The 53,586-nt window shown below is 62.5% G+C and carries 62 protein-coding genes (1 of these 62 only partly in view); 32 read left to right on the forward strand and 30 right to left on the reverse strand.

Going from position 1 to position 53,586, the window contains the following annotated elements; genetic code table 11:
* Positions 1–297: 297 nt before the first annotated feature.
* Positions 298–546, reverse strand: coding sequence for a ParB N-terminal domain-containing protein (locus NKJ84_RS10530; protein ID WP_023674751.1), 249 nt, complete (start codon positions 544–546; stop codon positions 298–300).
* A 156-nt stretch (positions 547–702) separates the two neighbouring features.
* Here NKJ84_RS10530 and NKJ84_RS10535 point away from each other — a divergent pair, with 156 nt between their 5' ends.
* The 5 genes from NKJ84_RS10535 to NKJ84_RS10555 are packed head-to-tail and all read left to right on the forward strand — an operon-like array spanning position 703 to position 6,202.
* Positions 703–2,343 carry a N,N-dimethylformamidase beta subunit family domain-containing protein gene (locus NKJ84_RS10535; protein WP_352506402.1) on the forward strand — a complete coding sequence of 547 codons (1,641 nt, stop codon included), beginning with the start codon at positions 703–705 and terminating at the stop codon, positions 2,341–2,343.
* Between the two features lies 1 nt (position 2,344).
* Positions 2,345–3,712, forward strand: coding sequence for an aminotransferase family protein (locus tag NKJ84_RS10540; RefSeq protein WP_352506403.1), 1,368 nt, complete (start codon positions 2,345–2,347; stop codon positions 3,710–3,712).
* Between the two features lie 10 nt (positions 3,713–3,722).
* A complete protein-coding gene (gene kce / locus NKJ84_RS10545; protein WP_352506404.1) occupies positions 3,723–4,652 on the forward strand; it encodes a 3,5-dioxohexanoate:acetyl-CoA acetone transferase in 930 nt (309 codons plus the stop codon).
* 9 nt (positions 4,653–4,661) lie between these two features.
* Positions 4,662–5,174, forward strand: coding sequence for a GNAT family N-acetyltransferase (locus NKJ84_RS10550; protein WP_352506405.1), 513 nt, complete (start codon positions 4,662–4,664; stop codon positions 5,172–5,174).
* Positions 5,171–6,202, forward strand: coding sequence for a histone deacetylase family protein (locus tag NKJ84_RS10555; protein WP_352506406.1), 1,032 nt, complete (start codon positions 5,171–5,173; stop codon positions 6,200–6,202). The genes NKJ84_RS10550 and NKJ84_RS10555 overlap by 4 nt, the downstream gene beginning before the upstream one ends.
* 18 nt (positions 6,203–6,220) lie before the next feature.
* Here the strand turns inward: NKJ84_RS10555 and NKJ84_RS10560 are convergent, their stop codons facing one another.
* Together NKJ84_RS10560 and NKJ84_RS10565 are read right to left on the reverse strand one after the other, a co-directional pair.
* A complete protein-coding gene (locus NKJ84_RS10560; protein ID WP_352506407.1) occupies positions 6,221–7,486 on the reverse strand; it encodes a cysteine desulfurase-like protein in 1,266 nt (421 codons plus the stop codon).
* A gap of 47 nt (positions 7,487–7,533) precedes the next feature.
* The gene (locus tag NKJ84_RS10565) at positions 7,534–8,601 is read right to left on the reverse strand and encodes an aldo/keto reductase (RefSeq protein ID WP_352506408.1); all 1,068 of its coding nucleotides are present in this window, start codon (positions 8,599–8,601) and stop codon (positions 7,534–7,536) included.
* A 329-nt stretch (positions 8,602–8,930) separates the two neighbouring features.
* Between NKJ84_RS10565 and NKJ84_RS10570 the strand changes: the two genes are divergently transcribed.
* Positions 8,931–9,095 (forward strand): hypothetical protein, encoded by a 165-nt coding sequence (locus NKJ84_RS10570; RefSeq protein WP_352506409.1) that lies wholly within the window; start codon positions 8,931–8,933, stop codon positions 9,093–9,095.
* A gap of 50 nt (positions 9,096–9,145) precedes the next feature.
* Here NKJ84_RS10570 and NKJ84_RS10575 read toward each other — a convergent pair whose 3' ends face one another.
* A complete protein-coding gene (locus NKJ84_RS10575) occupies positions 9,146–9,652 on the reverse strand; it encodes a DUF1993 domain-containing protein (RefSeq protein ID WP_254817666.1) in 507 nt (168 codons plus the stop codon).
* A gap of 123 nt (positions 9,653–9,775) precedes the next feature.
* On the opposite strand from NKJ84_RS10575, the gene NKJ84_RS10580 reads away from it, so the two are divergent.
* Positions 9,776–10,813 (forward strand): DUF1176 domain-containing protein, encoded by a 1,038-nt coding sequence (locus NKJ84_RS10580; protein ID WP_352506410.1) that lies wholly within the window; start codon positions 9,776–9,778, stop codon positions 10,811–10,813.
* On the opposite strand, the gene NKJ84_RS10585 is transcribed toward NKJ84_RS10580, so the two are convergent.
* From NKJ84_RS10585 to NKJ84_RS10605, 5 genes are all read right to left on the reverse strand, one after another.
* A complete protein-coding gene (locus NKJ84_RS10585; protein WP_352506411.1) occupies positions 10,810–11,667 on the reverse strand; it encodes an alpha/beta hydrolase family protein in 858 nt (285 codons plus the stop codon). The two genes, NKJ84_RS10580 and NKJ84_RS10585, sit on opposite strands and share 4 nt — an antisense overlap.
* Positions 11,668–11,759: 92 nt before the next feature.
* Positions 11,760–13,370 carry an NTP transferase domain-containing protein gene (locus NKJ84_RS10590; protein ID WP_352506412.1) on the reverse strand — a complete coding sequence of 537 codons (1,611 nt, stop codon included), beginning with the start codon at positions 13,368–13,370 and terminating at the stop codon, positions 11,760–11,762.
* Positions 13,367–14,071 (reverse strand): XdhC family protein, encoded by a 705-nt coding sequence (locus NKJ84_RS10595; protein WP_352506413.1) that lies wholly within the window; start codon positions 14,069–14,071, stop codon positions 13,367–13,369. The genes NKJ84_RS10590 and NKJ84_RS10595 overlap by 4 nt, the downstream gene beginning before the upstream one ends.
* Positions 14,072–14,077: 6 nt before the next feature.
* The gene (locus NKJ84_RS10600; protein ID WP_352506414.1) at positions 14,078–14,416 is read right to left on the reverse strand and encodes an XdhC family protein; all 339 of its coding nucleotides are present in this window, start codon (positions 14,414–14,416) and stop codon (positions 14,078–14,080) included.
* A gap of 224 nt (positions 14,417–14,640) precedes the next feature.
* Entirely contained in the window at positions 14,641–15,135 is a 495-nt protein-coding gene (locus NKJ84_RS10605) for a flavin reductase (protein WP_352506415.1), read from the reverse strand.
* 180 nt (positions 15,136–15,315) lie between these two features.
* Here NKJ84_RS10605 and NKJ84_RS10610 point away from each other — a divergent pair, with 180 nt between their 5' ends.
* The gene (locus NKJ84_RS10610; protein WP_352506416.1) at positions 15,316–16,389 is read left to right on the forward strand and encodes a branched-chain amino acid ABC transporter substrate-binding protein; all 1,074 of its coding nucleotides are present in this window, start codon (positions 15,316–15,318) and stop codon (positions 16,387–16,389) included.
* A 14-nt stretch (positions 16,390–16,403) separates the two neighbouring features.
* The gene (locus tag NKJ84_RS10615; protein ID WP_352506565.1) at positions 16,404–17,423 is read left to right on the forward strand and encodes a P1 family peptidase; all 1,020 of its coding nucleotides are present in this window, start codon (positions 16,404–16,406) and stop codon (positions 17,421–17,423) included.
* Positions 17,424–17,470: 47 nt separating this feature from the next.
* On the opposite strand, the gene NKJ84_RS10620 is transcribed toward NKJ84_RS10615, so the two are convergent.
* Positions 17,471–17,725, reverse strand: a complete 255-nt coding sequence (locus NKJ84_RS10620) for a DUF2171 domain-containing protein (RefSeq protein WP_254817658.1) — start codon at positions 17,723–17,725, stop codon at positions 17,471–17,473.
* Positions 17,726–17,970: 245 nt separating this feature from the next.
* Here NKJ84_RS10620 and NKJ84_RS10625 point away from each other — a divergent pair, with 245 nt between their 5' ends.
* From NKJ84_RS10625 to NKJ84_RS10640, 4 genes are read left to right on the forward strand one after another with little or no spacing between them, the layout of a single operon-like run.
* Positions 17,971–18,696 carry a DUF2259 domain-containing protein gene (locus tag NKJ84_RS10625; protein WP_352506417.1) on the forward strand — a complete coding sequence of 242 codons (726 nt, stop codon included), beginning with the start codon at positions 17,971–17,973 and terminating at the stop codon, positions 18,694–18,696.
* Between the two features lie 11 nt (positions 18,697–18,707).
* Positions 18,708–19,208 carry a hypothetical protein gene (locus NKJ84_RS10630; protein WP_352506418.1) on the forward strand — a complete coding sequence of 167 codons (501 nt, stop codon included), beginning with the start codon at positions 18,708–18,710 and terminating at the stop codon, positions 19,206–19,208.
* Positions 19,209–19,267: 59 nt separating this feature from the next.
* On the forward strand, positions 19,268–20,575 hold the full coding sequence (gene purB, locus NKJ84_RS10635) for an adenylosuccinate lyase (protein ID WP_352506419.1): 1,308 nt from the start codon (positions 19,268–19,270) through the stop codon (positions 20,573–20,575).
* Positions 20,575–21,147, forward strand: a complete 573-nt coding sequence (locus NKJ84_RS10640) for an RBBP9/YdeN family alpha/beta hydrolase (RefSeq protein ID WP_352506420.1) — start codon at positions 20,575–20,577, stop codon at positions 21,145–21,147. The genes purB and NKJ84_RS10640 overlap by 1 nt, the downstream gene beginning before the upstream one ends.
* A gap of 5 nt (positions 21,148–21,152) precedes the next feature.
* Here the strand turns inward: NKJ84_RS10640 and NKJ84_RS10645 are convergent, their stop codons facing one another.
* The gene (locus NKJ84_RS10645) at positions 21,153–21,965 is read right to left on the reverse strand and encodes a VOC family protein (protein WP_352506421.1); all 813 of its coding nucleotides are present in this window, start codon (positions 21,963–21,965) and stop codon (positions 21,153–21,155) included.
* A 271-nt stretch (positions 21,966–22,236) separates the two neighbouring features.
* On the opposite strand from NKJ84_RS10645, the gene NKJ84_RS10650 reads away from it, so the two are divergent.
* Positions 22,237–22,785: an RBBP9/YdeN family alpha/beta hydrolase gene (locus NKJ84_RS10650; RefSeq protein ID WP_352506566.1), complete on the forward strand. Its 549-nt coding sequence runs from the start codon at positions 22,237–22,239 to the stop codon at positions 22,783–22,785.
* On the opposite strand, the gene NKJ84_RS10655 is transcribed toward NKJ84_RS10650, so the two are convergent.
* Positions 22,782–23,555, reverse strand: coding sequence for an HpcH/HpaI aldolase family protein (locus tag NKJ84_RS10655; RefSeq protein WP_352506422.1), 774 nt, complete (start codon positions 23,553–23,555; stop codon positions 22,782–22,784). The genes NKJ84_RS10650 and NKJ84_RS10655 overlap by 4 nt on opposite strands.
* A gap of 118 nt (positions 23,556–23,673) precedes the next feature.
* On the reverse strand, positions 23,674–23,994 hold the full coding sequence (locus NKJ84_RS10660; RefSeq protein ID WP_352506423.1) for a DUF1476 domain-containing protein: 321 nt from the start codon (positions 23,992–23,994) through the stop codon (positions 23,674–23,676).
* A gap of 270 nt (positions 23,995–24,264) precedes the next feature.
* Between NKJ84_RS10660 and purC the strand changes: the two genes are divergently transcribed.
* From purC to NKJ84_RS10690, 6 genes are read left to right on the forward strand one after another with little or no spacing between them, the layout of a single operon-like run.
* Entirely contained in the window at positions 24,265–25,059 is a 795-nt protein-coding gene (gene purC / locus NKJ84_RS10665; RefSeq protein WP_023674725.1) for a phosphoribosylaminoimidazolesuccinocarboxamide synthase, read from the forward strand.
* A gap of 40 nt (positions 25,060–25,099) precedes the next feature.
* Entirely contained in the window at positions 25,100–25,342 is a 243-nt protein-coding gene (purS, locus tag NKJ84_RS10670; RefSeq protein ID WP_352477508.1) for a phosphoribosylformylglycinamidine synthase subunit PurS, read from the forward strand.
* Position 25,343: 1 nt separating this feature from the next.
* The gene (purQ, locus tag NKJ84_RS10675; RefSeq protein ID WP_352506424.1) at positions 25,344–26,012 is read left to right on the forward strand and encodes a phosphoribosylformylglycinamidine synthase subunit PurQ; all 669 of its coding nucleotides are present in this window, start codon (positions 25,344–25,346) and stop codon (positions 26,010–26,012) included.
* 31 nt (positions 26,013–26,043) lie between these two features.
* A complete protein-coding gene (locus tag NKJ84_RS10680) occupies positions 26,044–26,709 on the forward strand; it encodes a glutathione S-transferase family protein (protein WP_352477367.1) in 666 nt (221 codons plus the stop codon).
* Between the two features lie 2 nt (positions 26,710–26,711).
* Positions 26,712–27,122, forward strand: a complete 411-nt coding sequence (locus NKJ84_RS10685) for a hypothetical protein (RefSeq protein WP_352506425.1) — start codon at positions 26,712–26,714, stop codon at positions 27,120–27,122.
* A 4-nt stretch (positions 27,123–27,126) separates the two neighbouring features.
* The gene (locus tag NKJ84_RS10690) at positions 27,127–27,768 is read left to right on the forward strand and encodes a Pr6Pr family membrane protein (protein ID WP_352506426.1); all 642 of its coding nucleotides are present in this window, start codon (positions 27,127–27,129) and stop codon (positions 27,766–27,768) included.
* Positions 27,769–27,782: 14 nt separating this feature from the next.
* Here NKJ84_RS10690 and NKJ84_RS10695 read toward each other — a convergent pair whose 3' ends face one another.
* Positions 27,783–28,028: a DUF1127 domain-containing protein gene (locus tag NKJ84_RS10695; RefSeq protein WP_352506427.1), complete on the reverse strand. Its 246-nt coding sequence runs from the start codon at positions 28,026–28,028 to the stop codon at positions 27,783–27,785.
* A 92-nt stretch (positions 28,029–28,120) separates the two neighbouring features.
* On the opposite strand from NKJ84_RS10695, the gene NKJ84_RS10700 reads away from it, so the two are divergent.
* From NKJ84_RS10700 to NKJ84_RS10710, 3 genes are all read left to right on the forward strand, one after another.
* Positions 28,121–29,533: an aminotransferase-like domain-containing protein gene (locus tag NKJ84_RS10700; protein WP_352506428.1), complete on the forward strand. Its 1,413-nt coding sequence runs from the start codon at positions 28,121–28,123 to the stop codon at positions 29,531–29,533.
* A gap of 148 nt (positions 29,534–29,681) precedes the next feature.
* Entirely contained in the window at positions 29,682–31,919 is a 2,238-nt protein-coding gene (gene purL / locus NKJ84_RS10705; RefSeq protein ID WP_352506429.1) for a phosphoribosylformylglycinamidine synthase subunit PurL, read from the forward strand.
* 86 nt (positions 31,920–32,005) lie between these two features.
* Positions 32,006–32,239 (forward strand): BolA/IbaG family iron-sulfur metabolism protein, encoded by a 234-nt coding sequence (locus tag NKJ84_RS10710; RefSeq protein WP_023674714.1) that lies wholly within the window; start codon positions 32,006–32,008, stop codon positions 32,237–32,239.
* A gap of 12 nt (positions 32,240–32,251) precedes the next feature.
* Here NKJ84_RS10710 and NKJ84_RS10715 read toward each other — a convergent pair whose 3' ends face one another.
* Entirely contained in the window at positions 32,252–33,058 is an 807-nt protein-coding gene (locus NKJ84_RS10715) for a phosphodiester glycosidase family protein (RefSeq protein ID WP_352477360.1), read from the reverse strand.
* Positions 33,059–33,220: 162 nt separating this feature from the next.
* Between NKJ84_RS10715 and grxD the strand changes: the two genes are divergently transcribed.
* Positions 33,221–33,556, forward strand: coding sequence for a Grx4 family monothiol glutaredoxin (gene grxD, locus NKJ84_RS10720; protein ID WP_023674712.1), 336 nt, complete (start codon positions 33,221–33,223; stop codon positions 33,554–33,556).
* A gap of 207 nt (positions 33,557–33,763) precedes the next feature.
* Positions 33,764–34,963, forward strand: coding sequence for a multidrug effflux MFS transporter (locus NKJ84_RS10725; protein WP_254817732.1), 1,200 nt, complete (start codon positions 33,764–33,766; stop codon positions 34,961–34,963).
* A gap of 18 nt (positions 34,964–34,981) precedes the next feature.
* Here the strand turns inward: NKJ84_RS10725 and NKJ84_RS10730 are convergent, their stop codons facing one another.
* The 4 genes from NKJ84_RS10730 to rpsD form a co-directional block, all read right to left on the reverse strand.
* Complete coding sequence (locus tag NKJ84_RS10730) at positions 34,982–35,389, reverse strand: UCP034077 family protein (RefSeq protein WP_352506430.1); 408 nt, start codon at positions 35,387–35,389, stop codon at positions 34,982–34,984.
* A gap of 49 nt (positions 35,390–35,438) precedes the next feature.
* Positions 35,439–36,266, reverse strand: a complete 828-nt coding sequence (locus NKJ84_RS10735) for an inositol monophosphatase family protein (protein WP_352506431.1) — start codon at positions 36,264–36,266, stop codon at positions 35,439–35,441.
* Positions 36,256–37,137: a tRNA 2-thiocytidine(32) synthetase TtcA gene (ttcA, locus tag NKJ84_RS10740; protein ID WP_352506567.1), complete on the reverse strand. Its 882-nt coding sequence runs from the start codon at positions 37,135–37,137 to the stop codon at positions 36,256–36,258. The genes NKJ84_RS10735 and ttcA overlap by 11 nt, the downstream gene beginning before the upstream one ends.
* Positions 37,138–37,295: 158 nt before the next feature.
* The gene (gene rpsD / locus NKJ84_RS10745) at positions 37,296–37,913 is read right to left on the reverse strand and encodes a 30S ribosomal protein S4 (RefSeq protein ID WP_352506432.1); all 618 of its coding nucleotides are present in this window, start codon (positions 37,911–37,913) and stop codon (positions 37,296–37,298) included.
* A gap of 380 nt (positions 37,914–38,293) precedes the next feature.
* Here rpsD and NKJ84_RS10750 point away from each other — a divergent pair, with 380 nt between their 5' ends.
* Positions 38,294–38,506, forward strand: a complete 213-nt coding sequence (locus tag NKJ84_RS10750; protein WP_023674706.1) for a hypothetical protein — start codon at positions 38,294–38,296, stop codon at positions 38,504–38,506.
* A 90-nt stretch (positions 38,507–38,596) separates the two neighbouring features.
* On the opposite strand, the gene NKJ84_RS10755 is transcribed toward NKJ84_RS10750, so the two are convergent.
* The 4 genes from NKJ84_RS10755 to NKJ84_RS10770 form a co-directional block, all read right to left on the reverse strand.
* Positions 38,597–38,785 carry a DUF3008 family protein gene (locus NKJ84_RS10755; RefSeq protein WP_023674705.1) on the reverse strand — a complete coding sequence of 63 codons (189 nt, stop codon included), beginning with the start codon at positions 38,783–38,785 and terminating at the stop codon, positions 38,597–38,599.
* A 76-nt stretch (positions 38,786–38,861) separates the two neighbouring features.
* A complete protein-coding gene (gene murI, locus NKJ84_RS10760; protein WP_352477507.1) occupies positions 38,862–39,674 on the reverse strand; it encodes a glutamate racemase in 813 nt (270 codons plus the stop codon).
* A gap of 159 nt (positions 39,675–39,833) precedes the next feature.
* Complete coding sequence (locus tag NKJ84_RS10765; protein ID WP_352506433.1) at positions 39,834–40,478, reverse strand: DUF805 domain-containing protein; 645 nt, start codon at positions 40,476–40,478, stop codon at positions 39,834–39,836.
* Between the two features lie 78 nt (positions 40,479–40,556).
* On the reverse strand, positions 40,557–41,423 hold the full coding sequence (locus NKJ84_RS10770) for an RNA methyltransferase (RefSeq protein ID WP_352506434.1): 867 nt from the start codon (positions 41,421–41,423) through the stop codon (positions 40,557–40,559).
* A 206-nt stretch (positions 41,424–41,629) separates the two neighbouring features.
* Here NKJ84_RS10770 and NKJ84_RS10775 point away from each other — a divergent pair, with 206 nt between their 5' ends.
* From NKJ84_RS10775 to NKJ84_RS10785, 3 genes are read left to right on the forward strand one after another with little or no spacing between them, the layout of a single operon-like run.
* Entirely contained in the window at positions 41,630–42,841 is a 1,212-nt protein-coding gene (locus NKJ84_RS10775; RefSeq protein ID WP_352506435.1) for an NADP-dependent isocitrate dehydrogenase, read from the forward strand.
* A 9-nt stretch (positions 42,842–42,850) separates the two neighbouring features.
* Positions 42,851–43,471 carry a glutathione S-transferase family protein gene (locus NKJ84_RS10780; RefSeq protein ID WP_352506436.1) on the forward strand — a complete coding sequence of 207 codons (621 nt, stop codon included), beginning with the start codon at positions 42,851–42,853 and terminating at the stop codon, positions 43,469–43,471.
* A gap of 15 nt (positions 43,472–43,486) precedes the next feature.
* Entirely contained in the window at positions 43,487–44,068 is a 582-nt protein-coding gene (locus NKJ84_RS10785) for a demethoxyubiquinone hydroxylase family protein (RefSeq protein WP_352506437.1), read from the forward strand.
* Between the two features lie 128 nt (positions 44,069–44,196).
* On the opposite strand, the gene NKJ84_RS10790 is transcribed toward NKJ84_RS10785, so the two are convergent.
* The 3 genes from NKJ84_RS10790 to recA form a co-directional block, all read right to left on the reverse strand.
* Positions 44,197–44,976: a PhzF family phenazine biosynthesis protein gene (locus NKJ84_RS10790; protein WP_352506568.1), complete on the reverse strand. Its 780-nt coding sequence runs from the start codon at positions 44,974–44,976 to the stop codon at positions 44,197–44,199.
* 58 nt (positions 44,977–45,034) lie between these two features.
* Entirely contained in the window at positions 45,035–47,701 is a 2,667-nt protein-coding gene (gene alaS / locus NKJ84_RS10795) for an alanine--tRNA ligase (protein WP_352506438.1), read from the reverse strand.
* A gap of 260 nt (positions 47,702–47,961) precedes the next feature.
* Positions 47,962–49,059 carry a recombinase RecA gene (recA, locus tag NKJ84_RS10800; protein ID WP_023674696.1) on the reverse strand — a complete coding sequence of 366 codons (1,098 nt, stop codon included), beginning with the start codon at positions 49,057–49,059 and terminating at the stop codon, positions 47,962–47,964.
* A 277-nt stretch (positions 49,060–49,336) separates the two neighbouring features.
* Between recA and NKJ84_RS10805 the strand changes: the two genes are divergently transcribed.
* Positions 49,337–50,269, forward strand: a complete 933-nt coding sequence (locus NKJ84_RS10805; protein ID WP_352506439.1) for a PfkB family carbohydrate kinase — start codon at positions 49,337–49,339, stop codon at positions 50,267–50,269.
* A gap of 34 nt (positions 50,270–50,303) precedes the next feature.
* Here the strand turns inward: NKJ84_RS10805 and NKJ84_RS10810 are convergent, their stop codons facing one another.
* Positions 50,304–50,627: a TfoX/Sxy family protein gene (locus NKJ84_RS10810; protein WP_352506440.1), complete on the reverse strand. Its 324-nt coding sequence runs from the start codon at positions 50,625–50,627 to the stop codon at positions 50,304–50,306.
* Between the two features lie 91 nt (positions 50,628–50,718).
* Between NKJ84_RS10810 and NKJ84_RS10815 the strand changes: the two genes are divergently transcribed.
* Positions 50,719–51,216, forward strand: coding sequence for a GFA family protein (locus tag NKJ84_RS10815; RefSeq protein WP_352506441.1), 498 nt, complete (start codon positions 50,719–50,721; stop codon positions 51,214–51,216).
* A 35-nt stretch (positions 51,217–51,251) separates the two neighbouring features.
* On the opposite strand, the gene sufA is transcribed toward NKJ84_RS10815, so the two are convergent.
* Positions 51,252–51,632: a Fe-S cluster assembly scaffold SufA gene (gene sufA, locus NKJ84_RS10820; protein ID WP_006206001.1), complete on the reverse strand. Its 381-nt coding sequence runs from the start codon at positions 51,630–51,632 to the stop codon at positions 51,252–51,254.
* Between the two features lie 132 nt (positions 51,633–51,764).
* Here sufA and NKJ84_RS10825 point away from each other — a divergent pair, with 132 nt between their 5' ends.
* Positions 51,765–52,376 carry an STM3941 family protein gene (locus tag NKJ84_RS10825; RefSeq protein ID WP_352506442.1) on the forward strand — a complete coding sequence of 204 codons (612 nt, stop codon included), beginning with the start codon at positions 51,765–51,767 and terminating at the stop codon, positions 52,374–52,376.
* Here the strand turns inward: NKJ84_RS10825 and NKJ84_RS10830 are convergent.
* The gene (locus tag NKJ84_RS10830) at positions 52,300–52,695 is read right to left on the reverse strand and encodes an SUF system Fe-S cluster assembly protein (RefSeq protein ID WP_352458424.1); all 396 of its coding nucleotides are present in this window, start codon (positions 52,693–52,695) and stop codon (positions 52,300–52,302) included. The two genes, NKJ84_RS10825 and NKJ84_RS10830, sit on opposite strands and share 77 nt — an antisense overlap.
* Positions 52,696–52,700: 5 nt before the next feature.
* On the reverse strand, positions 52,701–53,586 hold the 3' portion of the coding sequence (locus tag NKJ84_RS10835; protein WP_352506443.1) for a cysteine desulfurase. Its footprint extends 356 nt past the window's final position; the window shows 886 of its 1,242 coding nt (coding positions 357–1,242); the start codon falls outside the window, past its right edge — the gene reads right to left on this strand; its stop codon occupies positions 52,701–52,703.

A 53,586-nucleotide genomic window follows, 5' to 3' on the forward strand; every position in this document is an offset into this window, starting at 1 on the left:
CCAATCAGGCCAGCAATATAGGCCGGACACATCCGCGCACGCGTCTTGTGCCTCAACGCCGAGACGAACGGCTCAAGCCACCGCTCCAGATCGAGTTGCCAATTCCTGTTCATGGCCGGCCCCTCCAACAGCCGACCTCTCATGAATCACGCAAAACCGCTCTTGGGAATCCTCAAAACGCTCCCAGAACTAAAAAACTGCCAAAGTAGTGCTAGGACGAACCAACAAGACGCAAGCCGACACGGTCCGCGAAAAAATCCGCGGGACCGGAGATTCGAGCGACGGAACTGAATGGCTTCAGTGGCGCTTGGCTTGCACCAGATAGGCGTCGATCTCGGTCTCGCCGAGCCACTTGGCCGCTTCCAGCCGATGCAACCCTTCGACCAGGATATGACGCTTGCCGTCATGGCGCACCTGGATCGGCATCTTCATTCCGTTTTCCAGAATGTCCTCGGCCAGATGGCGGACGGTTTCGGGATGCAGCGTCTTCTTGCGCGCGGTCGGCACGTAGATATCGTTGACCCTGACCTTTTGCACTCTCAGCATATCGGCTCCCGTGGCGGACAACGCCGCCCTTTGTGAGATAGTCTGTTTGGCCGGCAAGGCCAAGGGAGCAGCCCGGCAATGGCTGGCCCGATCGTTTCCAATTGACGCTTGGCCGGCGGATGGCCGAAATGGCGGCCTTCGACCTTAGCGGTGTCCATGAACCATCTGCCGACCGAGTTTCCCGATTTCGGACTGACGCCGCAGCAGCGACGCCAGGCGGTGCGCAGCCATTACTGGGAATGGCCCGGTATGGATGGCGGGCGCGGCGAAATCTGGTGCTACAGCGACCGTTTTTCCTATCGCCCCGGCGAGATGGTGGCGCTGCATGTCAGTTCGACGGCCGCCGGTTTCGGCATCGCGATCATCCGCGACGGCGGCGCGGAAACGACAATGTTCGAAAGGACCGGGATTGCGGCGCGCTGGCAAGATACGCCGGATCAATGTTCGGTCGAAGGCTGCGGCTGGCAGGCGTCGTTCGAGTTTCGCATCGGCGACGACTGGCCATCCGGCGCCTATCGCGTCACGCTTGAAGCGGACGGTCGCGACGGCAAGCCGATCCGCTGTCATCACCTTTTCATCGTCTCGCCGCAGCCCGGCAAGAAACCCGGCCGCGTGCTGCAGGTCGCGGCCACCGGCACCTGGCTCGCCTACAACACATGGGGCGGTTCCAACCATTACGAAGGCATTACCGGGCCGGCCCGCGACCAGTATGCACGAATGGTGTCGACGCAGCGGCCTTGGTGCCGCGGGTTCGTCGTGCTGCCCAAGGATGCGCCGCGCGTGCCGCTCGAAGTCGCGGTGCCGCCGAAAACCGTGCCGCGCTATCCGCACATGGAATGGGCCTTTGCCACCGGCCATTCGAAGAAATACGCCTCAGCCGGCTGGGCAAGCTACGACAGCCATTTCTTCCGCTTCGCTGAGCGTTCCGGCTACGCCGTCGATCTCGCTAGCCAGCACGATCTGCATTTTTCGCCCGACATTCTCGACGGCTATGACTGCGTCGTCTTCGTCGGCCACGACGAATATTGGACCTGGGAAATGCGCGATGCGGTCGACACCTATGTCGAGCGCGGCGGTCATGCGGCGCGCTTTGCCGGCAACTTCATGTGGCAGACCAGGCTGGAGGACGAAGGCCGCCGGCAGGTCTGCTACAAATACCGCGCCCGCGCCGAGGACCCGGCCTATCGCGGCGGCGATATAAGGCGCGCCACCAATTCCTGGGAAGCGCCGGAAATCGGCCGGCCGGGTGCGGCGACCTTCGGCCTCAACTCGACAAGAGGCGTCTATGCCGGCTGGGGCGGCTGCGCGCCGCGCGGTGTGCGCGGCTTTCCGGTCTACCGGCCGGAGCATTGGGCCTTTGCCGGTACCGGCATCTACTATGGCGACCTGCTCGGCGCCGACAGCCATGTCTATGGCTATGAGGTCGATGGGCTCGATTTCGAGATCCGCGGCGGCCTGCCCTACCCGACGCCCGACAGCGGCGCACCGGACGGCCTGCAGGTGCTCGCGGTCGGCATGGCTGCCCAGGTCGAGGAAAGCGCCGACATCCCGTTCGAGGACCAGTTCCTCGGCGACGAGGACGGCCGCTTCACCGCCGAAACGCTGTTCGGCGAGGCGAGCGACGCCAATCTCGATAAGGTTAAGCGCGGCAACGGCATGATCGTCAATTTCCGGCGCGGCAAAGGCGAGGTGTTTCACGCCGGAAGCTGCGAATGGGTTGCCGGCCTGCTAAGGCAGGATGCGATGGTCGAGCGTGTTACCAGAAATGTCCTCGACCGCTATCTCGGAAAGTCATGACATGCTGAAGTCCCCTGCCCCGGAAGCCCGCGAAGCTTCGCATCTGTTTTATCTGTCCAGCCTGCGCCGGCCGCTGATCGACCGCGCCGAAGGCATCTACATGTGGACGCAGGATGGCCGCCGCTTCATCGACGGATCGAGCGGCCCGATGGTCGCCAATATCGGCCACTCCAATCGCAACGTGCTCGACGCGATGAAACGGCAGATGGACCGCGCCACCTTCGCCTACCGCCTGCATTTCGAGAACGAACCGGCAGAGGAGCTCGCGCGGCAACTGGCGGCCAAACTCCCCGAGGGCCTGGACCGCATCTTTTTCGTCTCCGGTGGCTCGGAGGCAACGGAATCCTGCGTCAAGCTGGCGCGGCAATGGGCGGTCGCCATCGGCCAGCCCAGCCGCTGGAAGGTGATCACGCGCTTTCCGTCCTATCATGGCGGCACGCTCGGCGCGCTCGCCGTCACCGGCGACGATGCGCTGGCCGAAACTTTTGCGCCGATGATGCAGCTCATGCCGACGGTTCCGGCGCCCACCGCCTGGCGTGACCGCGACAATCTTTCGATGGAACAGCGCGGTATCCGCTACGCCGACATGCTGGAGGAAAAGATCCTCGCCGAGGGATCGCAGAGCGTGCTCGCCTTCATCATGGAGCCGGTCGGCGGCGCTGCCACGGCAGCATTGGTGGCGCCCGACAGCTATTATCCGCGCATCCGCGAGATCTGCGATCGCTACGGCATCCTGCTCATCCATGACGAAGTGATGAGCGGTGCCGGCCGCACCGGAAAATTCCTTGGCGGCGACCACTGGAACTGCAAGCCAGACATCATCGCGCTGTCGAAGGGGCTGGGCTCGGGTTATGCCCCGCTCGGTGCGCTGGCGGCACCGATGCGGCTGGTGCAGCCATTGCTCGCGTCGGGCGGCTTCCAGCACGGCCATACCTATGCCGGCAATCCGCTCGCCTGCGCCGCCGGGCTCGCCGTGCTAGGTGAGATGGACCGTCTCGGCCTGATCGCCAACGCGGCTGTCATGGGCGAGCTATTGATGGACGAGCTGAAGGGATTGGCGAAGCGGTTTCCGTTCATCGCCGACGTCCGCGGCAAGGGCCTGCTCACCGGTGCCGAAATGGTCGCCGATCCGGACACGCTGAGGCCGATCGAGCCGGCGAAAAAGGCCACTCAGCGCCTGCTCGACCTCGCCTATGAGCGCGGCCTGATCATCTACGGACGCAAGGTCAAGGGCGGTGTCGACGGCGACAATTTCATGGTTGCGCCGCCGATGATCGTCACCGCCGCGCAGATCGGCGAGATCATATCCATCATCGGTGACGCGCTCGAGGTGCTGGCCGGCGAGCTCGACCTGCCGGTCGAAGGCTGAGGAACGAACCATGGCACCGCGCAAAGTCATCATCACCTGCGCCGTCACCGGGTCGGTGCACACCCCGTCGATGTCGCCGCATCTGCCAGTGACGCCGGACCAGATCGCCGCAGACGCAATCGCCGCCGCCGAGGCCGGCGCTTCGATCCTGCATCTTCATGCCCGCGACCCTAAGGATGGGCGGCCGACCGCCGACCCCGAGGTGTTCATGCAGTTCCTGCCGCGCATCAAGCAGGCGACCGATGCGGTGATCAACATCACCACCGGCGGATCGTCGCTGATGACGCTCGACCAGCGGCTGGCCGCGCCGCTCAGGGCCGAGCCGGAAATGAGTTCGCTCAATATGGGTTCGATGAACTTTGCGCTGTTCCCGATGCTCGAGCGGCCGCGGGAATGGCAGCACGAATGGGAGCCGAAACTGCTCGAGGCCACCCGCGACACGATCTTCAAAAACACCTTTGCCGACATGGAGACGGTGCTCGAGAAGCTCGGGCGCGGTTGCGGCACGCGCTTCGAATTCGAGTGCTACGATGTCGGCCATCTCTATTCGCTGGCGCATTTTCGCGATCGTGGGCTGGTGTCTGGACCTTTGTTCATCCAGTTTGTTTTGGGCATCCTTGGCGGCATCGGCGCCGATCCAGAAAACCTGATCCACATGAAGCGCATCGCCGACAAACTGTTCGGCGACAGCTACCAATTTTCGGTGCTGGCCGCCGGACGCCACCAGATGCCGATGATCTCGATTGCGGCGGCGATGGGCGGCAATGTCCGCGTCGGGCTGGAGGACAGCCTCTACGACGGGCGCCAACTCGCCAAGTCCAATGCCGACCAGGTGCGCCGCATCCGCAGCGTGCTCGACGGCTTGTCGCTGGAGGTCGCGACGCCGGCCGAGGCGCGGCAGATGCTGGCGCTCAAGGGCGGCGATCGCGTGGCGTTCTGAGATGCGGCCGTGACCAACCCACCGTCAAGAGACATCGTCATCCGCCCCGGCTGGGTGGAGGACGTCGAAACCATCCACGCCGCGCTCCTACGGCTCGGCGCGCATGTCGGCGCACATCAGGAGATCACCTCGACAGCTCGGGATCTCCGCACCTATGGCTTTGGCGAGAAGCCTGCCTTCTCGACCCTGATCGCCGAGGTCGGCGGCGAGTTTGCCGGGCTTTGCCTGCATTTTCCAATCTTCTCGACATGGATGGGACGGCCCGGCGTCTATGTGCAGGACCTCTATGTCGAGGACCGTTTTCGCGGCCGCAGGATCGGCGAGCACCTGCTGCGCCGGGTCGCGGCGCAATGCCGGAAGGACGGCGGCGTCTATCTCAAGCTGTCTGTCGATACCGACAACGAGACCGCCAAGGCTTTTTACGAACGGTTGGGCATTGCCTGGTCCAGCTACGAGCAGGTGCAGAAGATCGTCGGCGACGCCTTTTTCGCCTTCGCCGATGCACCGGAGGAGCCAACATGAAAGCCTTCTATGCCGAAGAACAGAAGCGCCACGACCCGAAGGCGTTCCTCTCCAGCGGCGCGCCGCAGCCCAATCCGGAAAAGCCGGAACGGGTCGAGCGATTGTTGGCCGGCGCAAAGGCTGCCGGCTGCACGATCGAACGGCCGCGGGATCACGGACTCGGCCCTATTGCCGCGGTACATACGCCGGAATATCTCGATTTCCTTCACCATATCTTCGCGCGCTGGCAGCGCATCGAGGGCGCCTCGGCCGAGGTCATCCCCAACATCCACCCGATCGCGCGGAACGGCTCCTATCCGGCCTCGGCGGTCGGCCAAGCCGGCTACCACATGGCCGACACAGCCTGCCCGATCTCCGGCGAGACGTGGCAGAGCGCGCTTTGGAGCGCCTGGAGCGCGGTTGAAACCGCCGAGGCGGTGATGTTGGGAGCGCCGGCCGCCTACGCGCTGTGCCGGCCGCCCGGCCATCACGCCTTTGCCGACGTCGCCGGCGGCTTCTGCTTCATCAACAATTCGGCGGTCGCCGCACAGGCTCTACGCAAGCAGGCAGCGCGGGTGGCGATCCTCGATGTCGACCTGCATCACGGCAACGGGACGCAAGGCATCTTCTATGCCCGGCCGGACGTGCTCACCGTGTCGCTGCATGCCGACCCGGCGCGGTTCTATCCGTTTTTCTGGGGCTATGCGGACGAGCGCGGCGAAGGCGCCGGCCTCGGCTACAATCTCAACCTGCCGCTGCCGCGCAAATCCGGCGATGCGGCTTTCCTCGAAGCACTGGCGGCAGCGTTCCAGCGCATCGACGCCTTCTCGCCCGATGCGCTTGTGGTCGCGCTGGGCCTAGACGCCTTCGAAGGTGATCCGTTCGGCGGGCTGTCGGTGAGCACGCCTGGTTTTTCGCGCATTGGCGAGGCGATCGCCCGGCTCGGCCTGCCAACGGTCATCGTCCAGGAAGGCGGTTATCTCTGCGATGAGCTCGGCGACAATCTCACCGCCTTCCTCACCGGTTTTGGCGGCGCCCACAAGCGATGATCCGTCGGCGTGGCCCGCTCAGGATCGCTCCTGCCTCAGCATGGCGACAACGCGGTGCACGCTCTCCAGCGTCTCGTCGATCTCGGCTGCAGTGTTGTAATGAGCGATGCCGATGCGCACCACGCCCTGCTCGGCCGGAATGCCGAGCTGGTGGACGATCTCCCAGGCGTAGTTGTGGCCGGACCACAGGAAGATGTTTTCCGCATTCATCTGCCGCACGACCGTCTCCGGCACTATGCCTTCGACAGTGAACGACACCGTCGGCACACGCTCATCGATCCGCTTCGGATCGGTGATGCCGTGGATGGTCAGGCCGGCAATATCCGACAGACCGTCGATCAACTGTTGCGTCAGCGGGTTCTCGTAAGCGATTGAGACTTCGAAGGCCTTGGCGATTTTCCGCCGACGCGACCCTTGCGCGCCAGCTGCCGCTCCCAACTCGGCAAAATAATCGATAGCCGCCGACAGGCCGGCCATCAATTCAATTTGCAGCGTGCCGAGCTCGAAGCGCTCCGGCAAGGCATTGGACGAGCAACGGCATTTATACGGCTTAAGCGCATCGATAACGCCCAGCCTGCCCCACAAAATTCCCATATGCGGGCCGAAGAACTTGTACGCCGAGCAGATCAGGAAATCGCAGCCGAGGTTTTGGACGTCGATCAGACCATGCGGCGCGAACTGGACGGCATCGACGTAGACCAACGCACCAGCCCGCCTAGCGATGCCGGTCAACGCCTTCACCCGGTTGATCGACCCGGTGAGATTGCTGGCGTAGTTGAGCGCGACGAGCCGCGTCCTCTCGGAAAGCAACGCGGCGAGCGCCGCCTCCTCGATCTGCCAGCTCTGCTGGTCGAAAGGCAGCCAGCGCACGACAAGGCCAAGGTCTTCAGCCAGTTGCAGCCAGGGTGAGACGTTGCCCTCATGGTCCATGCGGGTGAGGATGATCTCGTCCCCGGGATTCATCGTGCGGCCGAGCGTTCGCGACATGTGGTAGGTCAATGTCGTCATGTTGGCACCGACGATAATTTCCGGCGGACTTGCCGCACCCAGGAAATCGGCCATCGCCAGATGGGCCTCGTCGACAATGTCCTGTGCCGCAATGGTGGTCTCGAAGAAGCCGCCGAGGTTGGCATTGGTGGTCAGCAGGCAGCGTGACACCGCGTCCGCCACCGACTGCGGCACCTGCGTGCCGGCAGGATTGTCGAGATAAATGCGCCGGCGGCCCTTGTCGGTCAGCGACAAAGCCGGAAATTTCGCGCGCACCGCGTCGATCCGGAAGCCCATGGCTGTTCCCCTCTCCTTATGACGATCGGACAACCACGCCCGACGCATCAAGGGCACGGATTGCCGACGCGCTGGTGGATCGCATCAACGGCTTTCTGCATGTCCTCGGTCCAGACCACGTCGGCGGAAGAGAGCGCCATTTCGAGTTGCGAAATGGTGGTGGCGCCGATGATGTTCGAGGTGACCAAGGGCCGGTTCGAGACATAGGCATTGGCAAACAGCGCCGGCTCCATGCCGAAGGTGCGCGCCAACCGGTTGTATTCGAGCTGCACCTCGGCAGCATTCGGCGTCTCGTAGCGCTGGCCGCGGTTGAACAACTGCGAGCGCGAGCCCTGCGGCCGCGCGCCATGATCGTATTTGCCGGTCAAATAGCCTTGCGCCAGCGGTGAATAGGCAAGCAGCGACACCTGCTCGCGCTCGCAGACTTCGGCAAGGTTCACCTCGAAGGTGCGATTGACGAAATTATAGGCGTTCTGCAGCGAGGCGACGCGCGGGCCGAGGCCCTTGTCGGCTTCGGCAATGAAACGCATGACGCCCCAGGAATTCTCGTTCGACAGGCCGAAATGGCGGATCTTGCCGGCCTTCACCAGTTCATCAAATACGGCAAGCGTCTCGGCGATCGGCGTCTCGCCTTCCGGCACACCGGCGGCATCGGAGCGTCGCGGCAAGGTGCCGATGCGGTTCGGATTGGCGCCCCACGGCACGTCGCGTTCCGGCCAATGGATCTGATATAGGTCGATGTAATCGGTGTTGAGCCTGGCGAGTGACTTATCAATAGCGTCGAAGATATCGGCGCGCACCAGCTTAGACGAGCGGTCGCCGCGAAACCAAGTGTTGGCGGTGCGACCAACTACCTTCGAGGCGACGATCACTTGGTCCCGATTGCGCTTCTCCTTCATCCAATTGCCGATGATTGTCTCGGTACGGCCTTGTGTCTCCGCCTTGGGTGGGATCGGATAGAGTTCGGCGGTGTCGATGAAATTGACACCGCGAGCAAACGCCAGATCCATCTGGGCGTGACCGTCCGCCTCGGTGTTCTGCTGGCCCCAAGTCATCGATCCGAGGCAGATTTGCGACACGAAAAGATCGGTCTGGCCGAGACGGCGTTTGTGCATGGAGTTTCTCCGGCGGGAATTTTGCGCGGCTGCGCGAGGAGGAAGCAATAGCATACAGGAAAGCGCCGCCCGCTTCCAAGCCCACCGACGGCAGGCCAGGCGACTTTCCAGGATGCCGGCGAACGGAGTTTTTCGCTGCGTCTAACAAAAAACCGGCCAAGTGCCGGGACTGAGGCCTACGCTCGAAGCACCGCCGAAGTTTCGCCGGAACAGCCGAATTATGTCAAAAAAGATCAGGGCAGCATGGCTGCCATGCGAATGCTGCACTGCACAATTGTCATGATCTGCCTATATTGACGGCCGTGGAGGTTCAATAAGGGGCTTGAATCATGGGATTCTTCACTGAAATGTTCGCCCGTCCGCGTCCGCGGGAACAACTGCGTTATCGTGCGGCACTGGCGCTGCTCCATTCGATGAGCAATGCCGATCGCGCCGATATCGGCGTCAAGCCGGCCGATTTCCCGCGCATCGCTCGGGAAATGTCCGTACGCTAAACAGCGCGCCGTGAGAATCCCGCCGCAGCGGGATATCTCACGAGCTAATCTCAACGCAATCCGAGGAAGATCGACTTGCCCAATGGCACGCCGTTGTGGCGCAGGATGTCGTAGGCGGTGGTCAGGTGGAAGTAGAAATTGGGCATGGCGGCATGCAGCAGATACTGCATTCCCGGCATCGAAACCTCGCGCCCGGCAAGCCGCAGTTCGACCATCCTGTCATCTGAACCATCGAATTCGGCCGCCGAAAATGTCGCGAGATAGTCGAGCGTCTTGGTAAGGCGGGCCTGCAGATCAACGAAGCTCGTCTCATTATCCTCGTATTTTGGCACCTCACGCCCGGCAAGCCGCGACGGCGCGCCCTTGGCGTGATCGGTGGCAATCTGTACCTGCCTGGTCAGCGCAAACATGTCCGGCGCCAGCCTCGCCGTCAGATACACCTGCGGATCAATCTTGCGATCAGCCGCATTTTGCTCGGCAATGTTCAGCACATTGGCTAGTGACTTCAGCCTCGCCGAAAATACCGGCACGGATGCTTCATACATTGATATGGTCACAAGAAATCTCCACGGGGCCCTACTGCCTATGGCGAGAGGTAGCGCTTTCGCAGGCGATTGTTCAAGCGCCACCACGTCGCCGCGATCGATATGATAGGATTTTTTATCGAGTGGAGGTTCCCGATGAGACGCGCCCTTTTTGCAGCGACCGCCTTTATCTCTCTTGCCGTTGCCGGCCAATCGGCGCTCGCCGCAGACGCGCCTTATATCGACGACAGGTCGAATGCCGAGGCGGTGATCCGGTCGCTTTATAGTGCCATCAGCCGGCACGAATTCGCGCGCGCCTGGGACTATTTCGGCGACACCAAGCCGGCCAAGGATTTCAATTCCTTCGTCAAAGGCTATGACGGCACGGACACGGTCGAAGTGAAAACCGGTGGCGTATCCGAAGACGGGGCTGCCGGCAGCATCTACTACAGCGTTCCGGTCGCCATCCGGGCGACGGCCAAGGACGGCAGCGAGAATGTCTTTGCCGGCTGCTATACGCTGCGCCAGATCAACGCCTCGATCCAGGAACCGCCATTTCGCTCGATCTTCATCGACAAGGGTGCGCTGAAACCCTCAAAGGCCGATTTTGAGGATGCCGTGCCGGCAAGCTGCGGCGAAGGACCGCCGCCGCCGAAGAAGGACGCAGCGCTTGAGCAGGCCAACAAGGCGTTTGCCGCGACTTATGGCGACCAGTGCGACAAGGATCTTTTGGCGCAGAAGCCGGACATTTTCTCGATCCACTACAAGGACAAGGATGCGGCTGCCAGCGATCCCGAAAGCGAAACGCGGCTTTTCCATTTCGCCTGCTCGGCCGCGGCCTACAACGAAAACTCGATCTATTACATGAGCGACGACGTGCTTGGCGTAAGACAATTGCAGTTCGCCGAACCTGAAATGGACATCCGCTACGAGAACAATGACAGCGACGGCAAATTGCTGGGCATGACCATAGTTGGCTTCCAGACCTCCGGCTGGGCAACCAATTCCGATTACGACGAAGAGACCAAGACGATCACCACCTTCAACAAATGGCGTGGCATCGGCGATGCCTCTTCGTCGGGGACCTATCTGTTTCGCAACGGCGATTTTTCCCTGGTCCAGTACGACGTCGACGCGTCTTATGACGGCGAGGAAAATCCGCAGACGGTCGTCGACTACAATACCGCGCCTTAAGGGGCCTTCGACAACATCCAGTTGAGCGTGCCGCGCCAGTCGGTCATGCGGATGGGCGTGCCGTGCGTGCCGGTCTCGAAGCGGACGAAGCGCGTGGGATAGCTCTTCGATTTGGCCAGGATGGAGCGGAAGAAGGCTTCCTGTTTCTCGATTGGAAACACCGGGTCCTTGCTGCCTTGGCCGAAGAAGACCGGCACACGACGCTTGAAGGCGGGGCTTGAGAAGAAACTCTCGTCCCATAGCGAGCCGAGCAGCAGCAGCCCGTCGATGCGCCGGCCGGTATCATTGCGGGCGGCCAGCTTCCAGCATAATGAGCCGCCCATCGAGCCGCAGGCGACGAAGATTTTTGCGCTCGGCGATTGTTCGGCATAGTGGTCGATCAGCGCGGCGATCTGGGCGGCACCTGTGTCGCCGAAATCGGAAAAGTCCGGCGATAGATAGAGACCGCCGTTGCCCGCCATCAGGTTCTTGATGCGATTGAAATTACCGCCGAAGGTAAAGTCGTCGGTGCCCTGCTTACGGCTGCCGCCCTGCCCGTGCAGATAAAGCACGATGATGCTGGCGCCCCCGGTCTTGCCGACGGCAATGTGGCGGACATCGCCGGCGTCGGTCTTCAGCAAGAGATCCTGCTGCACCTTGCGCACGCCGGTTTCGGTGTATTGCGCGTGCACACGACGCTCAGGCACTTCGTCACGAGCGTTGATGTCGCGCAGCTCACGATAATCGACCACCGTATAGGCGCCGTTGCTCTCGGACGAGAGTGTGACCGGATAGGCGAACAGATCGTCCTTGAAGGGTTTGAGTTCGAGAGCGTTGGCGTAGGCGACACAAAAGAGCTGCAAAAGAATCGCCATCGGCAGGGCCGGGAGGCCAGAGGGGGGCAAGCGGAACCGGAAGCAGGAACGAAAGGCCATCCCTCAGCCATGCGTTTTTCGGCTTCGGTTTGTCAATCCTGCAGCACGCCGCCGGCGCCTTCCAGCGCCTCGCGCGTGTCGACATCGATCGCTGCCCCTTCGCCGATCTCGACATCGATGACGTCGAGCCCTTCGGCCTCGACCAGATGGCGGGCGCCGGTATCGCCTTGGAGGTGAGCGATCGCGGCAAACAGCGAACGCGGCAGCAGCACCGGATTGCCGCGCCGCCCAGCGTGCGAGGCCCGCACCACCGATCGGCCTTCGGACCTGCGGAACGCCTCGATCAGCCTGTCGAGGTCGGCCGAGGCGACGCCGGGCATATCGCCGAGGACAATCATGGCGCCGGCGGCGTCGCCGGAAATCTTGGCGATGCCGGCCTTTAGCGACGAAGACAGACCCTCGGCGAAATCCGGATTGTCGGCGAAGGTCACATCGAGGCCAGACAGTGCACTGCGCACGCGCTCGCTCTGGTGGCCGGTGACGACGATGGTGGCCGCGGCTTTCGAACCGACTGCGCGTTCGGCGGTGCGGCGGACCAGAGGCTTGCCATCGAACAGTGCCAAGAGCTTGTTCGGCCCGCCCATGCGGCTGGAGCGGCCGGCGGCCAGAAGCACGATCTCGACCTTTGGTTCGGCTTTGGCCGGCAACGGCTCGCGCGGTTGCGGCCGCGTCGGAATTTCCATCAACAGCCCGCCGACACCCATGCCGGCAATATCCCTGGCGGTCACGTCGAGACCGGCGATCAGCCGGTCGAGCACCCAGTCGAAGCCGTTCTCCTTGGGACTGCGGGCGCAGCCCGGCGCACCGATGATGCGCTTGCCGCCGAGTGTGCCGAGCACCAGCAGATTGCCGGGATCGACCGGCATACCGGCGCGGATGACAGTGCCGCCGGCCCTTTCGATCGCAGCAGGAACGACGTCGCCGAAATCGGCCATCGCCGAAGCGCCGAAGATCACCACCATATCGTTGTCGCGGATCAGCGAGGCCGCAGCCTCGGCGACGGGGATAATTTCATGCGGCGTTCGACGCTCCGCCGTCAGCCTGCCGCCCGAACGCGCCAGGCGTGCTTCGGTGACGCGCAGCGTCTTGTCGAGCACGCTGGGTTTGATGCCGGGCAGCACCGTCTGGATGACGCCGACGCGCACCGGCTGATAGGCGTTGACCGCAAAGATCTCGCCGCCCGCGCAGATCCTTGCCACCGCATCGACCAAAGCGGAGGCGACCGCAAACGGAATGATCTTCACCGTTGCTACCATCTGACCTTTTTCGACCGGCGCATGCTGCGCGAGCGTGGCGATGGTGATCGTCGGATCGACGGCGTTGATGGCGTCGATCATCGCCGCGTCGACGGTGAACATGCCGGCAGCCTGCGCGTGGAGGTTGACCCTACCTGTCGCGGCAGGCTTCGCCTCGATGTTGCGATGGATCATACATGCGGCGATCTTTTCAGCGGCGACGTCCTCGCTGAGATCATCGGGCGCCAACACCGCCGCGACGACCTCGGAAATGCCAGCGGCCTTCAACAGGGACACATCCCCGGCGCTTAACCGGTGCGCCTTGCGGTAGCGGCGCTCTCCGGCTGTAGTGGCGTGCGCAAGCACTGCCCCTTCGGCCGCATCGATCGCAACGGGACCAAATTTCACGCGACCGCGCCTTTGGATTCGAGGCCGCGGGAGCGAAAGGCATGGATCGCTTGCGCCAACACCGCGACGGCAATCTCGGCCGGGCTGGCAGCTCCAATGTCGAGGCCGATCGGGGCATGAATGCGGGCGATCTGGTCGGCTGTCGCCCCCGAAGCCAGCAGGCGTTCCACACGTTTGGCGTGGGTCTTGCGGCTGCCGAGCGCGCCGACATAAAAGCAGCCGGCGTCGAGCGCCGCCTTCAACGCGAAATCGTCGATCTTCGGATCGTGGGTGAGAGCAGCCAGCGCCGTATAGTTATCGAGCGGCTGACGCGTCAGCACATCCTGTGGCCATTCGGCATGCAGCGCGATATCGGGAAAACGATCGGGCGTGGCAAAGGCCGTGCGCGGATCGATGATCTCGACAGGATAGCCGGCGATCCTGGCCATCGGTGCCAGCGCCTGGCTGATGTGGACGGCGCCGATCACCACCAGGCGCGGCTGCGGCAGATGTGCGTTGAGGAAGAACGTGCGCCCCTCAGCTTCGACCGAACCGGAATTGCCCGTGCGAAATGCCTTGGCGACGGCCGCCCCGAGTTCACCGGCTACCCGGTCTCCCTCGCGCACGACACGGTCGCGGCCGTCGCCGAGATCGGTGACCAGGATTGCCGCGCGGCGGGCGCGGCGTTCGGCGTTGAGTGTCTTCAGCGCATAGGGATCCATTCGAGATCAACCCAATCTTTCTACATAGACCTTGATGCGGCCGCCGCATGACAGGCCGACTTGCCAGGCGGTCTCGTCTGCGACGCCGAATTCGAGCATTTTGGCCTTGCCGCTATCGATAACCTCGAGCGCCTCGGTGACTACGGCGCCTTCGACGCAGCCGCCCGAGACGGAGCCGTGGAAATTGCCTTCGGCGTCGATGACCAGGTGGCTGCCGACCGGCCGCGGCGCCGAGCCCCAGGTCTCGACCACGGTGGCAATGGCGACATCCTTGCCGTCCTTCATCCAGCCCTCCGCGATGATCAGCGGGTCGCGAGCCTCATCGAGATAGATACTGCGTTCCATGATTTCTCCCTGAGAGACATGTGGTTATGCGACGCGCTTCACGCCAGCCTCGATCCACCCGCGCGGGTCGACCGAACCCATAAACAGCACGGTTGCCAGCGACCGGTTCCGCCACATAATCCGCACGGGGCAACAGATCGAGCGTCTCGTCGATCATCCGCGGCGCCGGACGCGGTTTTCCACTCGGTCATTCTGTCTCCGCGGGCGCAGCCATCTGAAAGCCTCTACAGAGCGTGGTAGCCGCGGTTGTGATAGATCAGCGGCCGCAAGTTATCGCCGATGCGCAAACCTGTAACCTTGCCAAAAAGCACACGGTGCGTGGCCAGATCCTTGGAGTCGATCAGTTCGCAGTCGAAGACGGCGAGCGCGCCCTTCAGCGTCGGCGCACCAGTCGAGATCACGTCCCATTCGGCCAACGCGAAACGCTCCTCGACCGGCAGGCCGGTCATGCCGGAAAAGCCGATCGACAGCGGCTCCTGATCCGAAGCCAGCGTGTTCAGGGCAAATTTGCCGTTTTCCACGAACGGCTCATTCTTGGGATTTTCGCGATTGAGGCAGACCAGGATCGTTGGCGGCGTGTCCGACACCGAGCAGGCCGCGATCACCGTCGCGCCGCGCCTGCCGGCGGGGCCATCGGTGGTGACTACATGCACATGACCGGCAAAATGGGCCATCGCGTCGCGGTAGGCCTGCGGCCCGATGTCATTCTTCTTCAGCACCGATGATTTTCCACTAGTCAGAACCAACCGTTATATATGGGGGGATATTGCAGCCCACAAGCGAAGTGCTTGACGTATATCCTGGATTCCCGTGTTGCGCCAAAGCTGGCCAGCCTTTAGGTCTTGACGGCATTGGCGCCGGCAGAACACGCGATCGGCGCGGAGGAATTCTTCGCTCGCATGCGACCTTGGACAACCACAATAGCGGTGCTGGCCTGGCTCTCGGTCGCCGGTGGTGCGAGCGCCGAGAGGCTGCGGGTCGGCGTCGCGGCACCGCTGTCGGGGCCGTCGGCGATCCTCGGCAAACAGATCGAGGCTGGCGCGACAACGGCGGCTGAAGCGAACGACGCCGAAATCACGACGATCGATGACGCCTGCACGGCCGATGGTGGCGCCGCCGCCGCGCGGGAGTTAACCGCGGCCAAGGTCAACGTCGTCATCGGGTTTTTGTGCACCGACGCAATCGAGGCGGCTCTGCCGATCCTCAAGGATGCCGGCATACCGGTGATCACAGTCGGCGTTCGCACGGAAAGCCTGACCGACCGGCGCGCCAAGACGGGATGGCCGATCTATCGTCTCGGGCCGCGCGGCGACGACGAGCGCAATGCCGTCGCTGCCATCCTCACCCGCCTATGGCAGGCCGAGCTGTTCGCCATCGTCGACGACGGCACGATCTATGGCCGCGAAATGGCCGAGACGTTTCGGGCAGCCGCCGAGCAAGCGGCTCTGAAGCCGGTGTTCGTCGACACGTTCCGGCCGCAGCTCGACAACCAGATCGGCCTGATCGGCCGACTTAAGAAAGCCGGCGCAACGCATGTCTTTGCCGGCGGCGACGGCGATGATGTCGCCATTATGGGCCGGGATGCTGGCCAGCTAAATACCGGCATGGTGTTTGCCGGCGGCGAAGCGTTGCGCGCGCCGCTCGGCGATGTGCCTTATGCCATCGGCACGCTGATGATCGCGCCGCCCGAATGGGCCGATGTCGCCGACCCCAAGGTGCTGCAGAGCTTTGCCGGGCAAAACATCGTGCCGGAAGGTTACACCCTGCCCGCCTATGCCGCGGTCGAGATCGCCAAGTCGGCTTCGGCATTGACGCAAAGCTCAGGCGAGAGACTGGCCAACGTGCTGACCGCGCATGACTTCACCACGGCGATCGGACCGATCCGCTTTGACGAAAAGGGTGACCTGACGCAAAATCCTTATCGAGCCTACCGTTTCGACGGCGGCCGTTTCGTGCCGGCGGAGAGCCAATGATGTCCAGCACGGGGATGTTCCGTACGGGTCCACGCAATCTCATCACCGACGTCGCCGGCCTGCGTGTCGGCAATGCGGCGAATGCGAAGCTGAAATCCGGCGTGACCACCGTCATCTGCGACGAGCCGGCCGTGGCCGGCGTGCAAATCCTGGGCGGTGCGCCAGGCACCCGCGAAACCGACCTGCTCGAGCCGCACAATTCGATCCACGCCATCCATGCCGTGGTGCTTTCGGGCGGCTCGGCTTTTGGCCTTGACGCCGCGTCGGGGGCGCAGGCGGCCTTGCGCGAAAGAGGCATCGGCGTCGAGGTCGGCGGCTTTCGGGTGCCGATCGTGCCGGCGGCGATCCTGTTCGACCTGCGCAATGGCGGCGACAAGGATTGGGGCCGGTATCCGCCTTACCGTGACCTTGGCTACGAAGCCGCGCAAGCCGCCGCGATCGACTTTGCCCTCGGCACGGCCGGCGCAGGTAGCGGGGCTTTGAGCTCCGGCCTGAAGGGCGGGCTCGGTTCGGCCTCGACAGTGCTGGACAGCGGCGTCACCATCGGCGCGCTCGCCGCCGTCAACCCGACCGGCTCGGTGACGGTCGCCGGGACCCGCCATTTCTGGGCGGCACCGTTCGAGATCGGCGACGAGTTCGGCGGCTTAGGCTATCCCCACCCGATGCCTGACGATGCCAGAAAGATCCTGCTGAAGTTCCGTGACAAGCATGCCGCAGAGCAGGCGGAAACCGGCGCCAACACGACCATCGCCTTGATCGCCACCGATGCGGTACTCACGAAGGCCGCCGCCAAACGCCTGGCGATATCAGCGCATGACGGCTTTGTCCGTGCCATTTGGCCGACGCACACGCCCGCAGACGGCGATCTGGTCTTCGCGCTGGCAACGGGCAAGAGCGGCATCGAGCTCAGGCCCAACGATGCAATCGATCTCTACGCCGCCGCCGGCGCCACGATGGCGCGCGCCATCAGCCGCGGCGTCTTTGCCGCGACGCCGGCCGAGGGCGATCTGTTCCCGGTCTGGTCGTCGCGCTGACCGCGCAGTGCTTATTCGGATTTGCCGTAATCAGACTGGACTTATGATCAGGTGGGGTCGGATTTTTCTTCCTCGAACGTGACCGCAACGTCTGAGTTTGCCGACAGCCGCACCTTCTGGCCCTCGACCTCGGCGACAAGGCTGAGAGGAATGAAGTGGTGATGACCCCTGTGAGCGCCCTCACCGCTGTCGCGCTTGGTCAGCTTGATGCGATCTCCGTCAACCTTGTCGACAGTACCGACATGGACCCCGTCGGCGCCGATCACTTCCATACGTTCGCGAATCTTGGCTGCATCTGTCATGGGGGTCTCCCTTATAGCGCCGCGCGCTTTTGAACGCGCAAAGGACGCTCTAAAACATTTTGAATCAATGCGCCGTACCTTCCGAAATCGATTCTGATTTTCGGAAGGCACGATGCGGTGAAGCTGCCGACAATAACAAACGACAGCCGGATTGGATGCATCGACTTTGTGTTTCAGTCAGCACGATCTTTTGACGGCATCGTGATAGGAATCTAACGGCGTCCACCGCCTGAATGGAATTCCCCATGCGAAATCTTGCTCTGTTTGCCGTCTGCCTGCTTGCCCAGCTTGCAACTTTGGCCGCCGCCCACGCAGGCGATGTCGCCGAGCTTGAGATCCTCGGCTTCAGCCGCGATGGCGGGGTCTTTGCCTTCGAGGAATACGGCGTCCAGGACGGATCGGGATTCCCCTATGCAAACCGCTATTATATCGACACGGCCGACGACAGTTTCCTGAAGGGCTCGCCGATCCGTGTCCGGCTCGATGACGAGAATGCCGCGGTGGACGCGGCGCGGCTGCAGGCCCGGCAAAAGGGCGAAGCGATCGTCAGTCAAGCGGAACTGAAGGCAAATCGCGGCATCACCGCCGGCTTCAACCCGGTGACCGAGCTTTCTGCCGATCCCTTCCGCATGGTGGTCAATCCGCGCCCGATCTTTTCGCCGGTCGACGAGCCGCTCGAGTTCCGGCTCGACCAGATCGGCATGAATGACACCGAGCGCTGCCAGAGCCAGGGCGAGATCAATGGCTTTCGCCTGCTGCGCATCGAGGCGAGGGACGGCGGTCAGACGAGCATTATTCACGAGGACAAATCGATCCCGCAAAGCAGAGGCTGTCCGAATGGCTACCAGATCGGCGCGGTTCAGACATTTTCACTGGATAGCCTCAGCGCCTATGCCGTGCTGATCGCAGTGCGCCAATACGGGTTCGAAGGGCCGGACTATCGCTGGATCGCGGTAACCGGTCGCCTGTGACGTTCCCCGCCATGCGCTATCGCGCCCTGCATCGTCTCCGCCGCGCTCTGCCGTCGCTGCGCACGGCATTTGCCGGTGCCTTGCTGTGGGCCATGGCGATGGGCGGCAGCGCGCTGCTCAATCTGCTGCAGTACGATTGGGAGACCCCGGCAAAGATCCGCTTCGTCTCGCTGCTTTATGCAGCCGGCGGTGCGCTCGCTTTCCCGATTGGGCTGTTCCTGGCGCGGCTCGTCTCGCTCGGACGCCACTGGGAGATCGCCCTCGCCGCCGCCTTCGTCTGCCTTCTCGCAGCGACGATTGTCGTCACCGGCGGCCTCTTTGGGCTGCAATACCGCTCCTACTATGTCCAATGGCATGCGCCCGCGTTCACCATCACCTGGGTTTTCCAGTTCGTGTTCACGATGTTGACGGCACTCTACCAGTCCGTCGTCCTTGGCATCCGGCTGTATTTTCCGCTCGGTTTCATTGCGCTCGCTGTCGCCAGTGTCTGGTTTGCGCGCCAGCAACGTTGAGCATTTTGCCTGCCTCTGTTAGGACGCGGGCAAATGCTCTCGCAAGTCAGGACCGACTGATGATCCCTCGCTACTCCCGGCCGGAAATGGTGGCCATCTGGTCGCCCGAAACCCGGTTCCGCATCTGGTTCGAGATCGAGGCCTACGCCTGCGACGCATTGGCCGAGCTCGGCGTCATCCCGAAGGAGGCCGCCAAGACCATCTGGGAGAAAGGCGGGGCGGCGAAATTCGATGTCGAAGCCATCGACGAGATCGAGCGCGTCACCAAGCATGACGTCATCGCCTTTCTCACCCATCTTGCCGAATTCGTCGGGCCGGATGCCCGCTTCATCCACCAGGGCATGACATCCTCCGACGTTCTCGATACCTGTTTTGCCGTGCAGCTCACCCGTGCCAGCGACATCCTGCTGGCCGACATTGACGGGTTGCTTGCGGCGCTCAAGCGCCGCGCCTTCGAGCACAAGGACACGATCACAATCGGCCGCAGCCATGGCATCCATGCCGAGCCGACCACCTTCGGCGTCAAGCTGGCGCAGGCCTACGCCGAATTCTCGCGTTGCCGCGAGAGGCTGGTGCACGCACGCAAGGACATCGCCACCTGCGCCATCTCCGGTGCGGTCGGCACCTTTGCCAATATCGACCCATATGTCGAAGAATACGTGGCCAAGAAACTCGGACTGAAGCCGGAGCCGGTGTCGACGCAGGTGATCCCGCGCGACCGCCACGCGATGTTCTTCGCCACGCTCGGCGTGATCGCCTCGTCGATCGAGCGGCTGGCGATCGAGGTGCGCCATCTGCAGCGCACAGAGGTACTCGAAGCAGAAGAGTACTTTTCACCCGGCCAGAAGGGTTCGTCGGCGATGCCGCACAAGCGCAACCCGGTGCTGACCGAGAACCTAACCGGCCTTGCCCGCATGGTGCGCTCGTTCGCATTGCCGGCAATGGAGAATGTGGCGCTGTGGCACGAGCGCGACATCTCGCATTCCTCCGTCGAGCGCATGATCGGGCCCGACGCGACGGTGACGCTCGATTTCGCACTCTCACGGCTGACCAGCGTTGTCGACAAACTGCTCGTTTACCCCGACAACATGCTGAAGAACATGAACAAATTCCGTGGCCTTGTGCATTCGCAGCGCGTGCTGCTGGCGCTGACGCAAGCTGGCGTTTCGCGCGAGGACGCCTACCGGCTGGTGCAGCGCAACGCGATGAAGGTGTGGGAGCAAGGCGCTGATTTTCTTGAGGAACTTTTGGCCGACAAGGACGTTGTCGCAGCCTTGCCCGAGGCCGAGATCCGCGAGAAATTCGACTTGGGCTATCATACCAAGCACGTCGATACGATCTTTAGCCGAGTGTTTGGAGAGGCCTGATGATTTCGTCGGCCGGAGATTTCGATTTCCTTGCCCTGCCCGGGCGCGGCAACTCCGGGCCGGATCATTGGATGTCGCATTGGTGCCGGGTGTTCCCCAATTCGAGCCGCGTGCTGCAGGCCGAGTGGGACCGGCCTAAGCCTGGCGACTGGATCGGCCAGGTGGATGCCGCGGTGGCCGCCGCACCGCGCCGCGTCGTGCTACTTGCGCATTCGCTGGCGGTGGCGACGGCGGTGAAGTGGGCTGCCGGCGCCAGTCAAAGCCAACTCGACAAGGTCGCGGCGGCATTCCTGGTTGCCGCGACCAATGTCGAGGATACCGATCCCTCATTCGACGCGGTGCGCCCGTTCGCGCCGATGCCGCTGAAGCGCCTGCCCTTCCCGGCATTGGTGGTGGCGAGCCGTAGCGACCCGCGCGTCACTTTCGACAAGGCGACCGCTTTTGCTGCAGCCTGGGGCGCGGATATCGCCGATGCCGGCGATCTCGGCCATATGGGAAACGAGGCCGGCCTCGGCCTGTGGCCGGCGGGCCTGCTGATGCTTGGCCGCTTGCTTGAAAAGGCGAAGCTCTAACCGAACTACGCCTTGCCGGGAACGGTCCTGATCACCGTGCCCCACGGATCCTCGCGGGTCGTTGCATCAGCCACATTGTCCGAACGCATCTCGACCCAGGCCAAGCCGGAGCGGGCGGGATCGCGGCGGCCGGCACCCGCGCTCTGCCACGCATTTGCGCCAATGTGGTGATGGTAGCCGCCGGACGACAAGAATACCGCCGCGCCACCGTATTTTGCCACGGTGTCGAAACCGAACTCCTGATGCCACCATGCTTCGGCTTCTTCCGGCCGGCCGACCCGCAGATGGACGTGGCCGATAAAGCTGTTTTCCGGCGCGCCCTGCCAGCCGACGTCACCGGCCGGCACTTCGGCAATGACCGACGGAATGTTCAGCCGCTCCGTCGCCATCGCGATCTTGTCGCCATTCCATTTCCAATCCTGGGGGCGGCGGTCGGCATAGATCTCGATGCCGTTGCCTTCCGGGTCGGTAAGATAAAGCGCCTCGCTGACCAGATGATCGGACGCGCCCTCGATGCCAATCTTGCCCGCGATGGCGTGGTTGATCCAGCGGCCGAGATCGACCCGGCTAGGGAGCAGGAAGGCGGTGTGGAAAAGACCGGCGCTGCGCGGGTCATCGGGTTTCGCAGCCGGATCCGCTTCGATGTCGAGCAAAGGGCGATTGACTGCGCCGAGCGTAATCGTGCCGCCGGCGCGGCTCAGTTCCTGCAAACCGACGACTTTGCGATAGTAGGCAGCGAGATTTTCTGCATCGCGCGCCCGCAAGCCGACGCGGGCAACGCTGACCGGGGTCGTTGCGGCAAAAGGCAGTTCGCTCATCAAAGTGCTCCGTTCCGCCGGCGCTCGACAAGCTTCCAACGGAGGAACCCGGCGCCATCAATCATTCTACGCCGTGTCCGTGCCAAAATCTCGGAACAGCCATTCTTTCCTGGCGACAGATCGTCGATCGCTATCGTTCACACAAGAGCGCAAGAAGCGAACAAGGTGTTCACAATAGCGAGCAGACCGGGCTCATGAGAGGTGCGTTTGCATGTCGCTGTTGAGTTTATACCCGGTTGCACCCGACAGCGCCTCTCGCTACATGCGCGCCATGAAAGTCAGGGAAGCAGATATTCTCATCGTGCCGGGCTACACCAATTCCGGCCCCGATCATTGGCAGAGCCGCTGGCAGGCGAAACTATCGACAGCGCGCCGCGTCGAACAGACGGAATGGTCGAAGCCGGTGCGCGAGGATTGGACGGCCGGTGTCGCCAAGGCGGTTAACGAGGCGGAGCGGCCGGTCGTCATTGTCGCTCACTCGCTTGGCGTCGCCGCGGTCATCCAGGCATTGTCTCGGTTCGAGCGACCGGTCGCCGGCGCTTTCTTCGTGGCGCCGCCCGATGTCGCCAATCCAAAGATAAAGCCGAGGCACCTGATGACCTTCGGTCCCTATCCGCGCGATCCTCTGCCATTTCCGTCGGTGGTGATCGGCAGCCGCAACGACCCGTTCTGCGCCTTTGGCGTCGCCGAGGACATTGCCGCGGCCTGGGGCTCGCTGTTCATCGACGCCGGCGATGCCGGTCATCTCAACGCGGATTCCGGCTTCGGCCCCTGGCCCGAAGGTTCGATGACGTTCGCGAAATTCCTGACGGATCTCTAGGAAGCGATCGAATCCCTGACGCTGCTCAGCAGGGTCTTTGCCCCAAGCGAAATCAGAGAATGCTCCGAACCCATCGCCAGCAGCCGGTAACCCATCGACACCACACGACCGGCAATGGCCGGTTCCATCACATAGATCGCCGCATGCTTGCCGGCCTTGCGGGTGCGCTCGGCGATCGAGGCGACGGTCTCCATCATGCTCTCCAGCGTCGAACTGACGGTGGTCCCCTTCGACCAGGCGATCGAGAAATCCGACGGGCCGAGGAAGATGCCGTCGATACCCGGCGTGTCGAGAATGCCGTCGAGTGCAGCAAGCGCGGCGCGCGTTTCGACCATGGCGAACGCCATGGTGCGCTGGTTGCTGTCGCGCAGCCAGTCGGCATGATCGCCCTTGCCATGGCGCGGAAAGGCATAGGTGGGGCCCCAGGAGCGCTCGCCGAGCGGCGGGTATTTCATGGCGGCGGCAAACAGCCTTGCGTCCGCCACTGAATTCACCATCGGTGCAATCACAGCCTCGGCGCCGAAGTCGAGCGCGCGGCTGGCCATGTCGAAGCGGCCGACCGGGATGCGCACCAAAGCCGGCTTGTTGGCGGCCAGCACCGGCACAAGCCCGCGCAGCACGCTGTCCTCGTGATGGCCACCATGCTGCATGTCGAGCGTAACCGCGTCGAATCCTTGTCTGGCCAGTATCTCGACCGTCAAAGCATCCGGCACGCCTGACCATGCGGTGAACAGTGTCTCGTCGGCCGCAAGGCGTGACTTCAGGGACATTGGCGATTTCCTCTTTGGTTGCAACAATTCAGCCGGAAATGACCGCAAAGGCAAAGAAAAACCGCCCGGTTGGGCCGAGCGGTCGATTGGTCCAGCATTCGATCGGTATCGAGAAGGATCAGGTGTTCTTGATCTGCTCGATCGCCTGCGCCATCAATTCATCCATGGTGCGGCGGATCTGATGGTCCGACTGCTCAATGCCGGCCGCATCGAAATCCTTGCGTATCTTGCGGAAAACGTCGTGATCGCCGGCTTCCTCAATGTCGCTGACGACCACTTCCCTGGCATAAGCGTCGGCATCGGTGCCTGACTTGCCGAGCTTTTCGGCAGCCCACAGGCCGAGCGCTCTGTTGCGGCGTGCCGCGGCCTTGAACCGAAGTTCCTCGTCGAATGCGAATTTGCGCTCAAAGCCCTCTTCGCGGTCTTTCATGCTGCTCATGGCATCCCTCCGTGAAATCCGATTCGTCGTGCCAATATGTGTTGCCGGAGCACAAACCAAAAGGGCGCCGGCCGGTCAATATGCTACATTGGTTGCTGCGCTGCGGCATTTCGGTCCCCGAAAGCGGTTGATTGAAAGGATTTGCCGATTGAGCAAACAGTGCGATTGGGATAGACACCGGCATTGAACCCCACCGTCGCCATCTTATTTTAGGCAGACGGACAGGAACTGGTCGCTTGCCGCCTGCCCGCAAATCCAGAGAAAAATCAGATGAAAAATCGCCGCCGCATTTATGAAGGCAAGGCCAAGATCCTTTATGAGGGACCGGAGCCTGGCACGCTGATCCAGTTCTTCAAGGACGACGCTACCGCTTTCAACAAGAAGAAGCATGAAATCGTCGATGGCAAAGGCGTGCTCAACAACCGCATTTCCGAGCACATCTTCAATCATCTCAACCGGATGGGCATTCCGACCCACTTCATCCGCCGGCTCAACATGCGCGAGCAGCTGATCAAGGAAGTCGAGATCATTCCACTCGAAGTGGTGGTGCGCAACGTCGCCGCCGGCTCGCTGGCCAAGCGTCTCGGCATCGAGGAAGGCACCGTGCTGCCGCGCTCGATCATCGAATTCTATTACAAGGCCGATGCGCTCGACGATCCGATGGTCTCGGAAGAGCACATCACCGCCTTCGGCTGGGCGAGCCCGCAGGAGATCGACGATGTCATGGCGCTGGCCATTCGCGTCAACGACTTCCTTTCCGGACTGTTCATGGGCGTCGGCATCCAGCTCGTCGACTTCAAAATCGAATGCGGCCGCCTGTTCGAAGGCGATATGATGCGCATCGTCGTCGCCGACGAGATTTCGCCGGATTCCTGCCGGCTGTGGGATGTGGCGACGCAGGACAAGCTCGACAAGGATCGCTTCCGCCGCGACATGGGCGGGCTGGTCGAAGCCTATCAGGAAGTTGCCCGCCGCCTCGGCATCATGAACGAGAACGAACCGCCGCGTCCGGCCGGGCCGGTGCTGGTCGCATCGACCGACGGCGTCAAAGGCAAGCCGCACTGACGGCTTGCCCGCTCAACAGGTGAACAGGAGCATGTCCAGCGTGATCAAGGCCCGCATTACCGTAACCCTCAAGAACGGCGTGCTAGACCCACAAGGCAAGGCAATCGAGCATGCGCTGTCCGCAATGGGTTTCGGCGGCGTCGGCCAGGTGCGGCAAGGCAAGGTTTTCGATGTCGAGCTTGCCGAGGGCGACAGGGCCAAGGCCGAGGCCGATCTGAAAGCCATGTGCGACAAGCTTCTGGCGAATACGGTGATTGAGAATTACGCGGTGGAGATCGCCTGAGGTGAAATCAGCCGTCGTCCTGCTCCCCGGCCTCAATCGCGACCGCGACATGATCGCGGCGCTGACCAAGATTTCCGGCACGCCGCCGGTCACCGTCTGGCAGACGGACACCGAAATTCCCGATGTCGACCTGATCGCCATTCCCGGCGGCTTTTCCTTTGGCGATTATCTGCGCTGCGGCGCCATTGCCGCGCGCATGCCGGTAATGCGGGCTGTCGCCGAAAAGGCAGCCAAGGGCGTCACGGTCATCGGCGTCTGCAATGGCTTCCAGATCCTGGTCGAGGCCGGCCTGCTGCCGGGCGCTTTGATGCGCAACGCCTCGCTGAAATTCGTCTGCAGCCAGGTGAAGCTGCAGATCGCCAATGCCAACACGATGTTCACCCGCCGCTACCAGCCGGGCCAGATCATCCGCGCACCGGTAGCGCACCATGACGGCAATTATTTTGCCGACGCCGAAACTTTGGCCCGCCTCGAAGGCGAAGGCCAGGTGGTGTTCCGCTATGCCGAAGGCACCAATCCAAACGGCTCGATCAACGACATTGCCGGCATCGTCAACGGCCGCGGCAACGTGCTCGGCCTGATGCCGCATCCCGAAAACCTGATCGAAGCGGCGCATGGCGGCAGCGACGGCCGGGCGCTGTTCGAAGGCGCCTTGGGCATCGCCGCTTGATGCCTTCAATTTTCCTCCTGGAGCGACGGTCATGAAACTCTATTCGCGGCCGTTGTCGCCCTATTCGTCGATCGTGCGGGCGCTGGCCTACATCAAGAACGTGCCGCTCAAGGTCATTGCACCGCCGCCTGGGTTTCCCATCCCCGAGGCATTTCGTGCCATCTCGCCGCTGAACCGGATTCCGGTGCTGATCACCGGCTCGGGCGAAACGATCGTCGAATCGGTGGTGATTGCCGAATATCTGGAGGAGCGCTTTCCCGAGCCAGCGCTGCTGCCCAAGGATTCGAAGGACCGGGCACTGGTGCGCATGTTCGCTCGCATCACCGACCTTGACGTGCTCGCCCCCACCATGAAGCTGTTTGAGCTCTATTTCGTGCCGCAGCGCAACGAGGCCGAGATCAAGGCACAGTTCGCCCGATTGCATCACGGGCTTGCAGCAATCGAGGCCCGCATGGCGCATGGCCCGTTCGCGCTCGGCGACGACATCTCCTTCGCCGATGCGTGGCTGACGCCGACCCGCTTCGTCTTCAACAATTTTAGGGCGACGATCGGCCGCCCCGACCTGCTTGATGCCTATCCGAAATTCGATGCCTATGAGCAAATCGCCTTGCAGCACCCGGCGCTGTCGCGCGTCTGGGGTGAGATGACGGACGGTCTGAAGATCTTTCTGTCCGAACTCGAGATGGGCGCCGCTTGACCATGCGATCGACACTAGCCCGCCTCGCCCTCGCCGCTTCCGCCGGTCTTGTACTCGCCTCCTGCCAGTCAGGCCCGAAGAGCACGCCAGCGCCGGCGGGCAAGAGCGCGTCACTGCTTGCCATGGAGCAGGTGGCAATAGCTGCCCACAAATGCTGGATCGCCAGCAAGGACCCTGCGTTCAAATCCTATCAGATGGCCAACGAACTGAATTCGTTCAGCGGCACACCGCGCTTCCTGCTGGTGCCGGCCAAACACTATGGCGGAAAGCCGTTGCTGGTCGTGCAGGCGCAAGGCAATTCGAGCCGCGTCGACGTATTCGGCCCATTGATGGCGGAACCGCTCGGCGCCCGCATCGGCTCGGACATTACCCGCTGGCAGACGGGCAATCCGGCCTGTGGCGCTGCTGCCTAGCCCAATGGGTCGCTTGCTGCAGATCACCGGTCTGGTCGTCGGCCTGGCCGGGCTCGTCCTGCAGCTCTGCATCACCGTCCCGGCATCAATGGAAGCCGGCCGCGGCTTTGTCGGCTCGCTGGTCTTCTATTTCAGCTTCTTCACCATCCTGACCAATATCGGCGCGGTGCTCGTCCATGCCTCGTTGCTGTCGTCAACGGGTTATGCCTGGTTTCCGGCTTTTGCCGCCCCACGGATGCGGGCGGGCGTAGCCGTCGCCATAACGCTGGTTCTCATCGTTTATGCAACGGTCTTGGCGCGGCTTTGGCAGCCGCGAGGGCTGTTCCTGCTCTGCGATGTGCTCTTGCACTATGTGACGCCGGTGTTGTTCGTGCTGTGGTGGCTTGTGGCGGGCGCCGACGGCTCGACGCGGTGGCGTGACATCTCCTGGTGGATGATCTATCCGATCGCGTATCTGGCCTATGTACTGGCGCGGGCGCCAATATCGGGCGAAGTGCCCTACCCGTTCCTCAACGTCGCCAAGAACGGCGCGACCAGCGTCGCCGTCTCGGCCGTGGCCATCACGGGGCTTTTTCTCGTGCTATGTATTGTGGCGGTGCTTGTGGACCGCGGCGTCGCGCGGCTCAGGACGGCGAGCGTCCGCTGAAGCGCTCGAACGCATCAGTCCCAGAACAGCCTTAGACCTTCACGATGGGCATCGCAGCGCGAGATACCGATGTCCTTGAGCTGATCGTCGGTCATCTCGAGCAGGACCAGCCGACTGCGCCGGCGCTCCAGCAGACCATCGATCCATCGGACGAATGACGTGACCACTTGCACGATCCGGCGAACATAGGATCTCCGGCCCGACGAGCGGCTTCCGGTCAATTCAACTGCCGCGTAGCGGATTGTCTCTATTGTACCCATTGTCTTTCTGCCAAGATTGCAATTGTGCCTTTCGTGCGGCCCGCTTCATATGTATTGACTCCCATTTCGGTGCAATGTAAAAAATTGTCACCATGACAACTTGGCTTCCGGACCTGACCGCCCGCACCGGCCCGCTCTATCAGCGGCTTGCCGATTCCATCGAGACGGACATCGACCGCGGCCTGATCGGTGCAGGGGCAAAGCTGCCGCCGCAGCGCGATCTGGCATACGACATCGGCACGACCGTCGGCACGGTCGGCAGGGCCTATCAATTGCTGCGCGAGCGGGGACTGGTCAGCGGCGAGGTCGGCCGCGGAACCTATGTTATCGCTCAACAGTCGGAGAGCGCAAAGCCGGATTTCCTGGGGCCGGTCGAACAAGGCACACGCTATATGGATGCGCCCGGCGACAAGCTGCGCTTCGATAGCACGGCCGCACCGGATGTCGGCCAGGGTGCCATCGTCGCCGACGTGTTGACACGCACGGCGCAAGACCATCCGCATGAGATTTCAAGCTATACTCGTGATTTCCCGGACCGCTGGTTGGAAGCGGGGAGGCGCTGGTTGTCGCGCAATTCCTATCGCCCGGCGGCGGATGCAATCGTTCCCACGCTCGGCACCCACGCCGCGGTGATGGCAACCATTGCGGGACTCACCGCCCCCGGCGACTATGTCGTCTTCGAGCACCTCACCTATTCGCAGATCTCCCGCAGTGCCGGCCTGATCGGTCGCCGGACCGCGCTGGTGGCGGCTGACGACGAGGGCATAGATCCCCAGGATTTCGAGCGCGTCTGCGCACAAAAGCATCCGAAGATGATTTTTTTGATGCCGACGGCGAAGAACCCGACGCTGACAACGCTGTCGGCATCGCGCCGCGAAGCAATCGCGCATGTCGCCCGTCAATATAACGTCGTCCTGATCGAGGACGATCTCTATGGTGGACTGACCGATGACCCAACGCCTTTAATGGCCGAATATGCTCCCGAACGGACCATCGTTGCCGGCGGCCTGTCGAAATCGGTCGCGGCGGGTGTTCGCGGCGGTTGGCTCGCTTGCCCGCCGGCCTACCGTCACCGCATCCGGGTCGCCCATAAGATGATGACGGGCGGCCTGCCCTTTCTGCTGGCGGAGGTGGGCAGCCGGCTGGTGCTGTCCGGTCAGGCCGCCGAGATGCGCAAGCGCAGCATTGCCGAGATCGGTGCGCGCATCGCGATCGTGCGCGAGACACTCGACGGCTTCGACTTCAAGGCGCTGGACAATGTGCCGTTCGTCTGGCTCACTTTGCCCGACCCGTGGCTGTCCGGCACCTTCAAACAGGCTTGCCTCGAACATGGCGTGCTCATCGACGACGAGGATGAGTTCAAGGCAGGGCGTTCCGAACAGGCCTTTCATGGCGTGCGGTTTGGCATCTCGCAGCCGCGACAGCGGGACGATATCGCGCACGGCGTCGCGGTAATCCGGCGGCTTCTGGACGAAGGCCGCGCCGGCTACGACAGCTTTTCCTGAACCGGCTTGAAACCGGCGGGTCGAGTGGCGATCTTTCGCTACTTGCGGTCAGCTGTTGCTTTCCATCGTTTTAGTCATCCAACGGGGTGTATCGGCTGCATCGCTTGCGATAAGACGGGACTCGATCCCAAGGACACAATTGCCGATCATGACCATTTCCAATTCCGTGCCGATCACTCCTGAACTCATTGCCGCGCACGGGCTGAAGCCCGACGAGTACCAGCGCATCCTCGACCTAGTCGGGCGCGAACCGAGCTTTACCGAACTTGGTATTTTTTCGGCGATGTGGAACGAGCATTGTTCCTACAAATCCTCGAAGAAGTGGCTGCGCACGCTGCCGACCACCGGGCCGCAAGTCATCCAGGGCCCGGGCGAGAATGCCGGCGTGGTCGACATCGGCGACGGCGACTGCGTCGTCTTCAAGATGGAGAGCCATAACCACCCCTCCTATATCGAGCCTTATCAGGGAGCTGCGACCGGCGTCGGCGGCATCCTGCGCGATGTCTTCACCATGGGCGCGCGGCCGATCGCGGCGATGAACGCGCTGCGCTTCGGCGCGCCGGACCATCCCAAAACCAGGCACCTCGTTGCCGGTGTCGTTTCCGGCGTCGGCGGCTATGGCAATTCCTTCGGCGTGCCGACGGTCGGCGGCGAGGTCAATTTCGACGCCCGCTACAATGGCAACATCCTGGTCAATGCCTTTGCGGCGGGACTTGCCAAGACTGATGCGATCTTCCTGTCGGAAGCCAAGGGTGTTGGCCTGCCGGTGGTCTATCTCGGCGCCAAGACCGGGCGCGACGGTGTCGGCGGCGCCACCATGGCCTCGGCCGAGTTCGACGACAAGATCGACGAGAAGCGGCCCACCGTGCAGGTTGGCGATCCGTTCACCGAAAAATGCCTGCTCGAAGCCTGCCTCGAACTGATGGCGTCCGGCGCCGTTATCGCCATCCAGGACATGGGTGCCGCCGGCCTCACCTGCTCGGCGGTCGAGATGGGCGCCAAGGGCGACCTCGGCATCGAGCTCGATCTCGACAAGGTGCCGGTGCGTGAAGAGCGCATGAGCGCCTATGAGATGATGCTTTCGGAGAGCCAGGAGCGCATGCTGATGGTGCTGCGCCCCGAAAAGGAAAAACAGGCCGAGGCGATTTTCCACAAATGGGGCCTCGACTTTGCCATCGTCGGCAAGACTACCGACGATCTGCGCTTCCGCGTGCTGCACCAGGGCGACGAGGTCGCCAACCTGCCGATCAAGGATCTCGGCGATCAAGCGCCGGAATATGACCGTCCCTGGGTCGAGCCGAAGAAGCCGGCGCCGCTGGCCGGCGATGCACCGCAAGCCGACGTGGCCGAGGCACTGCTCAAGCTGCTGGGCGGACCGGACCTGTCCTCGCGCCGCTGGGTGTGGGAGCAGTACGACACGCTGATCCAGGGCAATTCGTTGCAGCTTCCCGGCGGCGACGCCGGTGTCGTGCGCGTCGACGGCCACCCGACCAAGGCGCTCGCCTTCTCCTCCGACGTGACGCCGCGCTATTGCGAAGCCGACCCTTACGAGGGCGGCAAGCAGGCGGTTGCCGAATGCTGGCGCAATCTTACCGCCACCGGTGCTCTGCCGCTCGCGGCCACCGACAACCTCAATTTCGGCAATCCGGAACGGCCGGAGATCATGGGTCAGTTGGTCGGCGCGGTGAAAGGTATTGGCGATGCCTGCAGGGCGCTCGGCTTCCCGATCGTCTCCGGCAACGTCTCGCTCTACAATGAGACCAACGGCCAAGGCATCCTGCCGACACCGACCATTGGCGGCGTCGGATTGATTGCCGACTGGTCGAAGATGGTACGGATCGGTTTTGCCGCCGAAGGCCAGATGATCGTGCTGGTCGGCGCGCCGAGCATGTGGGGAACGCATCTTGGCCAGTCGGTCTATATGCGCGACATTCATGGCCGCGCCGACGGCCCGCCGCCGCCGGTCGATCTCGGCCACGAGAAGCGGGTCGGCGACCATGTGCGGGCACTGATCGCGTCCGGTGTCGTTACCGCGGCGCATGACGTTTCCGATGGCGGCATCGCGGTGGCGCTGGCCGAGATGGCGATGGCCTCCGGCATCGGCGCGACCATCCCCGGCCTGATCGGCACAGATCCAATCCCGGTCTGGTTCGGCGAGGACCAGGGCCGCTATCTCTTGACGCTGTCGATCGACCCGCAGAGCGAGCAATGGGACGCCATTCGCGAACAGCAAAACAAGCTCGGCGTTTTTGCGCCGTGGATCGGCTCGACCGGCGGCAGCGAACTGAAGCTGGGCGAGGCGCGTGCGATACCGGTCAGCGAATTGACTGCCGCCCACGAATCCTGGTTCCCTCGCTTCATGGCAAATGAGGTCGTGGACCCGTGATGTGATCGAGTGGGCCCCTTTCCCTGTGGTTCATCCGCCATTTCGACCATATCTATGAGATCACGACCTGAACAAGGAATCCTCACATGGCAATGGACGCCCACGACATCGAACGGCTGATCAAGGAAGGCATTCCGGACGCCAAGGTGACGATTCGCGACCTGGCCGGCGACGGCGACCATTATGCGGCTGAGGTTGTGGCCGAAAGCTTTCGCGGGAAAAGCCGCGTCCAGCAGCACCAGATGGTCTATGACGCGCTGAAGGGCAACATGGGCGGCGTGCTGCACGCGCTTGCCCTGCAGACCAGCGTGCCGGACTGAGCTCTCTTGCAGTTACCGGCTCGCAAGCTTCTTACCGGTCACGGCGATGATCGGCCCGGCTGGATAGTTTCCACCCACAATCATCCGCTCGCCGTTCGACAGCGCCGAAACGGCCCCGTCGAAGAAAAGCGCGCTGGGACAATCGAGCGCGTCTCGAAACAGTCGGGCGAAGCTGCCGAGGCTGACCTCAGAGCGCGAGATCGCCAGCACGACAGTGTTTTCGTCACGCACGCCGACGCCATTGCGGATATAGCGCGATGTGCCGTTTTGCTCGAAGCGGGGATGAAGCCGGCCGTCGATCACCAGCATCGGGCCGGATTGCGTGGCAAACATCACGTCCAGTCTGGTCGCAACATAGGCGCTTGTCTCGATGACCGCCGCCTTGCCATCCTTCCGGACCAGGAAGACGCCGTTCGGTTTCAGGAAGAAATTGCCTTCGCTGTCGGCGAGGTTGATCGGCGCCTTCTCCCGGCCGTCCTCGACGAGAAGGCCGACCGGAGTCAGGTCTTGGTGATACATGCCGGCGTTCATGGCGAGCAGCACCGGCCGGCCCTGATCCGCCATCGCCTTGTCGAATTTGTCCAGTGAACCGAAAGCCTTGCCGTCAATGCCTGCGTGGAACACACCGATGTCATAGCGGCGCAGATCGATTTCGCAGACGACATAGGCGACCGCCTCGAAGCTCGCGTCGCGGCACGGCGCCGGTAATCCACCGCCGACGACGAGAGGTGGCTGCCTCGGCGACTTGGCCCACCAGATCAAGGACAGTGCGGCGAACAGAACGGCGAGGACGACCCCGGCGAGATACCGTCTTTTCATCACGCCTCGGGACAAATGGTGGCCAACGGCTTGGCCCAAGATCAGACCTTCCTTTGCGCCATTTGCATGGCAAGGCGGCAAACATCTTGTTTCGCGCAACCCATGGGTTTATTTGAAGGGTAATGTTCGAGCCTGACTCCCACAGGCATGAAAGGGTATTCCATGAGCGGCATCAACGATTACATTGACAATGAGGTGAAGGGCAACGACGTCGTTCTCTTCATGAAGGGCACCCCCGGCTTTCCGCAATGCGGATTTTCCGGCCAGGTCGTGCAGATCCTCGACTATATCGGCGCCGACTATAAGGGCGTCGACGTGCTGACGTCGGCCGAACTGCGGCAAGGCATCAAGGACTACTCCAACTGGCCAACCATCCCGCAGCTCTACGTCAAGGGCGAGTTCGTCGGCGGCTGCGACATCATCCGCGAGATGTTCCAGGCGGGCGAATTGCAGACCTTCCTCGTCGAAAAAGGCGTCAGCGTCAAAGGCGCCGCCTGACTTCTGTTTCTGCGTATGACCTTCCGACTGCGATTTTCGGGGGTCAAGCGATAAGCGCCGGGGCAGCCCCCACCTTGGCAAAAAGTTCTGCCCGACATCGGGGCAATCAACGAATGGATGCGTCGGCCAGCCGGCGCATTTTCGTTGAGGATCGGACTGGCCGTGGATCAGCAAGCACAAGCGCAGCAAAAGGCAAGCACCTTGCCCATTCCGCGCTGGGAATTCATTGCGCTGTGCGCGGCGCTGATGGCGCTCAATTCGCTGGCCATCGACATTATTTTGCCGGCGCTGCAGCAGATCGGCGCTTCGCTTGGCGTCGAAAATGAAAACCACCGGCAATATGTGGTCACCGCCTATATCCTTGGCTTTGGGGGCGGACAGCTGTTCTTCGGGCCGATCTCGGACCGTTTCGGGCGCCGCGCGCCTCTTGTCGCAGGGCTGGTGATCTACGTCGTCGCGGCCGGCGCTGCGGCAATCGCCCCGTCATTCGCCACGCTTCTGCTATGCCGGGCCGTGCAAGGCATCGGCGCGGCGGCGACGCGCGTCATTGCCGTCTCGATCGTGCGCGATACGTTCGACGGAAGGCGCATGGCCGAAGTCATGTCCTTGATCTTCATGGTGTTCATGGCCATTCCGGTGGTCGCGCCCGGTATCGGCCAGTTCATCATGCTGTTTGCGACCTGGCATGTGATCTTCGTCACCATGGCAGCCGGCGCGCTGATCGTGTCCGCCTGGTCGCTGCTGCGCCTGCCCGAGACATTACATCCCGAATATCGCCGGCCGCTGACGCTGTCCTCCATCATCGGCGGCTTCCGCATCGTTCTCACCAACCGCATCGCGCTCTGCTACGCCTTCGCCAGCACCTTCATCTTCGGCGCCATGTTCGGCTTCATCGCCTCGGCCCAGCAGATCTATGTCAGCGTGTTCAATGTCGGTGAGATGTTCCCGGTCATCTTCGCGGGGGTTGCCGGCGTGCTTGCGTTTTCGAACTACCTCAATTCGCGCCTCGTCGGCCGTATCGGCATGCGCCGCCTGTCGCAAAGCGCGCTGCTGCTGTTTCTGGCAATCAGCCTTGCCTGGCTGGTCGTTTCCATCGAAATGAAGATGCCGCTATGGCTCTTCATTGCCTTCTTTGCCTGCGCCATGGTCCCGTTCGGCGCGCTCGGCGCGAACTTCAACGCGCTCGCTATGGAGCCGCTGGGGCACCTGGCCGGCACTGCGTCGTCGATCCTTGGGTTCATGCAGACATTTCTTGGCGGCATTCTCGGCACGCTAATCGGCCAAGCCTTCAACGGCACGGTGACGCCGCTGGCCGCCGGGTTCTGCAGCGTGTCGGTGGCGGCGCTGCTGATGATCCTGCTGGCCGAGCGCGGCAGACTATTCCAGCCGCATAACCCGCCGGTTTAATACACATTGCGCGTGCGCCTATGATGCACCCTCACTGACCGCGGTGAAGCGAGGGAACAGCGTACGTCCTGCGATTGCTCCACCCATACTGTCGGAAACGGGCAGTGGAAGAGCCTTGTCGAGCGCCTCGAGGACGGAAGCCACAAAGGCCCGGTTGAGCGGACCATCGTCCCCTAGATGGGAGAAAGTGGCGCGCGGCTTGCCAATAAGCGTGCCGTTTCGGCGAATTGAGAACTGCAGCGTCAGGGTCATGCCCGCGGTTCCGGGCGGCGGCTTCCAACAGGCGAAGATTGCGGAGAACATCTCGTCTATGGTGTCGACGGAGTCGGGACTGCGACATGCGCGTTCCCCAGCTCTTGCTTCATTGACACCGGCAACCAAGGCAAGGGCAAAGACCGTTGCAACAATTGCGGACCGAGGTTTCATTCGAGATCTCCGGTTTCGCACAAGATTGGACACCTTTGGCAGCGAAGAGCTATTCCGCCCAGAGCTCGCGGCGCAGCTCCCGCCAGCTCTCACGGTCCGGCGCGACCAGCAAGCCACCCCCGACATGCGACGGCAGATAGGCGCTGCCGTCGAAGCGCGCGGCATGGCCGCCGGCCTCCGCATGGATCAGCACGCCGGCCAAGTGGTCCCAAGGCATCAGCTTGTTGTAGACGACGAAATGGCCGTGGCCGCTGGCCAGCAGGCGGTATTCGTGGGCGGCGCAGCGATAATTGAACTGCGATAGCGACTTAGTCTGGTTGCGCGCCAAACGTGAGCGGTCCGGCTCGGGCACATAGTGCCATGAGACCGCACCGGTCATTTCCGACATCGGCGCCGGTTTGGCGACATGGACCTTTTCCAGATTGCCATGGGCATGGCGGATATGGCTGCCGGCGCCACTAACGCCGATCAGCCAATCCTTGCCGACGGGGTCGTGAATGATGCCGGCGACCGTCTTGCCCTTGACCACGACGCCAAGCATGACGCCGAACAGCGGCACGCCGGAGGCGAAGTTGAAAGTGCCGTCGACCGGGTCGATGACGAAGGCGAGTTCGGCATCGCCGAGACCGTCGAGCAGCGTCGGGTCGTCGGAGCAGGCCTCCTCGCCGACGATCATTGCGTGGGGATAACGCTGGCGCAGGCTGGCGGTGATGAGCCGTTCGGCATTGACGTCGGCCTCGGTGACGAGATCGGCGGCCGAGGTCTTGCGACGGACGTCGCCCTCGCTCAAACGGCGAAAGCGCGGCATGATCTCGGCGACGGCGGCTTCCGACAGAAGGTCGGCAAGCCAGTCGATCGCGCTATCTTCAAATGTCATCGGGACGCCTAGTGGTGAGGGTTTCGTTGAGGGCGGCGAAATCGAACAGTTTCCTGTCGAGCAGATGCGAACGCCGCACATTGGTCATGGCGCGGATCATCGTGTCCTTGCGGCCGGGCATGCGCTTCTCGATGTCGTCGAGCATCGCCTTCATGGCGTTGCGCTGCAGACCTTCCTGGCTACCGCACAGATCGCACGGAATGATCGGGAATTTCATGGCGCCGGCGAATTTCTCGAGATCGGCTTCCGCACAATAGGCGAGCGGCCGCAGCACCATGACATCGCCTTCGTCATTGAGCAGCTTCGGCGGCATGGCGGCCAGGCGCCCGCCATGGAACAGGTTCATGAAGAAGGTTTCCAGTATGTCCTCGCGGTGGTGGCCGAGCACCAGCGCCGAGCAGCCCTCCTCGCGGGCAATGCGATAGAGATGGCCGCGCCGCAGCCGCGAGCACAGCGAGCAATAAGTGCTGCCCTCGGCCAGCTTGTCGGTGACCACCGAATAGGTGTCCTGATATTCGATGCGATGCGGAATGGCATAGCTGTCGAGATAATCGGGCAATATGTGCTTGGGAAAGTTCGGCTGGCCCTGGTCGAGATTGCAGGCCAACAGCTCGACCGGCAGCAGCCCGCGCCATTTGAGATCAAGCAGCACGGCAAGCAAGCCGTAGGAATCCTTGCCGCCCGACAGAGCGATCAGCCAACGGTCGCCGGGTCTCACCATGGCGAAATCGTCGATCGCCTGGCGGGCAAGCCGCAACAGCCGCTTGCGCAGCTTGTTGAACTCGACGGAGGACGGCACATCGGCAAACAGCGGATGAAAGCCGCCTTCGGCCTCGGCGATCGGGTCAAGCGTTTTGGCGTCTGGCTGCATGTTCACGGCGCGTCGGCCCTAAAGTCCTGTTGCCGCCCGCAGTAGCGCATCGGATCGAAAATCGAAATCGATTTCCGACTCACGTCCCTGAAAAGGACGAAGAAAGAAAAGGCCGCCTGGAGGGGCGGCCTTCGGTTTTGTCGTGACGAACGCGCCGATCAGCGCGAATAGAATTCGACGACCAGATTCGGTTCCATCTGCACGGCAAACGGAACGTCCGCCAAGCCGGGGATGCGCGTGAAAGTCGCGGTCATCTTGTTGTGGTCGGCCTCGATGTAATCGGGCACGTCGCGCTCGGCCAGGCCCACCGATTCCAGCACGATGACCAGCTGCTTCGACTTCTCGCGCACTTCGATGACATCGCCCGGCTTGCAACGGTACGAGCCGATGTTGACGCGCTTGCCATTGACGTTGATGTGGCCGTGATTGACGAACTGGCGCGCCGCAAAGATGGTCGGCACGAATTTGGAGCGGTAGACGACGGCGTCGAGGCGCGATTCGAGCAAGCCGATCAGGTTCTCCGAGGTGTCGCCCTTGCGGCGGTCCGCCTCTTCATAGACCTTGCGGAACTGCTTCTCCGAAACGTCGCCATAGTGGCCCTTCAGCTTCTGCTTGGCGCGCAGCTGCAGGCCGAAATCGGAAAGCTTGCCCTTGCGGCGCTGGCCATGCTGGCCGGGGCCGTATTCACGCTTGTTGACCGGGGACTTCGGGCGGCCCCAGATGTTTTCGCCAAGACGGCGGTCGATCTTGTACTTCGCGGATTCGCGCTTGCTCATCGCATTCCCTTTCAAAACAACACACCCGGAACCTTATGGTCCGGGTGAAGGAAACGCGCCCTCCTCTGGCCTCCGTTTTCGAGACCTGACAGGGTTTTCCACGCAACGCGACGGAAAACCCACGGGACACGTCATTTCAAACAAGACATAGGGAAAGTAAAACCGGCTGCCCAAACGTCTTGCACACATAAAGAAAACCACCGGGCATTGCGGCCCGGTGTTGGTGGGCTGGTTAAACGGAGATTTAACCGCTGTCAAGCTTCTGGCTGGCGCGAGTCGCCGAACCGGATAGTGTTACGGTTGTAGAACGTGCCGGATGTGGCGGGAGGTTGCGCCAGCGGCATCAGGAAGGGACTGAAGTCAGAGGAGCAGGAATTCGCATGAAGAAGTTCTTCCTTACGTTGGTAGGAGCCGCGGTGATGGCCGGCACGATGGCGGTCGCGCCCGAGCCAGCGCAGGCCCGGCATTGGCATGGGCACAGGCATCACCAGGTCTGCCGCATCGTGGTCAAGAAAAAGGTGGTGTGGCGTCACGGTCATCGCAAGGTCATCCGCTACAAAGTGCGGCGCTGCGGGTGGGGCTGGAACTGGTAATTTTCGCCCTCGCCCGTTGAGACTTCATGGCCCGCGGCTCAGCCGCGGGCCTTTTATTGACCGGCATCCGCCGCCAGAATGGTCAGTCGATCAGTGTTTCGACTTCTTTTCCGGCAGGCCTTTGCGCTTGGTCTCGGCGAATTCCTCGAGCTGTTTTTCGCTCATGGATTTATACATTCCCTTCGACGCACCTTTGAGCGCGCCCTTCTTGGTCTCGCCGCGCTTGGCTGACAATGCCGCGCCGGCCGCTTTCTGCTGGGCTTTTGAGGTGGCTGGCATGATGGTTTCTCCCGTTTCCGATGAGAGGAAAACGCATTGTCTGGTGTGATGTTCCCAAAGCGAAAATTGCTTGCGGTCAGGATATCGCCAGGCCAAATCCCTGCATCAGCCGGCGCGTCGGAAAATCGGCGCTGTTCGAGGTGAAGAACGCAAGGTCGGCCCCTTCCGGCAGTGCCTCTCTGCGATAAGCGGCCTCGGTATCGGCAAGCAGCGACAGCGCGCGGCGTGCGATCGCCTCGGCCGGGTCGAGCCAGTCGACCGGCCAAGGTGCTGTCTTGCGCATGCGGTTGGCCAAAAAAGGATAATGGGTGCAGGCAAGCACGACGATGTCGGTGCGCAGCCCGTCATGCTCAACGAAGCACGGCGCGATCTCGGCGCGCACGGCGTCCTCGTCGACAAAACCATCGCGCATATAGGCTTCGGCCAATCCAGCCAGCCTGTCGCTGCCGACCAGGCGGACGTGGCATTTCTGCGCCCACTTGCTGATCAGGTCGCGCGTGTACTGGCGCTTGACGGTGCCGGGCGTCGCCAGCACCGAAACCAGGCCTGAGCGCGTGCGTTCCGCCGCCGGCTTGATGGCCGGCACGGTGCCGACGAAAGGGTGGCCGGGAAACCGCTCGCGCAACGCATCGATGACCAGTGTCGAGGCGGTGTTGCAGGCGATGACCGAAATGGCCGGCGAAAACCGTTCGAGCAGCCTAGCGAACAACTCCAGAATATGTGTTCTCAGCGCCGTTTCCTCCCAGGCGCCGAAGGGGAACGCCGCGTCGTCGGCGACATAGATGAAGCGGCGGTCAGGCATCAGGACGCGCGCCTCACGCAGCACGGTGAGGCCGCCAATGCCGGAATCGAACATCAGGATCGGACGGGCGCTCGACGGATCGGTCATGGTCATTGAGTCACTAAGGGCTGGGAATCACTAAGGGCTGGGGAATTACAAAACGAGATCACGAGAGAAGGCCGGCCTATGCATTTTGCTTCGGCCAATGATGCTTTGTCCCGGCCGCTTCTATGTGGAACCATCATGGCCTTGATGCGGCGAGACGGGTCACACAAGGCCCCGCTTGCCGAAGCCGCCGGCCCGCGGCCGGCCGATTGCCGGAGATGCAGGTTGAGATGCGCGATGGTTCGACGGCACCGGTGCGGCGCGCATGGCGTAGGGCGGAGCCTGGGCCGTCACGCCGGCGGCTGACGCTGAATGGAGCGCCGCGGTGCCGCGTAGCGGCCCGGGCGGGTCGAAATCGTCGAAACTCAGGGATGACGCTATATCGGAAGAGCGACCGCCCGCCGGCCTGGCCGCCAAGATGACGGCCCACAGCCCGACAAGAGCTAATCCCAGCAGGTTAAGACCGGAATGCGAATCTTCGCCGTCGAATTTTACGACAAGAACAGTGCCGGCCTGCAGGATCGCGAACAGCGTCGAGAACACGATATACGACCAAAGGATCCAACCGGACCCTTGCGCGTCGCGGCTTCGACGCCAGGCGAAATTCGCGCGGAACAGAACGATCACCAGCGAGGCGACGAGAACGGCCGCGGCCAGCCCTTCCCTGGAAGGACCTGGTTTCGAATTGGCCAAGCCCTCGATGCCGATGGTCAGCACGACACACAGCACAAAGGTCGCGATTTCCGCAACCAGCAGAGTCACGGAATAGAAGAAAAAGCGAAGACGACCGATATTTGAGCTAAACATTCGAGATCCATCGTTTCGAAAACCATGGATCAAACCAAATAAAATTCGGTTACTGGTAAGACAGCTGCATTTGCGCGCCTAGTCTTTGTCTTTCGCCCTCGCAGCGCGTGCCGCGGCCGCCGGGAGCCGCCTTGGATCGTCGCCGGGCGATCCGTCGCCGCGCGGCATGGCCGGCGAGAACCTGTCCAGCGATGATATTATTCCGCGCAGCACCTTGAGCTCCGGCTCGGCAAAGCCGGGGCGGGTCAGCACTGCGCGCAAATTGTCGACCATCTTCGGCTTCTTCGCTGCCGGGCGGAAATAGCCGCGCGCCTCCAGTGCACCTTCCAGATACGCAAACAGGCCGTGCAATTCTTCCTTGGCAGCCGGCGGCATTTCAGGGCCGGAAAAGTTGGTCATGGTCTCGTTTTCCAGGCCGGACTTCATCCATTCATAGGACATCAGCAGGGCCGCCTGGGCGATGTTGAGCGAGGAGAAGGCTGGATCGACGGGGAAGGTGACGATCTCGTCGGCAAGGCCGACCTCGTCATTATAGAGGCCGAAGCGCTCGCGGCCGAACAGGATGCCGGTGCGCTGGCCGGCCCGCTGCCGCGCCCGCAGCGCCCTGCCCGCCTCGACCGGACCGCGCACCGGCTTGAAATTGTCGCGCGCGCGCGCCGTGGTGGCGAAGACGAAGTTCAAATCGCCGACCGCCGAGGCCAGGTCGTCGAACACCGTGACGGCATCGATGAGGTGGTCGGCGCGACTTGCGGCGGCACGCGCCTTGTCGCTCGGCCAGCCGTCGCGCGGATTGACGAGCCGCAGCTCGGCAAGCCCGAAATTGGCCATGGCGCGCGCAACCAAGCCGATATTCTCGCCGAGCTGCGGCTCGACCAGGATGATCGCCGGTCCGGACGCAGGCGTTCCGGAGGCAAGAGGGGTGTCGGGATCCTGGGTAGCGGCCATGGTTGTCAGTGAACTGCTGTTTGCGGCATTTCGCAGTCCCCTGCCACATTTGGCGGCGAAAATGAAGCTTTGGCAAAGAATGCCGGCACTACGGCGCGGTTCGCCGTTTGCGCGGCCAAAAAGCCTTTGATATACGGGCCGCATCCCAGGGCCGGCAGCCGTGCGGGCAAGGCCGTTCCGTTCCCCAAAAGCGAGGCATTCTTTTCATGGCGAAGATCAAGGTGGCGAACCCGGTCGTCGAACTCGACGGCGACGAGATGACCCGCATCATCTGGCAGTTCATCAAGGACAAGCTGATCCACCCTTATCTCGACCTCAAGCTCGAATATTACGACCTCGGCATCGAGCACCGCGACGCCACCAACGACCAGGTGACCATCGATTCGGCCAACGCCATCAAGAAATACGGCGTCGGCGTGAAATGCGCGACGATCACGCCCGACGAGCAGCGCGTCGAGGAATTCAAGCTGAAGAAGATGTGGAAGTCGCCGAACGGCACCATCCGCAACATCCTCGGCGGCACCATCTTCCGCGAGCCGATCATCATGAAGAACGTGCCGCGGCTGGTGCCCGGCTGGACCAAGCCGATCATCGTCGGCCGCCACGCCTTTGGCGACCAGTACCGCGCCACCGACTTCCGCTTTCCCGGCAAGGGCAAGCTGACGATCAAATTCGTCGGCGAGGACGGCCAGGTGATCGAGCACGATGTGTTCGACGCACCCGGCCCCGGCGTCGCCATGGCCATGTACAATCTCGACGAATCTATCCGCGAATTCGCCCGCGCCTCGCTGAACTATGGCCTGCTGCGTAATTACCCCGTCTACCTCTCGACCAAGAACACAATCCTCAAGGCTTATGACGGCCGCTTCAAGGACATCTTCCAGGAGGTCTACGAGGCGGAGTTCGAAGCCGAATTCAAGGCGAAGAAGCTCTGGTACGAGCACCGGCTGATCGACGACATGGTGGCCTCCAGCCTGAAATGGTCGGGCGGCTATGTCTGGGCCTGCAAGAACTATGACGGCGACGTTCAGTCCGACACGGTGGCGCAAGGCTTCGGCTCGCTCGGCCTGATGACCTCGGTGCTGATGACGCCGGACGGCAAGACCGTCGAGGCGGAAGCCGCGCACGGCACCGTTACCCGCCACTATCGCCAGCACCAGAAGGGCGAGGAGACCTCGACCAATTCGATCGCCTCGATCTTCGCCTGGACGCGCGGCCTCACGCACCGCGCCAAGCTCGACGACAATGCCGAACTGAAGCGCTTTGCCGAGACCCTGGAAAAGGTCTGCATCCAGACGGTCGAGTCCGGCTTCATGACAAAGGATCTGTCGCTGCTGATCGGCCCCGACCAGCCATGGCTTTCGACCACCGGCTTCCTCGACAAGATCGACGAGAATTTGCAGAAGGCGATGGCCTGAGCCCGCGACATGGGCAAGCCCGTCGTCTACGGCGCGGACTACAGCGTCTATGTGCGCATCGTGCGGCTGGTGCTCGAGGAAAAGGGCGTCGGCTACGAGCTGGTGCCCGTCGACGTCTTTGCCGCGGACGGCATTCCCGGCTGGTACTTCGAGCACCAGCCGTTTGGCCGCATCCCGGCCTTCGAACATGACGGCTTTTGCCTCTACGAGACCGGCGCGATTGCGCGTTATGTCGACGAAGCCTTTGACGGCCCGGCGCTGCAGCCGGTCGGAGCCCGGCCTCGAGCACGCATGAACCAGATCACCGGCCTGCTCGACGCCTACGCCTACAGGGCCATGGTCTGGGATGTCGCGGTCGAGCGGCTGGAGAAAACGCCACCCGACGAAGCCGTGATCGCCAACGGGTTGCGGCAGGCGAGAACGGCATTGCAGGCGCTGTCGTCGCTGAAAGCCGGAGGGCCTTGGCTGTTGGGGACGGACCTGACGCTGGCCGACCTGCACGCTGCGCCAATCATCAGCTATTTCGTCAAGGTCGCCGAGGGGCAAGCCCTGCTGGCCGAGTCTGCCGAGCTTCGGGATTGGTGGACCCGCATTGCTGCGCGTGCGAGCGTTGCCGGCAGGCTGACTTAACTCTCGGGCGCATTCATGACTGAACTCTCCCACCAGGACGTACTGACGGTGGCCAGAATAGTCAGAGTCAACCACGCCGGCGAATACGGCGCGATCAGAATCTACTCTGCACAGATTCTTGTCGCGAAGCGTTTCTGGCCGGACTGCGTGCCGTCTTTGTCGCAGATGCTTGGGCACGAGCGCAGCCATTGCGCGGCTTTCCATGCAGCCATGCCGCTGCGACATTCCCGACCGTGCCGCGTGATGCAATTCTGGAGTTGGGGCGGCTGGCTGCTAGGCTTCCTCACTGCCCTGCTCGGCCCGCAAGGCGTCTGGGCCTGCACCGCAGCGGTCGAAGCGGCGGTGCACCGACATCTCGATGATCAGCTGTTCTTTCTAACCGGACGCGATCACGAGTTGCACGGCATCATCCTGTCCATCCGCGAAGAAGAGCTTGCCCATCTCCGTCACGCCGAAGAGCAGTTGAGGTCGCCTGGACCGTTGCTGAACTGCCTGCGCGCAGCGATCTCCGTTACCACCGACTGCCTGATTTGGCTGTCGACCTGGGGCGACTCGACGCGAATGACGCGTGCCCTGAAGGCATCAAGGCATCCCTGATGAGCGCTATGCCGTTCCAGCGGCGCTTCTTCCAGGCCACTGGCCTGCGCCATCTGGCCGCCGCCACGGCCCAAGCGCCATACCGTGATCTTGGCTGAGGCGAAGCAGCCACCGAATTGGCGAGCCGCTCAATCGGGAAGGTAGATTTCCGCCTTCATGAAGGTCTTCGCACGGCCTGTGATCAGCACGCGATCTCCGGCCAGTTCGCATAGCAAATGCCCGCCGCGCTGCGAGCATTGGAATGCCGATACATGCGTCTTGCCGAGCTTTTCAGCCCAGTACGGCACCAATGTCGCATGAATGGAGCCAGTCACCGGGTCCTCGGGAATGCCAGCTCCGGGTACGAAATAACGCGAGACGAAATCATGGGCTTGCCCAGGCGCGGTAATGACCAGGCCGAGAGGATGAAAACGTCCGATCCTGAGCAGATCGGGAACGAAAGATCGCACGGTTGTCTCGTCGGCAAGCTCGACAAACAGGTTCTCGAAATTGCGGAAGCTCGCAACCGGCCGCTGAGGCAATATCGCTTGCAGCGCCGAGGTCAGTTCGTCCTCGACGGGCCGCGGCGGAAAACACGGCAGATCGAGCTGATAGGCGCCTTCCCGCCGGGAAACCCGCAGCTCGCCCACCCGGGTGGCGAAGGCCATTTCGCCCTGACCATCGTATTCCGTAGTCAGCACATGGGCGGCCGCAAGTGTAGCATGGCCACAGAAGTCGACTTCATGAACCGGCGTGAACCAGCGCAAATCCCAACCCTCGCCACTCGGCCGCGCAAACGCGGTTTCAGCAAGATTGTTCTCGTTTGCGATGGCCTGCATCACGTCGTCCGATAGCCAGTCCTCCAAAATGAGAACGGCAGCGGGGTTGCCTTGGAAAGCCCGTTCGGCAAAAGCGTCGACTTGATACATGGTCAACGTTGCCACATCATCCCCGCTGCCACTTCGGCCTGGCCTTACTGGTGCAGATTCACGCAGCTTCCAGCGCCGCCTTCACCGCAGCGATCGCGTCTTCGGCCTTCGAGGCGTCCGGGCCGCCGGCCTGGGCCATATCGGGTCGCCCGCCGCCGCCCTGCCCGCCCAATGCCGCGGACGCGACGCGCACCAGATCGATGGCGCTGAAGCGGCCGGTCAGATCATCGGTAACGGCGACGACGACGCTCGCCTTGTTGTCCTCGCCGGCGCCGACAAAGACGACCACGCCGGAGCCGAGGGACTTCTTGCCGGCATCGGCCAGTGGTTTCAGATCCTTTGGCGAGACGCCCGATACCGCCTTGCCGAGAAAACCGACACCGGCAATGGTTTCGTTTTCCGCAGGCACACCAGCTGGCGAGCGATCGCCCAGCGCCAGCTTCTTGCGCGCCTCTGTCAGCTCCTTTTCGAGCTTCTTGCGCTCGTCGAGCAGCGCCTCGACGCGGGCCGGCACATCGGCCGCCGAAATCCTCAGCGCGGCGGCGGCCGCCTTCAGCCGTTTGTCCTGTTCGTCGAGATGCTTTCTGGCGGCCTCGCCGGTCAACGCCTCGATGCGGCGCACGCCGGCAGCGACCGCGCTGTCGGACACGATGCGCACCAGGCCGATATCGCCGGTCGCCCTGACATGCGTGCCGCCGCATAGCTCGACCGAATAAGGCCGGTTGGCCTTGGCGCCATGCAAGCCCGTGCCCATCGAAACGACGCGCACTTCATCGCCATACTTCTCGCCAAACAGCGCCATGGCGCCCTCGGCGATGGCGTCGTCGACAGACATCAGTCGTGTGATCACCGGGCCGTTCTGAACGACGATCTCGTTGGCCATGCGCTCGACCTCTTCGATCTCGTCCGGCGAGATCGGCTTGTTGTGCGAAATGTCGAAGCGCAGACGCTCGGGCGCGACCAGCGAGCCCTTCTGCGCCACATGGGTACCCAGCACCTCGCGCAGCGCCTCATGGATCAGATGTGTGGCGGAATGGTTCGCGCGCAGCCTGGAGCGCCGCGCGTGGTCCACCTTCAGCTCGACGGTCGCGCCAGTCTTGACAGTGCCATTGGCCACCCTGCCGAGATGGACGAAAAGCCCATCGGCCTTCTTCTGGGTATCGGATATCTCGATCGAGAACCCGTCGCCCGAAATGACGCCGGCATCGCCCATCTGGCCACCGGACTCGCCATAGAACGGCGTCTGGTTGACAACCACGGCAACGGCGTCGCCTTTGCCGGCACTGTCGACGGTCTTGCCGTCCTTGACCAGCGCCTCGATAAGGCCTTCCGCCTGCTCGGTCTCATAACCCAGGAATTCGGTGGCGCCGGTCTCCTCACGCACCGCGAACCATACCGTCTCGGTTGCGGCCTCGCCGGAACCAGCCCAGCTTTTGCGTGCCTCCGCCTTCTGCCGCTCCATTGCCTCGGTGAAGCCGGCAAGGTTGACCGAGATGTTGCGCCGGCGCAGCGCGTCCTGCGTCAGATCGAGCGGAAAGCCATAGGTATCGTAGAGCTTGAACGCTGTCTCGCCATCCAGCATGTCGCCGGAGGCCAGCTTTTCCGTCGCCTCCGAAAGCAAGCCCAAGCCGCGCACCAGCGTCTTGCGGAAACGAGTTTCCTCAAGCTTCAGCGTCTCGGTGATCATCTGTTCGCCGCGCACCAGTTCCGGGTAGGCTTGCCCCATCTCGCGGACCAGCGCCGGCACCAGGCGCCACATCAGCGGATCGCGGGCGCCGAGCAACTGCGCGTGGCGCATGGCGCGGCGCATGATGCGACGAAGCACGTAGCCGCGTCCTTCGTTGGACGGCAGCACGCCGTCGGCGACCAGGAAGCAGGACGAACGCAAATGGTCGGCGATGACCCGGAACGATGCGACGGTGTCCGCATCCGGACCTTTGCCGAGCGCCGACGATGCAGCGTCGATCAGGTGGCGGAACAGGTCGGTTTCGAAGACGCTTTCAACCCCTTGCAGGATGGAGGCCATGCGCTCGAGGCCCATGCCCGTGTCGATCGACGGACGCGGCAGGTCGACGCGCTCTTCCTTCGTCACCTGTTCATACTGCATGAACACCAGGTTCCAGAATTCGAGGAACCGGTCGCCATCCTCCTCGGGGCTGCCGGGGGGACCGCCCCAGATATGCTCGCCACGGTCGATGAATATCTCCGAACACGGCCCGCAAGGCCCGGTGTCACCCATTGCCCAGAAGTTGTCCGAAGTCGCGATGCGGATGATGCGATCGTCCGAAAGGCCGGCGATCTTCTTCCAGTACGAGGCCGCCTCGTCGTCGGTGTGGTAGACGGTGACCAGCAGCTTGTCCTTCTTCAGCCCGAACTCCCTGGTGATCAGGTTCCAGGCAAGCTCTATGGCGCGCTCCTTGAAATAGTCGCCGAAGGAGAAATTGCCGAGCATCTCGAAGAAGGTCAGGTGGCGCGCAGTGTAGCCGACATTGTCGAGGTCGTTGTGCTTGCCGCCGGCGCGAACACTCTTCTGGGCAGTCGTGGCGCGCGAATAGGGCCGCTTCTCCAGACCGGTGAAAACGTTCTTGAACTGCACCATGCCGGCATTGGTGAACATAAGCGTCGGGTCGTTGCGCGGCACCAGCGGGCTTGACGCGACGACCTCGTGACCTTCCTTGCGAAAATAGTCGAGAAATGCCGACCGGATCTCGTTGACGCCACTCATGAATACTGCCTTTTCGAGAGAACCGCCGGCTGCCGGCGGAAAATAGACATGGCCTTTTAGCGGTCGCACCGCAGCCTGTCCAGAAACACCAAACGGGCTCAAATCCCCGCTTTCACCAGCGCTTTGAAATGGCTTCTGCCCCGCCGTCAAACGCAAACCGCCGGCACGGGGCCGGCGGTTCGAAACGCATCGATTACGCAAACTCAAAATCAAAACATCAAATCGAAACCCGGCTGAGGCTCCGCGAGGCGTCGCCTGCCCTACATCACCCCAGCGTCGTCCTCGAAACCGTCGTCGCTGCTTTCGGAGCCGCCGTTTTCAAGGAATTTCTCGGCGATCAGCCCGGCATTCTGTCGCAGCGCCAGCTCGATCTCGCGCGCCGTGTCGGGATTATCGCGCAGGAACAGTTTTGCGTTTTCGCGGCCCTGGCCAAGACGCTGCGAATTGTAGGAGAACCAGGCGCCCGACTTTTCGACCACGCCGGCCTTGACGCCGAGATCGACCAGCTCGCCGGTCTTGGAGACGCCCTCGCCATACATGATGTCGAACTCGACCACCTTGAAGGGCGGCGCCAGCTTGTTCTTGACCACCTTGACGCGGGTCTGGTTGCCGACGACCTCGTCGCGATCCTTGACCGAGCCGATGCGGCGGATGTCGAGGCGGACCGAAGCATAGAATTTCAGCGCATTGCCGCCGGTCGTCGTCTCGGGCGACCCGAACATGACGCCGATCTTCATGCGGATCTGGTTGATGAAGATGACCATGGTGTTGGAGCGCGAGATCGAGGCGGTGAGCTTGCGCAGTGCCTGGCTCATCAGGCGCGCCTGCAGGCCGGGCAGCGAATCGCCCATCTCGCCTTCGATTTCCGCCCGCGGCGTCAGCGCCGCCACCGAATCGACCACCAGCACGTCGATGGCGCCGGAGCGCACCAGCGTGTCGCAGATCTCCAGCGCCTGCTCGCCGGTATCGGGCTGCGAGATCAATAGGTTTTCGAGATCGACGCCGAGCTTGCGGGCATAGACCGGGTCGAGCGCGTGCTCGGCATCGACGAAGGCGCAGATGCCGCCCTTCTTCTGGGCTTCGGCCACCGTGTGCAGCGCCAGCGTCGTCTTGCCCGAGCTTTCCGGCCCGTAGATCTCGACGATGCGGCCGCGCGGCAGGCCACCGACGCCAAGCGCGATGTCCAGCCCAAGCGAGCCGGTCGGCACTGTTTCGATCTCGACGACCTGCTCGTTTGCGCCGAGCCGCATGATCGAGCCTTTGCCGAAGGCACGCTCGATTTGCGACAGCGCCGCATCCAGAGCCTTTGATTTGTCCACCGCTTTGTCCTCTACAAGCCGCAAAGAATTCTGAGCCATGATACATCACCCCGTGGTCGTCAATGGAGGCCGGACAATCCCGCAATCCTTAAAAGAATGTACCTCGTTTGTTCTCATTTGTCAATGAGCGGCAAGGATTTGAAAAATAACGGATATCCATATTTGTTCTATTTTTGTTTCGTAAATTTGCTTCCCAATGCCTCCCGCCTCGCATGCGGCGCCGCTGCCGTCACCAACCGAATCGCACCCGCGATTGCAGGGTTCCGCCCAGCGACCTAGTCTCCTCCCGCGCAACAGCAAAGGGCATTTTGCCGGCATGATGAACTCCCCGACGATCCTGGCCGTGGGCGGCGCCTATATCGAGCGGCGCGGCCGGGTTGCCGGCGCCTTCGTGCCAGCCGCCTTGAACCCCGGCACGATGCGCGAGCATGTTGGCGGCGCCGTCTTCAACGCCTTGCGCTGGGCGGTGCGACGCGGCGCCTCGGCCTCGCTGCTTTCGGTGCGCGGCGGCGATGCCCTTGGCGACACGGTCTTGCGCGCCGTCACCGAGGCCGGCATTGCCGACCTGTCGGCGGTGTTCCTCGACCGGGCAACGCCAAGCCATACGATGCTGATCGATAGCGATGGCGGACTGATCGCCGGCCTTGCCGACATGGTGCTCTACGAGCTGGCGCTTCCCAAGCAAATTCGCCGCGCCAAGGTGCGCGAAGCTATCGGTTCGGCCGATGCGATCCTGTGCGACGCCAACCTGCCGTCGACCGCGCTGGAGCGGATGGCGGCACTCGCCGCCGGCAAGGCGGTGTTTGCGCTTGCCGTCTCGCCCAACAGAGCGGCGCGGCTGACGCCGGTGCTCGGACTTCTAGCGCTGGCCTTCATGAACCGGCACGAGGCCGGCGTGATCGCCGGCGTTGACATCGATGCTGACGATCAAGGCGTCATCGACGGCCTGAGACGCGCCGGCCTGAAAAGCGGCGTGGTCACCGACGGCGACGGTCCGGTGCTCGGTTTCGACCAAACCGGCGCGTTCTCGATCTCGCCACGGCCGCTACAAAAACGGACCGACGTTGCCGGCGCCGGCGACGCATTGGCAGGCGCCACGATCGCTGCCCTGCTGCGCGGCCTGACGCTGCGCGCGGCACTGCGCGAAGGCATTGCCGCCGCGGCGCTCGCCGTCGAGCGCGCCGCCTTCACCAGCGCCAGCTTTGCCGAGGCGCTGGCGCTCGTGCCCGAGGCGCGGGAACTGGCGTGAAATGCGGCCCGGAATTGCCGAAGCATGACGCAGCCTATTTGCCGGCGCGCCGTCCTGCCTCGTAGGCACGCCGCGCCCAGATCGCCATCTCGTCTGGATCGTCGAAAGCGCTGTCGGGAACGCTCCAATAGGGCATAGACACGAGCTTGCCGTGGCGCGAGTCGGTGTAGGTCCATTGCCGGCACCCGGCCGCTTCGAAATCCGGCGCGCTTTCGGCGTCCGCCTTCAGCATCAGTTCGCCACGGACGACGATGGCGACGATGACGCCGTCGAAATAGATGCCCTTGCCGCCGAACATCCTGCGGATGCTGACCGGGCCGAGGCCTTCGAAAAGCTCTTCTATGCGCTCGTTGTCCATGCGGCGATCATGTCACCCGGATTTCCCCTTGTCATCGACGTAACCGGCACCATCCTGACAAGTTCAGAATCAAATTTCGTCGGAGTTTTTCATGCCGCTTCTGCTCAAAGGATCTTGCCGGTGCAATGCCGTGCGTTTCGAGGTGGAAAGCCACACGCCCGTGCCGTTCATGCTGTGCTATTGCTCGATCTGCCGCAAGCAGCAGGGCGGCGGCGGTTTCGCCATCAATCTCGGCGCCGATTACGAGACGCTGAAAATCCATGGCAAGCGCCATCTCGGTGTCTATCGCGCCGAGATCGAGGACGACGAGCACCCGCACCGCGAAACCTCGACGGGCGAGCGGAACTTCTGCACGAAATGCGGGACGGCGCTCTGGCTCTACGACCCAACCTGGCCGGAGCTGGTGCATCCCTTCGCCTCGGCGATCGACACAGACCTGCCAAAGCCGCCGGAGAAGGTGCATCTTATGCTGAAATACAAGGCGAACTGGGTCGAGCCGGAGATCGGCAAAAGGGACAAGGTCTTCGACGTCTACCCGGAAGAATCAATTGCCGACTGGCACAAACGAACAGGAATGTGGGTGGATTAGGTCCCTTCTCCCCGTGAACGGAGGAGAAGGAAAGATCAGGCGGAAGCGCGCGCTTCAGCCAAGGCCTTCAAATCGGCCGGCTTCAGTTCGACCGATTCGCCGCAGCCGCAGGCCGAGCTCTGGTTCGGGTTGCGGAAGGTGAAGCCGGTGCGCAGCGTCGTCTGCTCGAAATCCATCTCGGTGCCGAACAGGAAAAGCGCTGCCTCCGGCGCGACATAGACGTGGGCGCCGTCGCGCTCGATGTGGTCGTCCTTGGTGTTGGGTTCGGTCACCAGATCGACGGTATATTCCATGCCGGCGCAGCCACCCTTCTTGATGCCCAGGCGGATGCCATGCGCGTTCTCGCGGGTCGCGACGATCTCGCGGACCCGGTCGGCGGCCTTTTCGGTCATGGTGATGACGGCGAAGCGTCCCATATCGTTCTCCACTTTCACGCGGGTTCAAGGCCTGCGGATCATTCTTACCTAAGATGGTGAAGTTTTCTGCTTACTGCAACCAATTTGGATGTAATTTCAGTTGGCGACAATCGAAGTATGGCGAGAGGCTAAATGCTTGACACCAATCAAACAGTTGAATTTCGGTCATCTCCTGCTCGGCTCGGCCTGCTGGCTGTTATATCGGTAGCGATGACAACTTTAGGCATTGCGCTTGGATGGCGCCTAGTGCCGAATATCGCTCCAGGTAGCTTCAAGCAATTTCTCGGTTGGATAACGGCTATATTGTTCACCGGCACTTTTGTGATCGCTGTGGTGCGTCTTTTCGATTTGAAACGGCCGACGCTAGTTTTGTCGCCTAAGGGCTTTTGGGACGTCCGCCTGTCAGCAGAGTTCATTCCATGGAGTGTCGTGAAGCACATTTCTGAGCGGAGTTACCGGCGACAAAAGTTCCTTTTGGTAGAAGTCCTAGAGAGCGTCTGGCAGAGCCCATCTTTGACCAAAATGGCGCGCTGGAGTCGGGGACCCAATAGAGCGATGGGTTTAGACGCGATGTGTATTGGCACGGGAGACCACGACGTCAAGTTTGACGAGCTGTTCTCAGCGATCACGGCTTATGCCAAAGCATACGGTGCAAGGTCGACTGATCTCAATACCAGCCCACCGCCACCTGTGCCTCTTCCGACATGCGGTCGGGCGACCAGGGCGGGTCGAAGGTCATGTTGACCTCGACACCGGAAACGCCTTCGACGGCGCCGACGGCATTTTCCACCCAACCCGGCATTTCGCCGGCCACCGGGCAGCCGGGTGCGGTCAGCGTCATGTCGATCTTGACCGAGCGGTCGTCCTCGATGTCGATCTTGTAGACAAGGCCAAGTTCGTAGATGTCGGCCGGGATTTCGGGGTCATAGACCGTCTTCAGCGCCGAGACGATGTCGTCGGTCAGCCGCGCCAGTTCGTCGGCAGGAATCGTTGACCCGGAAACCGCCGCATTGGTGGTCATATCCAGTGCCGTGCTTTCGGCGGTGTGGCTGGCATCATCCATGATCGTCACCCGAAGAACTTTCGCGCCTTTTCCAGCGCATCGGCCAAAGCGTCGACTTCGGCCCTGGTATTATACATGCCGAACGATGCCCTGCATGTGGATGTTACGCCGAAGCGTTTCAACAGCGGTTGGGCGCAATGCGTGCCGGCGCGGACCGCCACGCCCTGCCGGTCGATAACCATCGACACGTCATGGGCGTGAATGCCCTGCAGCTCGAACGAGATGATGGCGCCCTTGCCGGGCGCATCGCCGAAGATGCGCAGCGAGTTGATGGCGCGCAGCCGCTGATGCGCATAGTCCTTCAAATCGGCCTCGTGCGCTGCGATGCGCTCACGGCCGATCTTTTCCATGTATTCCAGCGCAGCACCAAGCCCGATCGCCTGCACGATCGGCGGCGTGCCGGCCTCGAAACGGTGCGGCGGGTCGTTGTAGGTGACGATGTCTTGCGTCACCTCCTCGATCATCTCGCCGCCGCCCATGAACGGGCGCATGCGCTCCAGAATATCCTTCTTGCCGTAGAGCACGCCGATGCCCGACGGGCCATAAACCTTGTGGCCGGTGAAGACGAAAAAGTCGCAGTCGAGGTCCTGCACGTCGATCGGCATGTGCACGGCGCTTTGGCTGCCGTCGACCAGCACCGGAATGCCGCGGGCATGGGCGATGCGCACGATCTCCTTGATCGGCGTCACCGTGCCCAGCGCGTTCGACATATGTGTGATAGCAACCAGTTTTGTGCGGTCGGTCAGCCGCTTCTCGAATTCCTCGATGTGGAAGACGCCGAGATCGTCGACCGGCACCCAGACCAGTTTCGCGCCCTGCCGTTCGCGGATGAAATGCCACGGCACGATGTTGGAATGGTGCTCCATGATCGAGAGCACGATCTCGTCGCCT

It is taken from the genome of Mesorhizobium sp. M0048 (assembly GCF_040323405.1).
In the GTDB taxonomy this organism is placed as follows: Bacteria; Pseudomonadota; Alphaproteobacteria; order Rhizobiales; family Rhizobiaceae; genus Mesorhizobium.

What these genes read in the sequence shown, in the direction of transcription:
- NKJ84_RS10530 (WP_023674751.1), bottom strand. Translation starts at nt 546, where the DNA reads ATGCTGAGAGTGCAAAAGGTCAGGGTCAACGATATCTACGTGCCGACC.
- NKJ84_RS10535 (WP_352506402.1), top strand. Translation starts at nt 703, where the DNA reads ATGAACCATCTGCCGACCGAGTTTCCCGATTTCGGACTGACGCCGCAG.
- NKJ84_RS10540 (WP_352506403.1), top strand. Translation starts at nt 2,345, where the DNA reads ATGCTGAAGTCCCCTGCCCCGGAAGCCCGCGAAGCTTCGCATCTGTTT.
- kce (WP_352506404.1), top strand. Translation starts at nt 3,723, where the DNA reads ATGGCACCGCGCAAAGTCATCATCACCTGCGCCGTCACCGGGTCGGTG.
- NKJ84_RS10555 (WP_352506406.1), top strand. Translation starts at nt 5,171, where the DNA reads ATGAAAGCCTTCTATGCCGAAGAACAGAAGCGCCACGACCCGAAGGCG.
- NKJ84_RS10560 (WP_352506407.1), bottom strand. Translation starts at nt 7,486, where the DNA reads ATGGGCTTCCGGATCGACGCGGTGCGCGCGAAATTTCCGGCTTTGTCG.
- NKJ84_RS10565 (WP_352506408.1), bottom strand. Translation starts at nt 8,601, where the DNA reads ATGCACAAACGCCGTCTCGGCCAGACCGATCTTTTCGTGTCGCAAATC.
- NKJ84_RS10570 (WP_352506409.1), top strand. Translation starts at nt 8,931, where the DNA reads ATGGGATTCTTCACTGAAATGTTCGCCCGTCCGCGTCCGCGGGAACAA.
- NKJ84_RS10580 (WP_352506410.1), top strand. Translation starts at nt 9,776, where the DNA reads ATGAGACGCGCCCTTTTTGCAGCGACCGCCTTTATCTCTCTTGCCGTT.
- NKJ84_RS10585 (WP_352506411.1), bottom strand. Translation starts at nt 11,667, where the DNA reads ATGGCGATTCTTTTGCAGCTCTTTTGTGTCGCCTACGCCAACGCTCTC.
- NKJ84_RS10595 (WP_352506413.1), bottom strand. Translation starts at nt 14,071, where the DNA reads ATGGATCCCTATGCGCTGAAGACACTCAACGCCGAACGCCGCGCCCGC.
- NKJ84_RS10600 (WP_352506414.1), bottom strand. Translation starts at nt 14,416, where the DNA reads ATGGAACGCAGTATCTATCTCGATGAGGCTCGCGACCCGCTGATCATC.
- NKJ84_RS10610 (WP_352506416.1), top strand. Translation starts at nt 15,316, where the DNA reads ATGCGACCTTGGACAACCACAATAGCGGTGCTGGCCTGGCTCTCGGTC.
- NKJ84_RS10615 (WP_352506565.1), top strand. Translation starts at nt 16,404, where the DNA reads ATGTTCCGTACGGGTCCACGCAATCTCATCACCGACGTCGCCGGCCTG.
- NKJ84_RS10620 (WP_254817658.1), bottom strand. Translation starts at nt 17,725, where the DNA reads ATGACAGATGCAGCCAAGATTCGCGAACGTATGGAAGTGATCGGCGCC.
- NKJ84_RS10625 (WP_352506417.1), top strand. Translation starts at nt 17,971, where the DNA reads ATGCGAAATCTTGCTCTGTTTGCCGTCTGCCTGCTTGCCCAGCTTGCA.
- NKJ84_RS10630 (WP_352506418.1), top strand. Translation starts at nt 18,708, where the DNA reads ATGCGCTATCGCGCCCTGCATCGTCTCCGCCGCGCTCTGCCGTCGCTG.
- purB (WP_352506419.1), top strand. Translation starts at nt 19,268, where the DNA reads ATGATCCCTCGCTACTCCCGGCCGGAAATGGTGGCCATCTGGTCGCCC.
- NKJ84_RS10640 (WP_352506420.1), top strand. Translation starts at nt 20,575, where the DNA reads ATGATTTCGTCGGCCGGAGATTTCGATTTCCTTGCCCTGCCCGGGCGC.
- NKJ84_RS10645 (WP_352506421.1), bottom strand. Translation starts at nt 21,965, where the DNA reads ATGAGCGAACTGCCTTTTGCCGCAACGACCCCGGTCAGCGTTGCCCGC.
- NKJ84_RS10650 (WP_352506566.1), top strand. Translation starts at nt 22,237, where the DNA reads ATGAAAGTCAGGGAAGCAGATATTCTCATCGTGCCGGGCTACACCAAT.
- NKJ84_RS10655 (WP_352506422.1), bottom strand. Translation starts at nt 23,555, where the DNA reads ATGTCCCTGAAGTCACGCCTTGCGGCCGACGAGACACTGTTCACCGCA.
- NKJ84_RS10660 (WP_352506423.1), bottom strand. Translation starts at nt 23,994, where the DNA reads ATGAGCAGCATGAAAGACCGCGAAGAGGGCTTTGAGCGCAAATTCGCA.
- purC (WP_023674725.1), top strand. Translation starts at nt 24,265, where the DNA reads ATGAAAAATCGCCGCCGCATTTATGAAGGCAAGGCCAAGATCCTTTAT.
- NKJ84_RS10680 (WP_352477367.1), top strand. Translation starts at nt 26,044, where the DNA reads ATGAAACTCTATTCGCGGCCGTTGTCGCCCTATTCGTCGATCGTGCGG.
- NKJ84_RS10685 (WP_352506425.1), top strand. Translation starts at nt 26,712, where the DNA reads ATGCGATCGACACTAGCCCGCCTCGCCCTCGCCGCTTCCGCCGGTCTT.
- NKJ84_RS10690 (WP_352506426.1), top strand. Translation starts at nt 27,127, where the DNA reads ATGGGTCGCTTGCTGCAGATCACCGGTCTGGTCGTCGGCCTGGCCGGG.
- NKJ84_RS10695 (WP_352506427.1), bottom strand. Translation starts at nt 28,028, where the DNA reads ATGGGTACAATAGAGACAATCCGCTACGCGGCAGTTGAATTGACCGGA.
- NKJ84_RS10700 (WP_352506428.1), top strand. Translation starts at nt 28,121, where the DNA reads ATGACAACTTGGCTTCCGGACCTGACCGCCCGCACCGGCCCGCTCTAT.
- purL (WP_352506429.1), top strand. Translation starts at nt 29,682, where the DNA reads ATGACCATTTCCAATTCCGTGCCGATCACTCCTGAACTCATTGCCGCG.
- NKJ84_RS10710 (WP_023674714.1), top strand. Translation starts at nt 32,006, where the DNA reads ATGGCAATGGACGCCCACGACATCGAACGGCTGATCAAGGAAGGCATT.
- NKJ84_RS10715 (WP_352477360.1), bottom strand. Translation starts at nt 33,058, where the DNA reads ATGAAAAGACGGTATCTCGCCGGGGTCGTCCTCGCCGTTCTGTTCGCC.
- grxD (WP_023674712.1), top strand. Translation starts at nt 33,221, where the DNA reads ATGAGCGGCATCAACGATTACATTGACAATGAGGTGAAGGGCAACGAC.
- NKJ84_RS10730 (WP_352506430.1), bottom strand. Translation starts at nt 35,389, where the DNA reads ATGAAACCTCGGTCCGCAATTGTTGCAACGGTCTTTGCCCTTGCCTTG.
- NKJ84_RS10735 (WP_352506431.1), bottom strand. Translation starts at nt 36,266, where the DNA reads ATGACATTTGAAGATAGCGCGATCGACTGGCTTGCCGACCTTCTGTCG.
- ttcA (WP_352506567.1), bottom strand. Translation starts at nt 37,137, where the DNA reads ATGCAGCCAGACGCCAAAACGCTTGACCCGATCGCCGAGGCCGAAGGC.
- rpsD (WP_352506432.1), bottom strand. Translation starts at nt 37,913, where the DNA reads ATGAGCAAGCGCGAATCCGCGAAGTACAAGATCGACCGCCGTCTTGGC.
- NKJ84_RS10750 (WP_023674706.1), top strand. Translation starts at nt 38,294, where the DNA reads ATGAAGAAGTTCTTCCTTACGTTGGTAGGAGCCGCGGTGATGGCCGGC.
- NKJ84_RS10755 (WP_023674705.1), bottom strand. Translation starts at nt 38,785, where the DNA reads ATGCCAGCCACCTCAAAAGCCCAGCAGAAAGCGGCCGGCGCGGCATTG.
- murI (WP_352477507.1), bottom strand. Translation starts at nt 39,674, where the DNA reads ATGACCGATCCGTCGAGCGCCCGTCCGATCCTGATGTTCGATTCCGGC.
- NKJ84_RS10765 (WP_352506433.1), bottom strand. Translation starts at nt 40,478, where the DNA reads ATGTTTAGCTCAAATATCGGTCGTCTTCGCTTTTTCTTCTATTCCGTG.
- NKJ84_RS10770 (WP_352506434.1), bottom strand. Translation starts at nt 41,423, where the DNA reads ATGGCCGCTACCCAGGATCCCGACACCCCTCTTGCCTCCGGAACGCCT.
- NKJ84_RS10775 (WP_352506435.1), top strand. Translation starts at nt 41,630, where the DNA reads ATGGCGAAGATCAAGGTGGCGAACCCGGTCGTCGAACTCGACGGCGAC.
- NKJ84_RS10780 (WP_352506436.1), top strand. Translation starts at nt 42,851, where the DNA reads ATGGGCAAGCCCGTCGTCTACGGCGCGGACTACAGCGTCTATGTGCGC.
- NKJ84_RS10785 (WP_352506437.1), top strand. Translation starts at nt 43,487, where the DNA reads ATGACTGAACTCTCCCACCAGGACGTACTGACGGTGGCCAGAATAGTC.
- NKJ84_RS10790 (WP_352506568.1), bottom strand. Translation starts at nt 44,976, where the DNA reads ATGTATCAAGTCGACGCTTTTGCCGAACGGGCTTTCCAAGGCAACCCC.
- alaS (WP_352506438.1), bottom strand. Translation starts at nt 47,701, where the DNA reads ATGAGTGGCGTCAACGAGATCCGGTCGGCATTTCTCGACTATTTTCGC.
- recA (WP_023674696.1), bottom strand. Translation starts at nt 49,059, where the DNA reads ATGGCTCAGAATTCTTTGCGGCTTGTAGAGGACAAAGCGGTGGACAAA.
- NKJ84_RS10805 (WP_352506439.1), top strand. Translation starts at nt 49,337, where the DNA reads ATGATGAACTCCCCGACGATCCTGGCCGTGGGCGGCGCCTATATCGAG.
- NKJ84_RS10810 (WP_352506440.1), bottom strand. Translation starts at nt 50,627, where the DNA reads ATGGACAACGAGCGCATAGAAGAGCTTTTCGAAGGCCTCGGCCCGGTC.
- NKJ84_RS10815 (WP_352506441.1), top strand. Translation starts at nt 50,719, where the DNA reads ATGCCGCTTCTGCTCAAAGGATCTTGCCGGTGCAATGCCGTGCGTTTC.
- sufA (WP_006206001.1), bottom strand. Translation starts at nt 51,632, where the DNA reads ATGGGACGCTTCGCCGTCATCACCATGACCGAAAAGGCCGCCGACCGG.
- NKJ84_RS10825 (WP_352506442.1), top strand. Translation starts at nt 51,765, where the DNA reads ATGCTTGACACCAATCAAACAGTTGAATTTCGGTCATCTCCTGCTCGG.
- NKJ84_RS10830 (WP_352458424.1), bottom strand. Translation starts at nt 52,695, where the DNA reads ATGGATGATGCCAGCCACACCGCCGAAAGCACGGCACTGGATATGACC.